Source organism: Frigidibacter sp. MR17.14 (assembly GCF_037095735.1).
GTDB lineage: Bacteria > Pseudomonadota > Alphaproteobacteria > Rhodobacterales > Rhodobacteraceae > Frigidibacter.
Map to the genome: position 1 here is coordinate 218,973 of NZ_JBAWKD010000003.1, position 49,357 is coordinate 268,329.

55 protein-coding genes are annotated in these 49,357 nt (G+C 70.3%); 26 read left to right on the forward strand and 29 right to left on the reverse strand.

Translation table 11 applies throughout. From position 1 onward, the window contains the following. The first annotated feature begins 119 nt into the window (after nucleotides 1-119). Complete coding sequence (gene ssb, locus V8J36_RS09660) at nucleotides 120-662, forward strand: single-stranded DNA-binding protein (RefSeq protein ID WP_336467083.1); 543 nt, start codon at nucleotides 120-122, stop codon at nucleotides 660-662. 29 nt (nucleotides 663-691) lie between these two features. On the opposite strand, the gene V8J36_RS09665 is transcribed toward ssb, so the two are convergent. From V8J36_RS09665 to dksA, 8 genes are all read right to left on the reverse strand, one after another. After that, the gene (locus V8J36_RS09665; protein WP_336467084.1) at nucleotides 692-961 is read right to left on the reverse strand and encodes a DksA/TraR family C4-type zinc finger protein; all 270 of its coding nucleotides are present in this window, start codon (nucleotides 959-961) and stop codon (nucleotides 692-694) included. A gap of 177 nt (nucleotides 962-1,138) precedes the next feature. After that, nucleotides 1,139-1,741, reverse strand: coding sequence for an SMC-Scp complex subunit ScpB (gene scpB / locus V8J36_RS09670; protein WP_336467552.1), 603 nt, complete (start codon nucleotides 1,739-1,741; stop codon nucleotides 1,139-1,141). A 65-nt stretch (nucleotides 1,742-1,806) separates the two neighbouring features. Beyond that, a complete protein-coding gene (locus V8J36_RS09675; protein WP_336467085.1) occupies nucleotides 1,807-2,607 on the reverse strand; it encodes a segregation and condensation protein A in 801 nt (266 codons plus the stop codon). Between the two features lie 7 nt (nucleotides 2,608-2,614). Beyond that, nucleotides 2,615-3,601 (reverse strand): glycoside hydrolase family 3 N-terminal domain-containing protein, encoded by a 987-nt coding sequence (locus V8J36_RS09680; RefSeq protein WP_336467086.1) that lies wholly within the window; start codon nucleotides 3,599-3,601, stop codon nucleotides 2,615-2,617. A 15-nt stretch (nucleotides 3,602-3,616) separates the two neighbouring features. Then, a complete protein-coding gene (locus V8J36_RS09685) occupies nucleotides 3,617-4,744 on the reverse strand; it encodes an SPOR domain-containing protein (protein WP_336467087.1) in 1,128 nt (375 codons plus the stop codon). 120 nt (nucleotides 4,745-4,864) lie between these two features. Beyond that, nucleotides 4,865-6,607, reverse strand: coding sequence for an arginine--tRNA ligase (gene argS / locus V8J36_RS09690; protein WP_336467088.1), 1,743 nt, complete (start codon nucleotides 6,605-6,607; stop codon nucleotides 4,865-4,867). A 125-nt stretch (nucleotides 6,608-6,732) separates the two neighbouring features. Then, nucleotides 6,733-7,944, reverse strand: a complete 1,212-nt coding sequence (locus tag V8J36_RS09695; RefSeq protein WP_336467089.1) for an FAD-dependent oxidoreductase — start codon at nucleotides 7,942-7,944, stop codon at nucleotides 6,733-6,735. A gap of 178 nt (nucleotides 7,945-8,122) precedes the next feature. Further along, entirely contained in the window at nucleotides 8,123-8,545 is a 423-nt protein-coding gene (gene dksA, locus V8J36_RS09700; RefSeq protein WP_336467090.1) for an RNA polymerase-binding protein DksA, read from the reverse strand. Nucleotides 8,546-8,726: 181 nt separating this feature from the next. Between dksA and V8J36_RS09705 the strand changes: the two genes are divergently transcribed. Continuing rightward, the gene (locus V8J36_RS09705; protein ID WP_336467091.1) at nucleotides 8,727-9,569 is read left to right on the forward strand and encodes an AAA family ATPase; all 843 of its coding nucleotides are present in this window, start codon (nucleotides 8,727-8,729) and stop codon (nucleotides 9,567-9,569) included. A 6-nt stretch (nucleotides 9,570-9,575) separates the two neighbouring features. On the opposite strand, the gene V8J36_RS09710 is transcribed toward V8J36_RS09705, so the two are convergent. The 5 genes from V8J36_RS09710 to V8J36_RS09730 form a co-directional block, all read right to left on the reverse strand. Beyond that, complete coding sequence (locus V8J36_RS09710) at nucleotides 9,576-10,001, reverse strand: bleomycin resistance protein (RefSeq protein ID WP_336467092.1); 426 nt, start codon at nucleotides 9,999-10,001, stop codon at nucleotides 9,576-9,578. A 75-nt stretch (nucleotides 10,002-10,076) separates the two neighbouring features. After that, nucleotides 10,077-11,036 carry a GAF domain-containing protein gene (locus tag V8J36_RS09715; RefSeq protein ID WP_336467093.1) on the reverse strand — a complete coding sequence of 320 codons (960 nt, stop codon included), beginning with the start codon at nucleotides 11,034-11,036 and terminating at the stop codon, nucleotides 10,077-10,079. Between the two features lie 290 nt (nucleotides 11,037-11,326). Next, complete coding sequence (locus V8J36_RS09720) at nucleotides 11,327-12,385, reverse strand: hypothetical protein (RefSeq protein ID WP_336467094.1); 1,059 nt, start codon at nucleotides 12,383-12,385, stop codon at nucleotides 11,327-11,329. A 5-nt stretch (nucleotides 12,386-12,390) separates the two neighbouring features. Continuing rightward, nucleotides 12,391-13,197, reverse strand: coding sequence for an RlmE family RNA methyltransferase (locus V8J36_RS09725; protein WP_336467095.1), 807 nt, complete (start codon nucleotides 13,195-13,197; stop codon nucleotides 12,391-12,393). A gap of 141 nt (nucleotides 13,198-13,338) precedes the next feature. Then, nucleotides 13,339-14,460: a Ppx/GppA phosphatase family protein gene (locus V8J36_RS09730; RefSeq protein WP_336467096.1), complete on the reverse strand. Its 1,122-nt coding sequence runs from the start codon at nucleotides 14,458-14,460 to the stop codon at nucleotides 13,339-13,341. Nucleotides 14,461-14,671: 211 nt separating this feature from the next. Between V8J36_RS09730 and V8J36_RS09735 the strand changes: the two genes are divergently transcribed. The 4 genes from V8J36_RS09735 (at nucleotide 14,672) to V8J36_RS09750 (ending at nucleotide 17,323) form a co-directional block, all read left to right on the forward strand. Further along, on the forward strand, nucleotides 14,672-14,968 hold the full coding sequence (locus tag V8J36_RS09735) for a virulence factor (protein ID WP_336467097.1): 297 nt from the start codon (nucleotides 14,672-14,674) through the stop codon (nucleotides 14,966-14,968). 99 nt (nucleotides 14,969-15,067) lie between these two features. After that, nucleotides 15,068-15,967, forward strand: coding sequence for a methylenetetrahydrofolate reductase (locus V8J36_RS09740; protein ID WP_336467098.1), 900 nt, complete (start codon nucleotides 15,068-15,070; stop codon nucleotides 15,965-15,967). A 3-nt stretch (nucleotides 15,968-15,970) separates the two neighbouring features. Beyond that, nucleotides 15,971-16,927, forward strand: a complete 957-nt coding sequence (locus tag V8J36_RS09745) for a methyltetrahydrofolate cobalamin methyltransferase (protein ID WP_336467099.1) — start codon at nucleotides 15,971-15,973, stop codon at nucleotides 16,925-16,927. 102 nt (nucleotides 16,928-17,029) lie between these two features. Then, entirely contained in the window at nucleotides 17,030-17,323 is a 294-nt protein-coding gene (locus tag V8J36_RS09750; RefSeq protein ID WP_336467100.1) for a DUF1330 domain-containing protein, read from the forward strand. A 76-nt stretch (nucleotides 17,324-17,399) separates the two neighbouring features. Here V8J36_RS09750 and aroB read toward each other — a convergent pair whose 3' ends face one another. Further along, nucleotides 17,400-18,521, reverse strand: coding sequence for a 3-dehydroquinate synthase (gene aroB / locus V8J36_RS09755; protein WP_336467101.1), 1,122 nt, complete (start codon nucleotides 18,519-18,521; stop codon nucleotides 17,400-17,402). 11 nt (nucleotides 18,522-18,532) lie between these two features. Further along, nucleotides 18,533-19,105: a shikimate kinase gene (locus tag V8J36_RS09760; RefSeq protein ID WP_336467102.1), complete on the reverse strand. Its 573-nt coding sequence runs from the start codon at nucleotides 19,103-19,105 to the stop codon at nucleotides 18,533-18,535. A gap of 251 nt (nucleotides 19,106-19,356) precedes the next feature. Here V8J36_RS09760 and V8J36_RS09765 point away from each other — a divergent pair, with 251 nt between their 5' ends. The 5 genes from V8J36_RS09765 (at nucleotide 19,357) to V8J36_RS09785 (ending at nucleotide 23,030) form a co-directional block, all read left to right on the forward strand. Then, the gene (locus V8J36_RS09765; protein WP_336467103.1) at nucleotides 19,357-19,509 is read left to right on the forward strand and encodes a hypothetical protein; all 153 of its coding nucleotides are present in this window, start codon (nucleotides 19,357-19,359) and stop codon (nucleotides 19,507-19,509) included. After that, nucleotides 19,496-21,157, forward strand: a complete 1,662-nt coding sequence (locus V8J36_RS09770) for a hypothetical protein (protein ID WP_336467104.1) — start codon at nucleotides 19,496-19,498, stop codon at nucleotides 21,155-21,157. Before V8J36_RS09765 ends, V8J36_RS09770 begins: the two co-directional genes overlap by 14 nt. Nucleotides 21,158-21,210: 53 nt before the next feature. Continuing rightward, on the forward strand, nucleotides 21,211-22,158 hold the full coding sequence (locus tag V8J36_RS09775; protein ID WP_336467105.1) for a site-specific tyrosine recombinase XerD: 948 nt from the start codon (nucleotides 21,211-21,213) through the stop codon (nucleotides 22,156-22,158). A gap of 124 nt (nucleotides 22,159-22,282) precedes the next feature. Beyond that, complete coding sequence (locus V8J36_RS09780) at nucleotides 22,283-22,747, forward strand: RrF2 family transcriptional regulator (protein ID WP_336467106.1); 465 nt, start codon at nucleotides 22,283-22,285, stop codon at nucleotides 22,745-22,747. Between the two features lie 139 nt (nucleotides 22,748-22,886). After that, nucleotides 22,887-23,030, forward strand: coding sequence for a hypothetical protein (locus tag V8J36_RS09785; RefSeq protein WP_336467107.1), 144 nt, complete (start codon nucleotides 22,887-22,889; stop codon nucleotides 23,028-23,030). Nucleotides 23,031-23,407: 377 nt separating this feature from the next. Here V8J36_RS09785 and V8J36_RS09790 read toward each other — a convergent pair whose 3' ends face one another. Together V8J36_RS09790 and ndk are read right to left on the reverse strand one after the other, a co-directional pair. Then, nucleotides 23,408-23,947 carry a hypothetical protein gene (locus V8J36_RS09790; protein WP_336467108.1) on the reverse strand — a complete coding sequence of 180 codons (540 nt, stop codon included), beginning with the start codon at nucleotides 23,945-23,947 and terminating at the stop codon, nucleotides 23,408-23,410. Nucleotides 23,948-24,142: 195 nt separating this feature from the next. Beyond that, nucleotides 24,143-24,565 carry a nucleoside-diphosphate kinase gene (ndk, locus tag V8J36_RS09795; protein ID WP_336459593.1) on the reverse strand — a complete coding sequence of 141 codons (423 nt, stop codon included), beginning with the start codon at nucleotides 24,563-24,565 and terminating at the stop codon, nucleotides 24,143-24,145. A gap of 203 nt (nucleotides 24,566-24,768) precedes the next feature. Here ndk and V8J36_RS09800 point away from each other — a divergent pair, with 203 nt between their 5' ends. From V8J36_RS09800 to V8J36_RS09815, 4 genes are all read left to right on the forward strand, one after another. Beyond that, nucleotides 24,769-25,410 (forward strand): MarC family protein, encoded by a 642-nt coding sequence (locus tag V8J36_RS09800; RefSeq protein ID WP_336467109.1) that lies wholly within the window; start codon nucleotides 24,769-24,771, stop codon nucleotides 25,408-25,410. 67 nt (nucleotides 25,411-25,477) lie between these two features. Beyond that, nucleotides 25,478-26,062: a retropepsin-like aspartic protease family protein gene (locus tag V8J36_RS09805; RefSeq protein WP_336467110.1), complete on the forward strand. Its 585-nt coding sequence runs from the start codon at nucleotides 25,478-25,480 to the stop codon at nucleotides 26,060-26,062. After that, nucleotides 26,062-26,805 (forward strand): M48 family metallopeptidase, encoded by a 744-nt coding sequence (locus V8J36_RS09810; RefSeq protein WP_336467111.1) that lies wholly within the window; start codon nucleotides 26,062-26,064, stop codon nucleotides 26,803-26,805. Before V8J36_RS09805 ends, V8J36_RS09810 begins: the two co-directional genes overlap by 1 nt. Nucleotides 26,806-26,921: 116 nt before the next feature. Then, the gene (locus V8J36_RS09815) at nucleotides 26,922-27,239 is read left to right on the forward strand and encodes a hypothetical protein (RefSeq protein WP_336467112.1); all 318 of its coding nucleotides are present in this window, start codon (nucleotides 26,922-26,924) and stop codon (nucleotides 27,237-27,239) included. A gap of 26 nt (nucleotides 27,240-27,265) precedes the next feature. On the opposite strand, the gene V8J36_RS09820 is transcribed toward V8J36_RS09815, so the two are convergent. Further along, nucleotides 27,266-27,832: a YSC84-related protein gene (locus V8J36_RS09820; protein WP_336467113.1), complete on the reverse strand. Its 567-nt coding sequence runs from the start codon at nucleotides 27,830-27,832 to the stop codon at nucleotides 27,266-27,268. 254 nt (nucleotides 27,833-28,086) lie between these two features. Here V8J36_RS09820 and V8J36_RS09825 point away from each other — a divergent pair, with 254 nt between their 5' ends. The 3 genes from V8J36_RS09825 to V8J36_RS09835 all read left to right on the forward strand — a co-directional run bounded on the left by V8J36_RS09825 (nucleotide 28,087) and on the right by V8J36_RS09835 (nucleotide 29,780). After that, nucleotides 28,087-28,767 carry a hypothetical protein gene (locus V8J36_RS09825; RefSeq protein ID WP_336467114.1) on the forward strand — a complete coding sequence of 227 codons (681 nt, stop codon included), beginning with the start codon at nucleotides 28,087-28,089 and terminating at the stop codon, nucleotides 28,765-28,767. Continuing rightward, nucleotides 28,764-29,042 carry a hypothetical protein gene (locus V8J36_RS09830; protein WP_336467115.1) on the forward strand — a complete coding sequence of 93 codons (279 nt, stop codon included), beginning with the start codon at nucleotides 28,764-28,766 and terminating at the stop codon, nucleotides 29,040-29,042. The genes V8J36_RS09825 and V8J36_RS09830 overlap by 4 nt, the downstream gene beginning before the upstream one ends. 69 nt (nucleotides 29,043-29,111) lie before the next feature. Next, complete coding sequence (locus tag V8J36_RS09835) at nucleotides 29,112-29,780, forward strand: hypothetical protein (RefSeq protein ID WP_336467116.1); 669 nt, start codon at nucleotides 29,112-29,114, stop codon at nucleotides 29,778-29,780. A 23-nt stretch (nucleotides 29,781-29,803) separates the two neighbouring features. Here V8J36_RS09835 and hemB read toward each other — a convergent pair whose 3' ends face one another. Then, entirely contained in the window at nucleotides 29,804-30,811 is a 1,008-nt protein-coding gene (hemB, locus tag V8J36_RS09840) for a porphobilinogen synthase (protein ID WP_336467117.1), read from the reverse strand. A 59-nt stretch (nucleotides 30,812-30,870) separates the two neighbouring features. Here hemB and V8J36_RS09845 point away from each other — a divergent pair, with 59 nt between their 5' ends. Both V8J36_RS09845 and mfd read left to right on the forward strand, forming a co-directional pair. Continuing rightward, nucleotides 30,871-31,452 (forward strand): component of SufBCD complex, encoded by a 582-nt coding sequence (locus tag V8J36_RS09845; RefSeq protein ID WP_336467118.1) that lies wholly within the window; start codon nucleotides 30,871-30,873, stop codon nucleotides 31,450-31,452. A gap of 48 nt (nucleotides 31,453-31,500) precedes the next feature. Then, nucleotides 31,501-35,013, forward strand: coding sequence for a transcription-repair coupling factor (gene mfd / locus V8J36_RS09850; protein ID WP_336467119.1), 3,513 nt, complete (start codon nucleotides 31,501-31,503; stop codon nucleotides 35,011-35,013). A 74-nt stretch (nucleotides 35,014-35,087) separates the two neighbouring features. Here the strand turns inward: mfd and V8J36_RS09855 are convergent, their stop codons facing one another. The 3 genes from V8J36_RS09855 to V8J36_RS09865 all read right to left on the reverse strand — a co-directional run bounded on the left by V8J36_RS09855 (nucleotide 35,088) and on the right by V8J36_RS09865 (nucleotide 38,577). Then, on the reverse strand, nucleotides 35,088-36,332 hold the full coding sequence (locus V8J36_RS09855) for a multidrug effflux MFS transporter (RefSeq protein WP_336467120.1): 1,245 nt from the start codon (nucleotides 36,330-36,332) through the stop codon (nucleotides 35,088-35,090). After that, the gene (locus V8J36_RS09860; protein ID WP_336467121.1) at nucleotides 36,322-36,969 is read right to left on the reverse strand and encodes a DsbA family oxidoreductase; all 648 of its coding nucleotides are present in this window, start codon (nucleotides 36,967-36,969) and stop codon (nucleotides 36,322-36,324) included. Before V8J36_RS09860 ends, V8J36_RS09855 begins: the two co-directional genes overlap by 11 nt. Before the next feature lie 81 nt (nucleotides 36,970-37,050). Further along, a complete protein-coding gene (locus tag V8J36_RS09865; protein WP_336467122.1) occupies nucleotides 37,051-38,577 on the reverse strand; it encodes a class I adenylate-forming enzyme family protein in 1,527 nt (508 codons plus the stop codon). 282 nt (nucleotides 38,578-38,859) lie between these two features. Here V8J36_RS09865 and V8J36_RS09870 point away from each other — a divergent pair, with 282 nt between their 5' ends. Beyond that, the gene (locus tag V8J36_RS09870) at nucleotides 38,860-39,339 is read left to right on the forward strand and encodes a hypothetical protein (RefSeq protein ID WP_336467123.1); all 480 of its coding nucleotides are present in this window, start codon (nucleotides 38,860-38,862) and stop codon (nucleotides 39,337-39,339) included. A 13-nt stretch (nucleotides 39,340-39,352) separates the two neighbouring features. Here the strand turns inward: V8J36_RS09870 and V8J36_RS09875 are convergent, their stop codons facing one another. Then, nucleotides 39,353-39,805: a type II toxin-antitoxin system RatA family toxin gene (locus V8J36_RS09875; RefSeq protein ID WP_336467124.1), complete on the reverse strand. Its 453-nt coding sequence runs from the start codon at nucleotides 39,803-39,805 to the stop codon at nucleotides 39,353-39,355. A gap of 120 nt (nucleotides 39,806-39,925) precedes the next feature. On the opposite strand from V8J36_RS09875, the gene hpt reads away from it, so the two are divergent. The 4 genes from hpt to V8J36_RS09895 all read left to right on the forward strand — a co-directional run bounded on the left by hpt (nucleotide 39,926) and on the right by V8J36_RS09895 (nucleotide 42,919). After that, complete coding sequence (hpt, locus tag V8J36_RS09880; protein ID WP_336467125.1) at nucleotides 39,926-40,480, forward strand: hypoxanthine phosphoribosyltransferase; 555 nt, start codon at nucleotides 39,926-39,928, stop codon at nucleotides 40,478-40,480. After that, entirely contained in the window at nucleotides 40,477-40,662 is a 186-nt protein-coding gene (locus V8J36_RS09885; protein WP_336467126.1) for a hypothetical protein, read from the forward strand. Before hpt ends, V8J36_RS09885 begins: the two co-directional genes overlap by 4 nt. 177 nt (nucleotides 40,663-40,839) lie before the next feature. Further along, the gene (locus V8J36_RS09890) at nucleotides 40,840-41,748 is read left to right on the forward strand and encodes a c-type cytochrome (RefSeq protein WP_336467127.1); all 909 of its coding nucleotides are present in this window, start codon (nucleotides 40,840-40,842) and stop codon (nucleotides 41,746-41,748) included. 157 nt (nucleotides 41,749-41,905) lie between these two features. Next, a complete protein-coding gene (locus V8J36_RS09895) occupies nucleotides 41,906-42,919 on the forward strand; it encodes a hypothetical protein (protein ID WP_336467128.1) in 1,014 nt (337 codons plus the stop codon). A 4-nt stretch (nucleotides 42,920-42,923) separates the two neighbouring features. Here V8J36_RS09895 and V8J36_RS09900 read toward each other — a convergent pair whose 3' ends face one another. The 3 genes from V8J36_RS09900 to V8J36_RS09910 all read right to left on the reverse strand — a co-directional run bounded on the left by V8J36_RS09900 (nucleotide 42,924) and on the right by V8J36_RS09910 (nucleotide 45,005). Continuing rightward, nucleotides 42,924-43,757 (reverse strand): lysophospholipid acyltransferase family protein, encoded by an 834-nt coding sequence (locus V8J36_RS09900; protein ID WP_336467129.1) that lies wholly within the window; start codon nucleotides 43,755-43,757, stop codon nucleotides 42,924-42,926. A gap of 1 nt (nucleotide 43,758) precedes the next feature. Continuing rightward, nucleotides 43,759-44,607: a GNAT family N-acetyltransferase gene (locus tag V8J36_RS09905; protein ID WP_336467130.1), complete on the reverse strand. Its 849-nt coding sequence runs from the start codon at nucleotides 44,605-44,607 to the stop codon at nucleotides 43,759-43,761. A 224-nt stretch (nucleotides 44,608-44,831) separates the two neighbouring features. Further along, a complete protein-coding gene (locus V8J36_RS09910) occupies nucleotides 44,832-45,005 on the reverse strand; it encodes a DUF3553 domain-containing protein (protein ID WP_336467131.1) in 174 nt (57 codons plus the stop codon). A gap of 35 nt (nucleotides 45,006-45,040) precedes the next feature. Between V8J36_RS09910 and V8J36_RS09915 the strand changes: the two genes are divergently transcribed. Next, nucleotides 45,041-45,658 (forward strand): histidine phosphotransferase family protein, encoded by a 618-nt coding sequence (locus V8J36_RS09915; protein WP_336467132.1) that lies wholly within the window; start codon nucleotides 45,041-45,043, stop codon nucleotides 45,656-45,658. A 24-nt stretch (nucleotides 45,659-45,682) separates the two neighbouring features. On the opposite strand, the gene V8J36_RS09920 is transcribed toward V8J36_RS09915, so the two are convergent. The 3 genes from V8J36_RS09920 to obgE form a co-directional block, all read right to left on the reverse strand. After that, nucleotides 45,683-46,948, reverse strand: coding sequence for a glutamate-5-semialdehyde dehydrogenase (locus tag V8J36_RS09920; protein ID WP_336467133.1), 1,266 nt, complete (start codon nucleotides 46,946-46,948; stop codon nucleotides 45,683-45,685). A gap of 63 nt (nucleotides 46,949-47,011) precedes the next feature. Beyond that, nucleotides 47,012-48,142, reverse strand: a complete 1,131-nt coding sequence (gene proB / locus V8J36_RS09925) for a glutamate 5-kinase (RefSeq protein ID WP_336467134.1) — start codon at nucleotides 48,140-48,142, stop codon at nucleotides 47,012-47,014. Next, nucleotides 48,130-49,170 (reverse strand): GTPase ObgE, encoded by a 1,041-nt coding sequence (gene obgE / locus V8J36_RS09930; RefSeq protein ID WP_336467135.1) that lies wholly within the window; start codon nucleotides 49,168-49,170, stop codon nucleotides 48,130-48,132. Before obgE ends, proB begins: the two co-directional genes overlap by 13 nt. Nucleotides 49,171-49,357 lie beyond the last annotated feature (187 nt).

Here is a 49,357-nt window from a genome sequence, read left to right on the forward strand (position 1 = left end):
TGGAATGAGCTGCGACGAGGGGCCGCGTCATCCTTGAAGCGCGCCCCCTCAGGTGGTCTAACCGCACAGATCGCCCGTCGGATTCGGGCAGCGACACGCATTCAACACGGGAGGCGCCGATGGCGGGCTCGGTCAACAAGGTGATCATCGTCGGCAACCTCGGGCGCGACCCCGAGGTGCGCAGCTTCCAGAACGGCGGCAAGGTCTGCAACCTGCGCATCGCCACCTCGGAAACCTGGCGCGACCGCAACTCGGGCGAGCGCAAGGAGCGCACCGAGTGGCATTCCGTCGCGATCTTCAGCGAACCGCTGGCCAAGATCGCCGAGCAGTACCTGCGCAAGGGCTCGAAGGTCTATATCGAAGGCCAGCTCGAAACCCGGAAATGGCAGGACCAGTCCGGCCAGGACCGCTATTCGACCGAGGTCGTGCTGCGCCCCTTCACCGGCAACCTGACGCTGCTCGACGGTCCGGGCGGCGGCGGCGGCCGCGGCGGTGAGGGCGGCGGTGGCGGCAGCTACGGCGGCGGCTACGAGCCCGAGGACAGCTACGGCGGCGGCGGCGGTGGTGGCAGCTACGGCGGCGGTTCGGGCGGCGGTCGCTCGGGCGGTGCCGGCGGTGGCGGCAGCTCGCGCCAGGACCTCGACGACGACATCCCGTTCTGACCCGAAGGGCCCCGCAAGGGGCCCTTTCGCTATTTCAGCTGGCTGTCCTTCGAGCCGCGCCGGTTGATCCCGCCGCGCAGCACGGGGCGCGCGTCACGACCCTTCTGGCAGTCGATGCACAGCTTGACGCCCGGGATCGCCAGCCGCCGCGCCTCGGGGATCGGCTCGTCGCATTCGGCGCAAGCCTCGAGGCTCTCGCCCACCGGCGCGCGGCGGGCCTTCATCCGTTGCAACTCGTCCGAGATCGAGGCCTCGATCTGGTCGTTCACCGCGCCATCCGGCGCCCATCCGCCTGCCATCGCCCGCTCCTCACGTGTCAGACGCACAACATGGGCGCTTGCGGAGCGCCTGCCAAGAGCGAACCCGCCGGAGCGACACGCCAGAGCGCGGGGGGGCCGCCGATCGGTACGCCATCGGTTCGAGGACCGATTGGCGGCGGGGGGCTCGCGAGCCCCCCGACCTGCCTCCAAAGCGCTTCAGTCCTCGAAGAGCTCCGACTGACCGGTCTGGTCCTCGGCCTCGGGTTCGTCCGCGTCGGGCAGGTCGAGCCCCGGCATTGGCCGGCTGTCCAGCAGCCCCGCCGCGCGCAGCTCCTTCAGCCCCGGCAGGTCGCGGGCGCTTTCCAACCCGAAATGATCGAGGAAGGTCTCGGTCACCACGAAGGTCACCGGCCGCCCCGGCGTCATCCGCCGCCGGCCGAAGCGGATCCACTCCATCTCCAGCAGCTGGTCGACGGTGCCGCGGCTGACCGCGACGCCGCGGATCTCTTCGATCTCGGCGCGGGTCACCGGCTGGTGATAGGCGATGATCGCCAGCGTCTCGACCGCGGCGCGGCTCAGTTTCCGGCTTTCCACCACCTCGCGGACCATCAGGTGGCCAAGGTCGGGCGCGGTGCGGAAGGCGTAGCCGTCGCCCACCTTCACCAGATGCACGCCGCGCCCGTGATAGCGGCGCATCAGATGCGCCACCGCCTCGTGCGGGTCGCAGCCATGCGGCAGCCGTTTCACCAGCTCGGCCACGGTCACCGGCTCGCGCGCGGCGAACAGCACGGCCTCGACCATCCGCTCCTGCTCGCCCATCGGCGGCGCGGCAAAGAGCGAGCGTTCCTCGTCCGAAGACGGGCGTTGGGCGATGGGTTCGTTGGTCACGGGTCTTTCCGGCGCAGGCTGATCGGCGCGAAGGTGTCGGACTGTCTTATCTCGACCAGCCCGCGCTTGGCCAGTTCGAGCGAGGCCGCGAAGGTCGCCGCCGTGGCCGACCGCCGCCGGCGCGGGTCGCCGGTCCAGCCGTCGGGCAGATAGCTGACAAGGTCGGTCCAGTCGCCGGCGAAGCCGATCAGCCCGCGCATGCGTTCCAGCGCGTCGTCCATCGTGTAAAGGTCGCGCCGGTCGAAGGCATAGGGGCGGAACTCGTCGCGGGTGCGGATCCGGGCATAGGCCTGCATCAGGTCCAGAAGCGAGGCCGTCCAGCGGGTGCGCCGCGTCACCCCCTGCACCTCGGGCGCGCCGCGTTCGAAGAAGTCGCGCCCCTTCTGGTCGCGCGCCATCAGCCGCGCCGCGGCATCGCGCATCGCGGCCAGCCGTTCCAGCTGCCAGGCGAGGTGCCCGGCCAGATCCTCGGCGCTCGGCCCCTCGTCGCTGGGGTCTGGCGGCAGCAGCAGGCGCGATTTCAGATAGGCGAGCCAAGCCGCCATCACCAGATAGTCGGCCGCCAGCTCGATCCTGAGTTCCTTGGCCTTGTCGACGAAGCGCAGATACTGCTCGGCCAGTTCGAGGACCGAGATCTTCATCAGGTCGACCTTCTGGCTGCGCGACAGCGCCAGCAGCAGGTCGAGCGGGCCCTCGTAGCCGTCGACCTCGACGATCAGCGCCTCGGCCGCGACCCTTTCGGCCACGCTCGTGCCCAGAACTTGGGCCAGCGGCAGTGTCCATTCGGTTTCGGCCATGGGCTCCTCAACGCGCCAGAAGCGCCGAGAATTCGGCCTCTGCGGCCGCCATGTCAATGGGCGTGACCTGCCGCGCAGCCAGCGCCGCCGCGGCCCGGCGCGCAGCCTCGGGCGTCAGGCGCCCGGCGGCGGCGACCACGGGCGCAGCCTCTTCGGGCTTGCCGTTGCAGTGCAGCGCGATGTCGCAGCCCGCCGCGATCGCGCTCGCGGCACGGGTGCCGAAATCGCCCTCCAGCGCCTCCATCGACAGATCGTCGGTCATCAGAAGCCCGTCGCAGCCGATCTCGTCACGGATGATGCGGATCATCTCGGGGCTGGCGGTGGCGGGGCGCGCGGGGTCGATCGCCTCGAAGACGATATGGGCGGTCATCGCCATCGGCAGGTCGGCGATCGCGCGGAAGGCCGCGAAATCGCTGGCCGACAGCGCGGCATGGCTGGCGGTGACCCGCGGCAGCGCCTTGTGGCTGTCGACCGTGGCGCGGCCATGCCCCGGCAGGTGCTTCGCCACCGGCAGCACGCCGCCTGCCAGCATCCCGTCCGCCGCGGCGCGGGCGGCGCGGCCCACGGTCGCGGCATCCTCGCCCAGACAGCGGTTGCGCAGGAAGGGATGCGTCTCGGGCCCCGCCACATCGGCGCAGGGCGCGCAATTCGCATCGATCCCCAGCGCGCGCAGCTCTTCGGCGATGATCCGGTAGCGCAGCCACATCGCGCGTTCGGACCCGCCGGTCGCGGCCATCTGATCGAGCGGCGGCAGCCATTCGCGCCACTGCGGCGCCCGCAGGCGCTGCACGCGCCCGCCCTCCTGATCGATCAGCACCGGCGCATCGCGGCCCACCGCCTCGCGCATCGACGCGGTCAGGCGGCGGATCTGCCCGGGCGTTTCGAGGTTGCGGGCGAAGACGATGAAGCCGAAGGGATCGGCCTCGCGGAAGAAGGCGGCCTCAGAGGCCGACAGTTCGGGGCCGAGGCAGCCAAGGATCGTCGCACCGGTCATCTCAGGCCCGACCCGTCAGCGGATCGTGACCGGCACGCATTGCATGTCGGTCGACAGCGCCGCGCAGAAGCCGCGGGTGTCCGCGTCGGTCTCGAACCCCTCGGCGCGCAGCCGGTAGAAGTTGCGCCCGGCGCTTTCCGCGGCCTGGATCACCTGCCCCTTGCCGGTGAAGAGCGCGCCGTATTCCAGCGCCAGCTTGTTCCAGGCCGATTTCGCCGCCTCTTCGGTCTCGAAGGCGCCCAGCTGCGCCAGCCGCGTGCCCACGGTCAGCGAGGCCGGATCGACCGCGCGCACCGGCGGCGGCGCGGTCGGCGCCGCGACCCGAAGCGAGCCGGGCTTGGCATGCGGGCGCAGCGATTTCGACACGCCCGGAACGCTGGTCGGGATCGTCTGGATCGCCATCGCCACGGCCCCTTCGATGCCCGAGACGGTCGGCGCATCAAGGATCGGCTCGGCGGCCTCTTCCGGCAGCGGCTCCTGCATGGTCTTACCGCGCAGCGCGACCTGATCGATCTGCGCCACGGTGCCGCGCGCGGTCAGCGGGCCAGAGGCCTCGCCCTCGAGCGCGCCCATCGTCAGGTCGGCATCGGCAAGCGCCTCGGGCTGCGGCGCAAGGCGCAGCCGGTCCGAGGTCGGGGTCGCCTCGCCGGTCGCGGCCACGTCATTGACGGCCAGACCGGTGTGCTCGGCCAGCTGGCCGCCCGGGTCCTCCGGCGCGATCCGGGCCGGGCCCTCGATCGCGCGGATCACCGGCACGCCGGTCACGTCACGCACCGCCAGCTTGTAGCCCCAGACCCCCAGACCCAGGATCAACGCCAGCGAGGTCAGCGCGCCCGCGCCATTGACCAGCTTCTGCGCCTTCTGGGCATACAGCGACTGCGGCACCGGCTCTTGCCAGGTCTCGGCCTCGTAGCCCTGGTAATATTGCTGGTCGTCGTCCTGCGGCGCGCCGTAGCCATAGGGCTGGCCCTGCATGTCCGGCGCCTCGGCATAGTCGTCCCACTCGGGATCGGCGGCCTGCGGGTTGCGGTAATGATGGGGATAGCTCGGCTGGTCGAGCCGCGCATGGCTGGCCGATCGCTGATCCGACCCGCGCCGGATCCTGCTGGTCGCCGGGCCGAAGGCCCTCGTCTCTGCCGCCATGTCCTGCCGCCTCGCCCAACGGACGGCTTCGGGCCAAGCCCGCACCGCCTCTCTGCCTGCCTCGTTCGTCCCCGCGCCCGTCTGACGGGGCGCGTGAGAGCCTGTCCGCGCGTCGGGTGCTTAGCGCATCTCTTCGGCGGGGGTCACGCCAAGGATACCAAGGCCGGCGGAAATCACAACCGCCGCGGCCCGCGCCTGGGCGATTTTCGCCTGCGATACCGCCGCATCGTCCTGCAGGAAACGCAGCGCGGTCTCGTCATTGCCGCGGTTCCACAGCGAATGCAGGTCCGAGGCCAGTTCATACAGGTAGAAGGCGATGCGATGCGGCTCGTTCGAACGCGCCGCGATCTCGACGAGTCGCGGCCATTCCGCGATCTTGCGCGCCAGCTCCAGCTCGGCCGGATGGGTGTTGTCCTCGATCCGCGCCGCGGCCAGCGTCGCGTCGGCGGCGTCGATCCCGGCCTCGCGCGCCTTGCGCAGGACGCTCGCCACGCGGGCATGGGCGTATTGCACGTAGAAGACCGGGTTGTCCTTCGACTGCTCCAGCACCTTGTCGAAGTCGAAATCCAGCGCCGCGTCGTTCTTGCGGGTCAGCATCACGAAGCGGGTCACGTCGGCGCCCGCCTGCTCGACCACGTCGCGCAGGGTGACGAAGGTGCCGGCGCGCTTCGACATCTTGAAGGGCTCGCCGTTCTTGAACAGCTTCACCAGCTGGATCAGCTTGATGTCGAGCGGCACCCGGTTTTCCGACAGCGCCGCGACGGCGGCCTTCATCCGCTTGACGTAGCCGCCGTGATCGGCGCCGAAGACGTCGATCAGCTGCGCGAAGCCGCGGCTGACCTTGTCGTAGTGATAGGCGATGTCGGGCGCGAAATAGGTCCAGGCCCCGTCCGACTTCATCACCGGCCGGTCCACGTCGTCGCCATAGGCGGTCGAGCGGAACAGGGTCTGCTCGCGCTCTTCCCAGTCCTCGGGCAGCTTGCCCTTCGGCGGTTCCAGCACGCCCTCGTAGATCAGGCCCTTGGCGCGCAGCGCCTCCAGCGCGGCCTCGATCTTGCCGGTGCCGTACAGCGCCTTCTCGGACGAATAGACGTCCATCTTCACGCCCAGCAGCGCCAGATCCTCGCGGATCATGCCCATCATCTCGGCGGTGGCGAACTCGCGGATCTCGGCCAGCCACTCGGCCTCGGGCCTGTCCAGCAGGCTGGTCCCGTACCTGGCCTTCAGCGCCTCGCCGACCGGGATCAGGTAGTCGCCGGGATAGAGGCCCTCGCGGATCTCGGGCTCCAGCCCGTTGGCCTCGCGGTAGCGCTCGTAGGCCGAGCGTGCCAGCACGTCGACCTGCGCGCCGCCGTCGTTGATGTAGTATTCGCGGGTGACATCATAGCCTGCGAAGTCCAGCAGGCCCGCCAGCGCATCGCCGAAGACCGCGCCGCGGGTATGGCCCACATGCATCGGCCCCGTCGGGTTGGCCGAGACGAACTCGACGTTGACCTTCTCGCGCCCGCCCATGGCCGAGCGGCCGAAATCGCGGCCCTGCGCCAGCGCGGCACGGATCACGCCCGACCACACCCCCGGTTGCAGCCGCAGGTTCAGGAAGCCCGGCCCCGCCACCTCGGCCAGCGCGATGCGGTCGTCGGCGCTCAGCCGGGCGGCCAGCGCCTCGGCGATGGCGCGCGGCGGCTGGCCCGCGGGCTTCGCCAGCACCATCGCGGCATTGGTCGCCATGTCCCCATGCGCGGCATCGCGCGGCGGCTCGACGGCCACGTTGGACATGTCGAGCCCTTCGGGCAGGTCGCCCGCGGCCACCATCGCCTCCAGCGCCGAGATCACCGCGACGCGGATGTCGGAAAACAGGTTCATGCTCTATCCCCTTGCTGGGCACGGGGGATGCCAGACCGGCACCGCGGCGTCAATGCCGCGCGGCACCCCCGGCAGGGGCACCCGGACGCGGGGGGGCCTCGCAGGCCCCCCCGACCTGCCGACCGTCACGCCGCCCGGGTCACGTCATGCCCGTAGATCCAGTCGAACCGCCCGATCAGCCGCGAGGGCGCGATCCGGCCGGCAGTTCCCAGCGCCAGATGCGCCGCCCGCCGCACCGGTCCGCTCAGGTGATAGGCCCGCGCATTGCGCGAGGCGGCATCGACGATCCGGGCGCAGCGCGGCGCCCGCGCGGCCTGCCAGCCGCCCAAACTGCCCGCCACATCGCCGCCAAGTCCCGCCTCCAGCGCCTGCACCAGCGTCCAGGCATCCTCGAGCCCCATCGAGGCCCCCTGTGCCAGAAACGGCAGCGTCGGATGCGCGGCATCGCCAAGGATCGCCACCGCCCAAGGCCCGGTCGCCCCCTGCCCCACCCGATGCCAGACACGTGCCACCGGATGCCGGAACAGCCCCCACAGCTTCACGTCCTCGACCTGGTCGAGCCAGCCGCGCACCCGCGGCGCGTATCCGGCAAAGGCCGCGCGCAGGTTCGCCGGATCATCGGCCAGCGACCAGCTTTCCTCGACCCAGGTCCGACGCTCCTCGACCGCGACGATGTTGCGTAGGCTGCCGCCGCGCAGCGGATAGCTGACAAGATGCCGCCCCGGCCCCATGTGCACCTCGGCCACCGCGGGGTCGCCGGGTTCGGCCGGGATCACCGCGCGCCAGGCGCAGTGATGGGTGAAGAACGGCGCCACCGCCCCGTTCAGCGCCGCGCGCAGCCGCGAATGCAGCCCGTCAGCCCCGATCAGCAGCGGGCAGGCGATCCGCGCGCCCTGCGCGGTGACGATCTCGGGCCCGTCCTCGCCCAGCCGGATCTCGTCGGCCTTCTGCAGGAAGCGCATCTGCACGCCGGCATCGCGCGCGCCCTCGGCCAAGAGCGCGATCAGGTCGGCGCGGTGCACGAAGCGGTAGGCCTCGCCCGGTCGCAGCCGCGCAAGGTCCATCCGCACCACCCGCCGCCCGCGCGGCCCGTCATGCAGCTCGACCGCCTCGGCGCGCAGCCCCGCCGCCTCGAGCGGCGCCGACAGCCCCAGCGCCCCCAGCACCACCGCGCCGTTCGGGCTGACCTGCAGCCCGGCGCCGACCTCGCCGATCTCGGGCGCCTGCTCCAGCACCGTGACCTCGGCCCCGCGCAGCGCCAGCGCCCGCGCCACCGCCAGCCCGGCGATCCCCGCCCCCAGCACCGTCACCGCGCGCCCGTCCAGACCGCCCATCATCGTCCCGTCGTCCCCTCTGTCCGGCGTTTCACGCGGCACCCGCGCAAACCCGTCGCCGCCAGATCCGAAAAAGCACCGCACCCAAACCAAACCACCGCAAACGAAAACACCGGGGCCAGCGGCCCCGGTGCCTCAAGATCCTGTCCGAAGATCACCGCCGCGGCTCGTGCGTCGCGGCTCAGTCGTCCCGGTGCACGCGCTCGCGCCGCTCGTGGCGCTCCTGCGCCTCCAGCGTCATCGTCGCAATCGGGCGCGCGTCCAGCCGCTTGAGGCTGATCGGCTCGCCGGTCATCTCGCAATAGCCGTATTCGCCGTTCTCGATCCGCCGCAGCGCAGAATCGATCTTCGACACCAGCTTGCGCTGCCGGTCGCGGGTCCGCAGCTCCAGCGCCCGGTCGGTCTCTTCCGAGGCGCGGTCGGCGATGTCGGGAACGTTGCGGGCCGAGTCCTGCAGGCCCTCCAGCGTCTCTGCCGACTGATCGAGGAGTTCCTGCTTCCAGACCAGAAGCTTGCGCCGGAAATATTCCAGCTGCCGTTCGTTCATGAACGGCTCGTCTTCCGCCGGGCGGTAGTCCTCGGGAAGAAAGACCTCTGCCTTCATCTCACCTTCCTCCTTACCGTCGGAACCGCTTAGGGGATCGTACTGGGACATGCGGCTCTCCTTGGCGCGTTCCATAGCGAATGCGCGGCGGCTTGTCACCATCCTTGCCGCGCCCTTGCGGCGATTTGGTGGCGCGTCTAGGCTCTGCCTCTAGATAAGGCGCAGCTTGTCGGAAAACTGGATGAAATTCACCGGAACGGACCGCTACATCGCCTCGGACGATCTCGCCGTGGCCGTCAATGCCGCGGTGACGCTGGAACGCCCGCTGCTCGTCAAGGGCGAACCCGGCACCGGCAAGACCGAGCTGGCGCGGCAGGTGGCCGCCGGTCTCGGCCTGCCGATGATCGAATGGCACGTCAAATCGACGACCCGCGCCCAGCAGGGGCTTTATGAATACGATGCCGTCAGCCGGCTGCGCGACAGCCAGCTGGGCGACGCGCGGGTGCATGACGTCGCCAACTACATCCGCCGCGGCAAGCTGTGGGAGGCCTTCTCGGCCCCCGCCAAGGTCGTCCTGCTGATCGACGAGATCGACAAGGCCGACATCGAGTTTCCGAACGACCTGCTTCAGGAGCTCGACCGGATGGAGTTCCATGTCTACGAGACCGGTCAGACCGTGCGCGCCCTGCACCGGCCCGTCGTCATCATCACCTCGAACAACGAGAAGGAACTGCCCGACGCCTTCCTGCGCCGCTGCTTCTTCCACTACATCCGCTTCCCCGATGCCGAGACGCTGGCCCAGATCGTCCGCGTCCATTTCCCCGACATCAAGGAGCGGCTCCTGTCCGAGGCGCTGACCCGCTTCTACACCCTGCGCGAGCAGCCGGGACTGAAGAAGAAGCCCTCGACCTCGGAAGTGCTCGACTGGCTGAAGCTGATCTTGGCCGAGGATCTGTCGCCCGAAGACCTGCGCGGCGACGGGCGCACGGCGCTGCCGAAGCTGCACGGCGCGCTTCTGAAGACCGAACAGGATGTGGCGCTGTTCGAACGCCTGGCCTTCCTCGACCGCCAGCAGCGGCGCTGAGGGGCCTCAGCCCCGCAGCGGGCGGCTGCCGAGATCTTCGAAGAAGCGCAGCAGGTAGCCGTCGGGATCGGCGACCATGAACTGCCGGTTGCCGGCCTCGCGGTCGTCGATACGGTACCACTTCTCTTCCGGCGGCAGGAACAGCGGATGCCCGGCCCGCGCCAGCGCCGCCAGCATCGGGGCCAGCGCTTCGACCCGGATCTGCAGGTTCAGCCCGCGCCCGAACGGCGGGGCCTCCGGCAGATGGCCGCCGTCGAAATCGCGCCCGGTCCCGATCTGGTCCAGCATCAGCTCGGCCTCGCCCAGCGAAAGATAGCAGAACCCCTCCTCGGGCCGTTCGTAGCGGCACTGGAACCCCAGCACCCCGCAGTAGAACGCCCGCGACCGCTGCCAGTCCGACACGGCGAATTCCGGCACCAGAGCATTTCCCAAGACGCATCCCCCGCGGTCGATGCGCCCTGCCTGCCCGCGATCCGCGGCGCATTCAAGCCCCGGAGGAAAGACGCCTCAGCCCTCGATCCCCAGCGCCTTCATCTTGCGATAGAAGGTCGCGCGCCCGATCCCCAGCTCGCGCGCGGCGGCCGAGACATTGCCGCCGGCCCGCGCCAAGGCCCGCGTCATCTCGGCCCGCTCGGCCCCGTGAAGGCCCTGCGGCGCGCCGAAGCCCAGCAGGTCGCCCGCCGGCACCCGTCCCAGCCGCTCGGGCGACAGATCGAAACTGCGCCGCGCCGCGCGCGAGGCGCCGACCACCAGATCGTCGGCGTCGATCGCCAGCAGCACGGGCCCGCCCGCCTCGGTCCCCTCGGCCTCGGGCGCAAGGATGCGCGCTCCGGCCCAGCGGGCGCGGAACAGCTCGGCCTCGATCCGCTGCGCCGCGTCCTGCGTGGTCAGCGCGATCAGCCGCGCATAGGCCTCGGTCAGGTCCTCGCGCACCGAACTCACGTCGATCACGCCGGCAAGCTCGCCCTCGGGCCCGAAGACCGGCGCGCCCATGCAGGCCAACCGGGTGTTGCGGGCGCGGAAATGCTGATTGCGCCAGACGATCACCGGGCGCTTCTCGGCCACGCAGGTGCCGATGCCATTGGTGCCCTCGGCCGCCTCTGACCAGAGCGCGCCGGGGGCGAGGCCCCAGCCGTGGAATTCGGCGACATCGGCGGGGCGCAGGCGCTCGTCCAGCACCAGCCCCTCGGGGTCCGACAGCAGCACCGAGCAGCCGGCATCCGCCGCCGCCCGCGCCAGCCGGTCGAGGATCGGCCGCGCCACCGCCATCAGCCGCCCCGAGGCCTCGGTCCGCGCCCGCAGCTCCTGCGCGCCCAGCCGGTCGGGCGCGGCGCCGGTCGCGGGATCGATGCGGTGATGCAGCAGCGAGCGGCGCCAGCTGGCGGCAAAGGCCGAGCGTCCGGCGGCGGGCGACATCGCCACCTCGCGCACCAGTTCGGCATGATCGCGTCTCAGGGCCTGGGTCATCGGCGTGAAGCTCCCCTCTTCACCGGTCCCCGACCATAGCGCCGAGCCGGCGCGGCACAACAGTCCCTTCCGGCTACGACCATGGTCGCAGTCGGCGCCCGCCCGCTACCTTCACGGCTGCCCCGGCCTGTCCCGCCGCACCCATGCCGCGCCGCCTGCGGTCGCAGGGATGGCTCCGGACCGCGCATCGCGCCCAGCCGAGCGGCCGCGGTCCGGCGCAGGGTCTGACCGGCTGGTTCGGGTCATATCGACAGGCCCCCAGCAGGCGGGCCGCCTCATGGGCACGGCGCTCACACCGGAAGGGTCACCGCCCGCTGCTCGCCACCCTCGGAGGTCAGCGTGACGCCCCCCGGCGCGGGCGCGACCGAGGCCAGCCGCTCCCAGCCCGCGGGCCGCGGCAGGGCGCAGATCGCGTGCCAGGTGCGGTGCAGGACGCCCTCGCCCAGCGGCAGGGCCGTCGCCACGCCCTCGGCCGCGACCCGGTTCCGCCCCGAGGCGGCGGCGCGATTGCCCTCGTCGCCGGCGGTGCAGGCATCCTCGATCCCGATCACGCCCAGATGCCGGCCATCCCAGGGCGCGCGGTCTCGCCCGCCGTTCGACAGCCACAGCATCGTTACCGGCAGCGTCGCGGGGTCCTTCAGGATCAGCACGAGGTCATCCTCGTCGGGGCGCACCGCCGCCGTCCAGCCAAGCGCCGCGCCCGGCGCCTCGACCAGCGTGCAGAAATCCTCGTGACCCGCCCCAACCTCGGCCTCCCAGGGCCAGCGCGTCAGGTCGCAGGGCCCCGCCACGCCCGGCACCGCCCGCAGGTCGGTCCCCCGCGCGGCCACCGCCAGCCGATGCCGACCCGGCTCGACCCCCTGCCCGGTCAGCACCGCGCGTTTGGCCGAATAGCTGAGCCAGCCGGGCGCCGAAAACCGCAGCATCGGGTGATGGGCAAGGCTCAGATGCCCCGCGCCGCCCCGGATCTCGTGTTCGGTGACCAGCGCCCCGGACCCGAGCCGCAGCCGCTTGACGATCCGCGCCCCGCGCACCGGCGCGACCAGTTCCAGTTCCAGCAGCCCCGGCGCCTCGTGCAGCACCTGCCAGCGGCTGTTCGCCGCCGGCCCATGGATCGGCCCGCCGGGCGCGATGTCATCGCGCCCGAAGGGGGCCGAGAGGAAATCGCCCTCGAGCCCCGCCTCGACCGGGGCGAGCCCCTCGGGCACCGGACCGCCCACCCAATGCGCGCGATGCAACGGCCGGATCACCCGGTCGCCGAAGGAAAACGCCAGATCGGTCAGCACCCCGCGCCCGAGGTCGATCTCGACCTCGGCGCCCGCGACGCGCAGACGATGCCGCCCGGCCACGTGGCTCACTCGTCGCCGGCGGCCCAGGGATCGTCCTGGATGTCGAAGCGCGGATCGGCCAGATCCTCGCCCGGGTCGAGCTGGTCGCGCCGGCCGCGGAAGCCCATCGCCACCACGAACTTCTCGGAACTGTCGGCGCGGCTCGCCGGCGGCTTCACGTTGGCGACAGAGGTGAAGTTCTTCTTCAGCACCGCCTGCAGCGCATCCTCGGCACCACCGGCCAGCACCTTTGCGACGAAGGTGCCGCCCTCTTCCAGCACGTCGAAGGCGAAGCCCGCCGCTGCTTCGCACAGAGCGATGATCCTGAGGTGGTCGGTGCCCTTGTGGCCCGAGGCCGCGGCGGCCATGTCCGACATCACCACCTCGGCCGGGCCGCCGAGCCAGGCCTTCACCTTGGCCTCGGCCCCCACTTCGAGGAAGTCGAGTTGGTGGATTTCGGCGCCCGCGATCGGCTCGACCTCCTGCAGGTCGACGCCCAGCACCGTGCCCTGACGCTTGTTCTTCTTCTCGCCGAGCGCATTCACCCGCTCGACCGCGACCTGGCACCAGCCGCCCGGCGCGCAGCCGAGGTCGACCACCCGGGCACCGGGCACGAGGAAGCGGAAGCGGTCGTCAAGCTCGAGGATCTTGTAGGCGGCGCGGCCGCGGTAGCCGTCCTTGCGCGCGCGCACGACGTAGGGGTCGTTCAGCTGGCGTTCGAGCCAGAGCGTCGAGGAGAGCTTGCGGCCCTTGGCGGTCTTCACCCGCACGCGCAGCTCGCGCTGGCCGCGGCCGGAGGTGTTGCCGCCGCCGGATTTAGGTGACTTGACCATGAGGGCGATCCTTTCGTTGCCGTCCCGGATAGCGAACCGCGCGCGGCATGGCAAGGAAGGGCCAAAGGGAGGGGGCTCTGCCCCCGTCCCGTTCCGGGACTCCCCCGGGATATTTGGACCAATGCGAAAGCGCGAAGGCTCTCAGAGCGGCAGGCTGGTGTCGAGCACGCCGTCAGCGGACATCTGGGCGTAGAGCAGCCCCTCGCGCAGGCCGCGGTCGGCGACCGAGAGGCGGTCGGTGGGCCAGATCCGCATCAGCGCCTGCAGGATCGCGGCGCCCGACATGATCAGCGTGTGCCGGTCGCGGCCGATGCGCGGGTCCGAGCGGCGCCCCTCGGGGCCGAGGTCGAGATAGCCGCGGATCACCCTGTCGATCTGGTCCGAGGTCATCGTCAGGCCGTCGACCTTGGCCCGGTCGTAGCGGCGCAGGCCGAGGTGGCTGGCCGCCACCGTGGTGACGGTGCCCGAGGTGCCGATGATCTGGAAGCCCGCGCGCGACTGCGCGGCATTGTAGGGCGAGAAATCGGCGAGATTCTCTTCGAAATGCCAGCTCATCAGCGCGAAGCGCGCGGCATCGTCCTCGACATCCTCGAACTGGTCCTTGAGCGTCGCCACCCCCAGCGGGATCGAGATCCAGTCGACCACCTTCGCCGCCGCCAGCCCCTCGACCGGGGCGGCGCGGAAGCCCTGCGACAGCCGCATGATCGCGCGCGGCCGCTCGGGCTCGGGCACCGCCGAAAGGTCGATCCAGACAAGCTCGGTCGAGCCGCCGCCGATGTCGACGATCAGAAGCTGCTCGGTCGCGGCCTCGACCAGCGGCGCGCAGGAGATCACCGCCAGCCGCGCCTCTTCCTCGGGCTCGATGATCTCGAGCGGCAGGCCGGTCTCGCGCCGGACATAGCGCAGGAAGTCGCGGGCGTTCTTCGCCCGCCGGCAGGCCTCGGTCGCGACGAGCCGCATGTGCAGCACGCCGTTCTGCTCGATCTTGCGACGGCAGATCTGCAGGGCCTGCACCGTCCGCGCCATCGAGGCGCGGCTGAGCTTGCCCGACGCCTCCAGCCCGTGACCGAGCTGGACCGTCTTCGAGAAGCTGTCGATCACATGAAACTGCGCGCCCCTTGGCCGGGCGATCAGCATGCGACAGCTGTTGGTCCCGAGATCCAGCGCCGCATAGAGCGGACCGGGTTCGGAACGGGTGGATGCCTCGGGCTCGACCGTGGGGTTCGGGAGCGCTCCAGCATCCGTGGAACGCCTGGGCGCCATCGTAACGCCCTCCGATATACGTGTTAGGGCAAACAATAAGCGGCTGAACCGGGCGGTGCAAGGGCGGGCGAAACAACTCGTCACCCGTGCTTCGGTTCCGGGGCACGCCGGGCCCGCCGCGCTTCGTCGTTCCGACGCCGGGGAACGTCGCAAATCTGCAACGTTGTCGGTTTGCGACCTGTCACCTTCGCCCCAGAGAGAGGAGACCCGCATGCCCGAAGTGACCATCGTCTACTGGCGCGACATCCCGGCGCAGGTGCTGGTCGGCCGCGGCCGGCGCGCGGTGAAGCGGGTGCTGGCGGAACGCTTCGAGCAGGCGATCGACCGGGCCGCGATGGCCTCGGGCGCCCGCGACACCGATGCCTATCTGGCCGAATGGCGCCGGGCCGCGGTGGAGGCCGCGGGCGACAGCGACGCGGCCGCCGCCGATGCGATGGCCGCCAGTCTCGAGGCCGAATACGACACCGCCCGCCTGAAGGCGCTGATCGCCAATGGCGGGCGCGACTGACCGCCCGCCCGAAGTTCCGACCGCCCGAAAACGCATGACCGAACCGCACGCATGACCCAGGGGGACGCCGAAGACCCGCCCCCGCACCGGAGGAGACCGATGTCGCTTCTGCCGTTCCGCAAGACCGAAGTCACCGCGCCGCCCGCGGGCCTCGCGCCCTTCCTGGCCGGCGCCTCGATCGAGGTGATGCCGCGCACCGCCGCCGCGGTGCCGGATTTCCGCCCGCTGCTGGCCCCCGGCACCCGGGTCTACATCGCCCATATCGACGGCACCCCGATCGAGGACATGGTCGCCACCGCCCGGCGCCTGCGCGACGAGGGATTCGAACCGATGCCGCATTTCCCGGCGCGGCTCATCGCCTCGAAGGCCGAGCTGGCCGACTGGATCTCGCGCTATATCGCCGAGGCGGGCGTGCGCGAGGCGCTGCTGCTGGGCGGCGGGCTGTCGGCGCCGAAGGGCGATTTCGACAACTCGATGCAAATGATGGAAAGCGGGCTCTTCGCCGGGTTCCGCCGCCTGCATGTCGCCGGCCATCCCGAGGGCAACCGCGACATCGATCCCGACGGCTCGGACCGGATGGTGATGGAGGCGCTGCGCTGGAAGCAGGCCTTTTCCGAGCGCAGCGACGCCGAGATGGCGATCGCGACGCAGTTCTGCTTCGAGAGCGCCCCGGTCATCGCCTGGGCCGAGCGGCTGGCGGCCGAGGGGATCGCCTTTCCGATCCACATCGGCGTCGCGGGGCCGGCCAAGCTGCAGACGCTGCTGAAATTCGCCATCGCCTGCGGCGTCGGCCCCTCGTTGCGGGTGCTGCAGCGCCGGGCGCGCGACGTCACCAAGCTGATGCTGCCCTTCGAGCCCGACCAGGTGCTGGGCGAGCTTGCCGCGCATCGCGCCGCGCATCCCGGCTTCGGGATCGAGGCGGTGCACATCTTCCCGCTGGGCGGGATCAAGACCTCGGCCGAGTGGCTCTCGGCGCGCACCTCTTCACAGAACGGTTGAACAATGTCGCGCACAGTCCTTGAATCAAAAACGAAAACCGTCACCATCGGCTTTGACGAGCCCTTCTGCGTGATCGGCGAACGCATCAACCCCACCGGCCGCAAGAAACTGGCGGCCGAGCTGGAGGCCGGCGACTTCTCGACCGTCGAGCGGGATGCGCTGGAGCAGGTCGCCTGCGGGGCGATGGTGCTCGATGTGAATGCCGGGGTCGTCTACAACTCGAACCCCGATCCGAACCTGACCGAGCCGCCGCTGATGCGGAAGATGATCGAGCTTGTCCAAGGACTTGTCGACGCGCCCTTGTGCATCGACTCAAGTGTTCCGGGCGCGCTGGAAGCGGGGCTCGAGGCGGCGGTGGGCCGGCCGCTGCTGAACTCCGTCACCGGCGAGGAAGAGCGGCTGGAGCGGGTGCTGCCGCTGGTGAAGAAGTACAACGTGCCGGTGGTGGCAATCTCGAACGACGACAGCGGGATCTCTGAAGATCCGGACGTAAGGTTCGAGGTCGCAAGAAAAATCGTCCAGCGGGCCGCCGACTTCGGCATTCCCGCCCATGACATCGTCGTCGATCCGCTGGTGATGCCGGTCGGCGCGATGGCGACCGCCGGGCGGCAGGTCTTCGCGCTGGTGCGCCGGCTCAGGGACGAGCTGGGCGTGAACACCACCTGCGGCGCCTCGAACATCTCGTTCGGGTTGCCGAACCGCCATGGCGTCAACGCGGCCTTCCTGCCGATGGCGATCGGCGCCGGGATGACCTCGGCGATCATGAACCCGGTGCGCCCGGCCGAGATGGAGGCGATCCGCGCCGCCAACCTGCTGATGAACCACGATGCCCATGGGTCGGCCTGGATCGGCTTCAGCCGGGTGATCGAGGCGGTGCACAACGGCGCCGACTTCGCCACCGCCGCGGCCGAGGCGCAGGCCGCGGGCGGCGGGCGCGGCCGGCGGCGGGCGCGGGGCTGAGCCCCCGCCCCGCGGGCGCGCGCCCGCGGGCCCCGACATCGGATCTCGACACCGGGCCGGAAATCGCGAGGATGCCCGCGGTTTCACGGAAAGGACGCAGTGATGAAGGGCTATTGGCTGATCCTCGGCACCGAGGTGACGGATCCCGCGGCACAGGCGGACTACGGGCGGCTCTGGGCGCCGATCGCGGCGCGGCACGGCGCGGTGGTGCGGCGCGGGGCCGAGGCGCCGCGGATGCTCGAGGCGCTCGACAAGTCGCGCTGCCTGCTGGTCGAATTCCCGAGCCTTGCCGCCGCGCAGGCCTGCTACGACGATCCTGACTACGTCGCCGCGCGGAAGGTGGCGGCGACGGCGGCGCAGCGGGAACTGGTGATCTTCGGGGGCGAGATCGGCTGAGGCGCCGAAAGGGCATCCGGCGGCCGGGGGCGCTGCCCCCGGACCCCCGGGATATTTCCGCCAATGCGAAAGCGGGTCAGCGGCCCTTCAGCGCATCGGCCAGCAGGGCCCGGACCTTGGCGGGATCGACCTTCTCGGCCACGAAGGCGTCGCCGATGCCCTGCGCCAGAACGAAGCGCAGCCGGCCGTCGATCACCTTCTTGTCCTGCGCCATCAGCGCCAGAAGCCCGTCGGCATCCGGCAGATCGCCCGGGATGTCGGCGAGGTCGGTCTTCATGCCCATCGCCTTGAGATGCGCGCGCACGCGGCTGGGCTCTTCCTGGCTGCAGTAGCCCAGGCGCGAGGACAGCTCGAACGCCAGCGCGCAGCCGATCGCCACGCCCTCGCCATGCAGCAGCCGGTCACCATAGCTGGTGGCCTTTTCCAGCGCGTGGCAGAAGGTGTGGCCGAGGTTCAGCAGGGCGCGCTCGCCGGCCTCGGTCTCGTCGCGCTCGACGATGCCGGCCTTCATCTCGACCGAGCGGCGCACCGCGCGCTGGCGCAGCCCGCGGTCGCCCGCCGCCAGCGCCGGGCCGTTCGCCTCGAGCCAGTCGAAGAAGGCCGGGTCGCCCAGAAGCCCGTATTTCACCACCTCGCCGTAGCCCGACAGGAAGTGGCGTTCGGGCAGGCTGTCCAGAAGCCCGATGTCGGCCAGCACCAGCGAGGGCTGGTGGAAGGCACCGATCAGGTTCTTGCCATGGGCCGAGTTGATGCCGGTCTTGCCGCCGACCGAGCTGTCGACCTGCGCCAGAAGTGTGGTCGGGATCTGCACGAAGCGGGTGCCGCGGCGCAGGATCGCCGCCGCGAAACCCGCGAGATCGCCGATCACCCCGCCGCCCAGCGCGACGATCAGGTCGCGCCGCTCGATCTTCTGCTCGATCAGCCATTCGACGGTGGTCGAGAGCTGCTCCCAGCCCTTGGTGCCCTCGCCGACCGGCAGCACGATCTCGGTCGAGGCGATGTCGCCCAGACCCTCTTTCAGCGCCGCCAGATGCAGCGGCGCCACCGCCGCGTCGGTCACGATCGCCACCCGCGGCCGATGCAGCAGGCCCGCGATCTCGGCGCCGGCCCGCGCGAGAAGCCCCGCGCCGATCCTGACCTCGTAAGAGCGCGATCCCAGCTCGACGCCCACGATGTCGGTTGCCTGCACCCTGTCCATTGTCCCGCCTCTCAGGTCCTGTCGATCAGCCCCGGCTGCGCGTTCAGCGCGTCGATCACCCGGGCCGTCATCTCGTCAATCGATCCCTCGGCCTTCGAGTCGACCGTGATCTGTGCCTGCCCATAGACCGGTTCCCGCGCGGCAAGCAACGCCGCAAGCGTGCCTTTCGGGTCGGGCGTGCGCAGCAGCGGCCGCGTGCTCTTGTGCCGGACGCGGTTCCACAGCGTGTCGAGATCGGCCCTGAGCCAGACCGCAACCCCCCGTTCGGCAATGGCCGCGCGGTTCTCGGCCGAGACGAAGGCCCCGCCCCCGGTCGAGAGCACGCAGGGCCGCCCGGTCAGCAGCCGCTGGATCACCTGCGACTCCTTGGCGCGGAAGAACGGCTCGCCGTCCCGGGCGAAGATCTCGGCCACGCTGCGGTTCGCCGCCTTCTCGATCTCTTCGTCCGAATCGAGGAAGGGCACGCCGAGCGCCCGCGCGAGCGAGGTGCCGACCGCGGTCTTGCCGGCGCCCATCATCCCCACGAGCACCACCGTCTTGCGCAGCCTAGCCTTCACCCGGTCCCCCGCCGCCTGTCCGTCCATTCCCGATGCGCTCCCCGACGCCCGTCCGGCACCGGCATGGGTGTTGGCACGGGCCCGTCAAGGTCCGCTCGCAACACCGTGTCGTCCGGTCGCGCCCTAATGGCGTGATCCTTCCGGAAATGCCATATATAAATCCGCCCGGCAGCCCCCGCCGGATGCCCGCCGCAGCGACGTGGCGGGCCGAGAACGGGGGGCCGGGCAGAAGCGGCCCCGCAACCGGGTGCCGCGGGACGGACAAAGAGGCGAGACGAATGGGGCTGATCCTGAAACTGGTTGTATTCCTGGTGGTCGTGGGATTCCTGGGACTGACCGGATACGCCTATCTCGGCGATCTCTCGCCCGAGCGCACCGAGGTGCACAAGCCCGTCGACCTGACCCCGGTCCCGGCGAATGCCAGCCAGTGACCGCAGGCCCGTCGCGGGTCCTCCGGCGCGCGCCCTGAGCGCGGTGGCGCTGATCGCGGCGCTGATCTCGGGGCCTATCGCCTTGGGCGGGCCGCTGGCGGCGCAGGGCGTCCCTGACCGGCTCTCGTCTGACCGGCGCGCGCCCGATCCGGCCGACGACCAGACCGCGGCGGCGAACCAGCCGCTGTCGGCGATCGACTGGCTGTCGCGCTCGGTCGCGACGCCGGTGGCGCTGCCGCGCCCGGTCCCGGCGGAACCGCCGGTGGCGGCCGAGGCCGCGCCCGAGACGATCACCGTCACGCCCTTGGGCGACACCACGCTGGACGCGCTGGGGCTGACGCCCGCGCGCCGTGCGGGGCTGGCCCGCGACCTCTGGGGCGAGACGCCGACCGAGGCGCTGGTCGCGCGCATCGGCTCGGAACGCGCGGACATGCTGCCGGGCCTGCGCCAGCTGCTGTTCCGGCTGCTGACGGCCGAACTCGATCCGCCCTTCGACGCGCAGGCCGATGGCCGGCTGTATCTGGCGCGGGTCGACAAGCTGCTGGACTTGGGCGCGCTCGATCCGGCGATGGAGCTTCTGAACCTGCCCGACGAGCCGCGGCCCGAGCCGTTCCGGCGCTGGTTCGACGTCTCGCTGCTGCTGGGCGAAGAGGATCGCGCCTGCGCGACGATGAACGCGACGCCGAACATCGCGCCGACCTTCCCGGCGCGGATCTTCTGCCTGGCGCGGGGCGGCGACTGGTCGGCGGCGGCGCTGACCCTTGGCACCGGCGAGGCGCTGGGACAGGTCGATGCGGAAAGCGCCGATCTTCTGGCCCGCTTCCTCGACCCCGAACTGGCCGACGGCGCCGAGGCGCTGCCGGTGCCGGCGCGGGTCTCGCCGCTGGTGCTGCGGATGATGGAGGCGATCGGCCAGCCGCTGCCCACCGCGACGCTGCCGCTGGCCTTCGCGCAGTCCGACCTGCGCGACAACGTCGGCTGGAAGGCCCGGGCCGAGGCGGCCGAGCGGCTGGCCCGCACCGGCGCGATCACCCCCGACCAGCTCTTCGCGATCTATGCAGAGCGGCCGCCAGCGGCCTCGGGCGGGGTCTGGGACCGGATCGCCGCGATCCGGGCGCTGGACGCGGCGCTGGCCGATGGCTCGGACGCCATCTACGACGCCCTGCCCCTTGCCTGGACCGCGATGAGCACCGCCGAGCTCGAGGTGCCCTTCGCCGAGGTCTATGGCGAGAAGCTGGCCGGGCTTGGCCTGCGCGGCGAGGCGGGCGAGACCGCGTTCCGCGCCGGGCTGCTGTCGCCCGCCTATGAAAGCGTCGCGCAGGCGCGGGCACCGGCGGACGGGGTCGAATCCTTCCTGATCGGGCTCGCCAAGGGCGATGTCACCGGGCTGGTGCAGCCCGACCAGCGCGGGGCCGCGGTGCGCGCGGCCTTCTCGCGCGGGGCGGCGCCCGAGGCCTCGGACGCGGCGCTGCTGGCCGGCAACCGGGTCGGCGAGGCGGTGCTGGCGGCGATGGAACAGATCACCCAGGGTTCGCGCGGCGATCTGCGCGAGGTGACGCGCGGGCTGAAGGTGCTGCGCGCCGCGGGCTTCGAGGACACCGCCCGCCGCGCCGCGCTGGAATTCCTGCTGCTGGAACGGCGCGGATGACCGCGCCGCCCCCTTCTTCCCCCGCCCCCCGTTCCCCCGCGGCCGGACGGGCGATGGAGATGTGGATCTCGGCCTTTCTCGACGCGCAGGCGGCCGAGCGCGACGCGGCGGTCAACACCCGGCTGGCCTATGGCCGCGACCTCAAGGATTTCGCGGGCTATCTCGTGCATCGCGGCCTGCATTTCCACGACGCCCCGCGCGAGGCGGTCGAGGACTATCTCGTGCGGCTCGATGCCGACGGGCTGTCGAAATCGACCCGTGCCAGGCGGCTGGCCGCGATCCGCCAGCTGTACCGCTTCGCCCATGAGGAAGGCTGGCGCGAGGACAATCCGGCGATCCGCCTGTCGGGCCCCGGCAAGGACAAGCGCCTGCCGATGACCCTGTCGAAGGCCGAGGTCGAGGCGCTGATCGCCGCCGCGGCCGAGACCGGGCGGACCGAAGCCGACCGCACCCGCGCCCGCTGCCTGATGGAGCTGCTTTATGCCACCGGCATGCGGGTGAGCGAGCTGGTGTCGCTGCCCGTGGCCGCGGGGCGCGGCGATCCGAAGATGATCCTCGTGAAGGGCAAGGGCGGGAAGGAGCGGCTGGTGCCGCTGTCGACCCCGGCCCGCGCGGCGCTGGCCTGTTGGTTGGTCGAACGCGACGCGGCCGAAGAGGCCGCCCGCGCAAAGCGGCCCGGCCGCCCGGCCCCGGCCTCGCGCTTCCTGTTCCCGGCCCGCGGGGCGGCCGGCCACCTGACCCGGCAGAGCTTCTTCGTCGCGCTGAAGGACATCGCGCTCCGCGCCGGGCTCGACCCCGTCCGGGTCACGCCGCACGTCCTGCGCCACGCCTTCGCCACCCACCTGCTGGAGGGCGGCGCCGACCTGCGCGCGATCCAGATGATGCTGGGCCACGCCGATCTCGCCACGACCGAGATCTACACCCACGTCGTGGACGAGCGGCTGAAGGCGCTGGTGCTGGGCCATCACCCGCTGGCCGAAGACCTTTCCGACGACGACTAGGCCCCTGATCGCTGCCGTTGCACCAAATGCGAAGGCAATCGCTGCGAAATCACCGGTTGATCCAGATCAAATTGCGCAAATGCGACTCGGGTTAAAGCTCCCTCAACCCAGAAGGGAGGCACCCATGCGCCTGACACTGCGAACCAACCTCGCGATGCGCGCCCTGATGTATTGCGCCGCGCATGACGACCGCCTTGTCACCAAGGCCGAGATCGCGCGCGCCTGCAACGCGTCGGAGAACCACCTTGCGCAGGTCATCAACGCGCTCGGGCAAAGCGGCTTCCTGGCCACCCAGCGCGGCCGTTCCGGCGGGATGCGCCTTGGCGCGGCGGCCGAGGACATCACCGTGGGCCGGGTCTTCCGCGAATTCGAGGCCGAAACCCCCTTCACGGAATGTTTCAGCCGCACCGACAACTCCTGCCCGATTTCCGGCCGCTGCCTGCTGAAAAACGCGCTCGAAAACGCGCTCGCGGCCTTCTATGCCACGCTGGACAAGGTGACTTTGGCCGATCTGCTGGACGACCCCGCCGCTCTCGCACATTTGCGCAACCTCACGGGAACGCAACATGACTTGGCTTGTCGCGTCTGAGGCCTGAATTCGGACCATTGACGCCGCATTCGGCCGGAAATATCTGCCTCACCGCCCAGACGCCGAAGACGAGCTTCGACGCCGACGGGCCAGTGAGAACGGTCCCCGAGGGGGGCCAGAGCAGCAACCGGACGAAGCCATGAGCAAGACCGAAACCAGCAAACCCGACCCGCAACCCCAGCAGCAGGGCAGCGCCGCCCCCCGCCCGCAGGCGGATGGCCAGACCTCGGCCCCGACCCAGATGGGCGCGCCGACCCAGTTCACCGACTGGGCCTCGATCTAAGCCAGCGCACCGCGGCAGGCGGTCATGGCGTCCCGGCCATGACCCCATGACGCCCGGGGTCGCGACAGGGCACCCGGACAGACACGCGCGCAGGCAAACGGCGAGGTATCGGTGCGCAAGCCCCGGCCGCTCCCGGCGGGTCCGGACGGCCCTGCCCCCGATGCTTCGGGCACGGCTCCCCCGGCCATCGGCCCCAGACAGACATCCGACCGCTGCCGATGCGTCTTTCGGATGCAGAGCGCCCGGCAGCGCGACAGACGCGTCGCGGCGGACCGTCCCCGGGCCCGCCGCCTTGGCCGGCCACAGGGCGCACGCCCACCGGCACCGGGCACCGGCCCGCTGCCGGGCGCAGAGAGTGCCGCCCCGGCCCCTGCGGGTCACTCGGTCGGCAGCATCAGATGCGCATAGGGCGTGCCCGGCCACATGACCCAGGGCTGGCCCGCATTCGCCGGCACCTCGGTCGGGTAGCTGTCCAGAAGCGGCTTCGCCCCCGCCCCCACGACCATCACATGCGGCCCGGCGGCGACCCAGTGGTTGTCGGCCGTCTTGCCCGTGGCATAGGGATCCGAGTTGCTCGCGCCCTCGTCTCCCAAAAGCATGTAGACGAAGCCCACCGTCTTCGGCGGGTCCTCCTTCATCATCCAGGCGTGCAGGAACTTCATCGCCTCGGCATCCGCGCACATCGGGTCGGTGCCGGGATACATGCAGGTCCAGCCGTTGGTGCCCTCGCGCAACACCTTCATGCCACCGGCGGCATCGTCGGCCATCAGCGTCGACTGGTCGAGCACATCCGCCGGCGCCACGCCCTTCAGCCGCTGCATCAGGCTGTCGGCGGTGTCCCCGGCCGTCTGGCCAAGGGCCTGCGAGGCGAACAGCATCAACGCCCCGGCGGTCATCTGGAGTTTCTGGCGGTCCATCGTAGCGTCCTCCTTGTCAGGGTTACGCTATCGCCGCCCGCGGCTGACACCGCGCGACGGCGGTAGTGCGCGCAGTCTACGCCTCTGCACGCGCCAGACCAAGCAGGGCTGCTGACCGATCCGGCGCGCGGAACGCGAAACGCCGCCCCGGGGGGCGGCGTCGGTGTCGTGTCGCGGTGACGATCCGGTGGCGGCTCAGCCGACCAGTTCGAGGCCCGAGAAGAAGAAGGCGATCTCTTGCGCGGCGGTTTCCGGCGCGTCCGAACCGTGGACCGAGTTTTCGCCCATCGACAGCGCGAATTCCTTGCGGATGGTGCCCTCGTCGGCGTTGGCCGGGTTGGTCGCGCCCATCACTTCGCGGTTCTTCGCGATGGCGCCTTCGCCTTCCAGCACCTGGACGACGACCGGTTCCGAAGCCATGAACTCGACCAGCTCGCCGTAGAACGGACGGTCCTTGTGGACTTCGTAGAACTTGCCGGCCTGGGCGGTCGACAGGTGCAGGCGCTTCTGCGCGACGATGCGCAGGCCGGCTTCCTCGAACTTGGCGTTGATCTTACCGGTCAGGTTGCGGCGGGTGGCATCGGGCTTGATGATGCTGAGCGTGCGTTCGACGGCCATGGTGGTCATCCCTCATGTGCAAGGCCCCGCCGGCGGATCCGGCGAGGAAATTCTGGGCAGGCTGCTAGCACGCTGGGCGGGCCATGAAAAGCCGATATGCCCCCCGCAAGCTTTGCCCCCCGCCCGCCTCGCCCCTGTGCGCTTTGCCCGGCCTGCCCCTGCGGCGCGATGGACCTGCGGGCGCGGGCTGCTACTGTGGCGCGATGACCGATCTCGTCACCGCCTTCGTCACGCTCTTCGTCGTCGTCGACCCGATCGGGCTCGCGCCGCTGTTCATCGCCCTGACCCAGGGCATGTCGAAGCACCAGCGCCGCGCCGTGGCCCTGCGCGCCTGCGCCATCGCCGCCGGGCTGATGACGCTGTTCGGGGTCTTCGGCGAGAACATCCTGGGGGGCATCGGCATCTCGATGCCCGCCTTCCGCATCGCCGGCGGCGCGCTTCTGTTCCTGACCGCGCTCGACATGCTGTTCGAACGCCGCACCCAGCGGCGCGAGGGGCAATCGGCGGAAAGTGCCGCCGATCTTGCCGACGACCCGTCGATCTTCCCGCTGGCCACGCCGCTGATCGCCGGTCCGGGCGCGCTGGCGACGATGATCCTGCTGGCGGGCGAGCGCGGCGGCGGCGTCGGCCATGTCGTGGCGATCCACGGGGTGATGCTGGCGGTGCTGGGCTGCGTGATGGGGATGTTCCTGCTGGCGGGCGCGATCGAGCGGCTGCTGGGACGCACCGGCACGCTGGTGGTGACGCGGCTTCTGGGCATGCTGCTGGCGGCGCTGGCGGTGCAGTTCATGCTCGACGGGCTGCGCGGCGCGGGCGTGGTGGGGATGCTGCCGACGGGGCGCTGAACGCGGCCCGCGCGGAATCACGACCCTGCCCGGTGACATTTCCCCGCCGTCTTCCTAGATTGACCCCATGCTCTCGCCCGAGGATACCGCGTCGCTGATCTATCTGGGACTGCTCGGCCTTGCGGTCGGCGGCACGCTTCTGGTGCTTCTGCGCTCGAACTTCGCGAAGACCGCGGCGCAGCTGCTGACCTGGGCGCTGATCTTCCTCGGGGTGATCGCGGCGCACGGGCTCTGGCAGCAGATCGGGCCGCAGGTGATGCCGCGGCAGGCGGTGTTCGACGAAGGCGCGCGGGTGGTGATCCCGGTCAGCGCCGACGGGCATTACTACGTCACGCTGGAATTGAACGGCCAGCCGGTGAAGATGGTGGTCGACACCGGCGCGACCGACATGGTCCTGTCGCGCGCCGATGCCGAACGCGCCGGGATCGACACCACCGACCTTGCCTTCATCGGCCGCGCCCAGACCGCCAACGGCCGCGTCGCCACCGCGCCGGTGCGCATCGACTCGGTCGTGCTCGGCGGGATCGAGGACCGCCGCGTCCGCGCCACCGTCACCGATGGCGCGCTGGACGAATCGCTGTTGGGGATGGGCTATCTCTCGCGCTTCGCCAGCCTCGAGATCCGCGCCCGCCAGATGATCCTGACCCGCTGATGCTGAAGCTGCTGCCGATCCTGCTGATGCTGGGCTACGGGCTGCTGATGTGGCAGCTCTCGGCGCGCCGCACCAAGGCCGAGCTCTCGCGCAACTCGGTCCCGCTCGAGGATCCGCGGCTGGCCCCGGTGCTGGACCGGCTGGCCGCGGCCGCCGGCGTGGCGAAGATCCCGGTCAGGCTCTACCGGATCCCGGCGGTGAACGGGCTTGCCGCCCCCGACGGGCGGATCTTCCTGACCGAGGGCTTCCTCGCCCGCTTCCGCACCAGCGAGATCACGCCCGAGGAACTCGCCTCGGTCGTCGCGCACGAGATGGGCCATGTGGCACTGGGCCATGCCCGGCGGCGGATGATCGACTTCACCGGCCAGAACGCGGTGCGGATGCTGCTGATGACGGTCATCGGCCGGCTGATCCCCGGCCTTGGCCCGATGCTGGTCGACGGGCTGGTGCGGCTGGTCTCGGCCCGGCTGTCGCGGGGCGACGAATACGAGGCCGACCGCTGGGCCACGGCGCTTCTGGTCAAGGCCGGGATCGGTGCCGGGCCGCAGATCAGCCTGTTCCGCAAGCTCGACCGGCTGACCGGCAACCGCCGCACCCTTCCCGCCTGGCTGCTGAGCCACCCCGCCACGCCCGAGCGCATCGCCGCGATCGAGGCGAACCTGAAGCGCTGGAAGCTTGGCGGCTCCACCGACGGATCGGCCAGTGGTTCCACCGACGGTTCCACTGGCCCGAAAAAATCGTAACCATCCACCGGCTTGCGCAAGCCCGCCCATGGGCGAGAATCCCCCCGGCGGGCCGGGAACCCGCCGCCGCGCTTGCCGTTGTCCGGCAACGAGGCAGAGCATGGAGGGCGCCCGAGATGAAATGGCAACATGTGAGCGAGAACTGGGCCGCGTTCTTCGACGCGATCACCGACCGCTGGCCCGATGCGGACGAGGCCGAGCTTGAGGACATCGACGGCGACCAGCGCGCCTTCGTGGCCTATATCGCCGAGCTGACCGGGCAGGAAACCTCGGAGGCGGCGCAGGAAATCCGCGAATGGATGTCGGGCGAACTGCCGTCCGACGTGGTCATGGACCCGCGCCACGACGACCATTCGATCGCCAATTCCAGCAAGTACCTGCCGGATGGCGAGGATGTCTACGACGACGACGAGCGCTTCGGCGACGACAAGTAGGCCGCGCGTGAGCCCCCGGATCGTCCTCAGGGGATGATCCGGGTGTATTTCGTGCCTTCGACGGTGGCGCCGGCGATCAGCCCGGCCTGTCCGAAGACCATGGCGATGACCGGGGTCATCGTGGTGGTGGTGTCGGCGCCCAGCGAGTTGCCCTGTTCGGGCGTCGCGTATTTGGCGTCGGCGCCGGCGACCCAGCCGGGGCTCTGGCGGAACTGGGCCAGCGCGTCGGGGGTCATGAAGAACAGCGCATGGGCATATTGCTGCGCGCCGATCTGCAGACCGAAGCTGGCCTGCGTGGCCGAGTAGTAATCGACCGTCACGTCGTTGATCCGAAGCGCGCCCTGCCCGTAGGCGCCGCCGAAGCCCAGACCGGCCTCGGTCATCAGCGGCATGTAGAGGATGCCAGAGGCGCGGCTCATCAGGTCCGCGGTGCCCGGATAGCGCGAGCGCAGGTAGTCGCGCGTCGCATCGACCCGCGCGTCGAGCTGCGCACCACGTCCGCCGCCGACGCCGTTTCCGCAGGCCGCCAGCCCCAGCAGCGCGCCCCCGCCCAGCACCAGCCCGCGCCGCGACATGCTCCGTTCGATCATCATCCGGATCCCTTGCTCGTGCCCCGCGGGGCGTACCTCACTGATTGGGCCTTGGCGGCCTCTGGCCACAAATCCTAGGGGAAGAGCCGGACCTTGTCCATTCACGAGGGGCTGGGCGGGGCTATGACCGGCAGCCCCCTGCTGTGCCCCGGCGGACACGCTGCGCAGGGCATCACCGGCGACAGACAAGCATGGGCCTATGCGGCGAAATTCCGCCGGGATAGCAGGGAAGCATTGATCTTGTTCGGGTTTCGGAAGTGCAGTTCTCGTCGCTTGCCGCACGCATGGAATTCCTCGCCTGGCGCGATGGCCAGTTTGCGGCGATCTCCGACCAGCTGTCGGATGCGTTCCCCGGTCTGCTGGCCAGACTTTCGGACATTGCGGACGCTGCACCAACGCTCGATCTCGTCACGCCGGGCGCCGCGCTGAAGCGTTCCGTCGCCGAGGCTCTGACCGCTTGGGGGGCGGAGCAGCTCGGGATTGCGAACACCCGTGCAAGCACGACGCTCGAGCAGTACATGAACGAGCTACCGGGCGATCTGGCGCTGGATCCCACGGTCTGGTCGCAGGTGGCCTCGGCGGCACCGGCCGTCGCGGGTCTGTCCCTGATCGCGGCCTCGATCGCCGCGATTCCGACGGTGGTCTCCTTCGCAACGGTCTCGACCAGCGTTCTGGCCTTCTGGGCCACCGCGACGATCAGCTGGCCGTTGTTCGCGGCCGGCGCCGTGGTGATCGGCGTGGCCAGCCTGCTGGGTGCCGGCGTCCTCGACCGCAGCCAGACATGGGCGCGAGACCGGCTGCGCGCCGCCCTTCACAGCGAGGCGGAACGCCAGGTCTTCGGACTGCACGGGCCCATCGGCGCGCGATGCGTGCTCAGCGACATTCAGGCCGCGATCCTCGCGGCGGGCGAAAAGCGGATGACAGGAGCCGACGCATGATCTTTCTCAGGGAAGTGCCGCAGAAAGTTGCAGAGGGCGTGGCCTCGGGGCTTTACGAGGTCACCGGCTCGGTCGTCCGCGACGTCGCGACCGGCCGCGGCGTAGCCTTCCTGCAGGAAACCGGACTTGCGGAAAAGCTGCTGTCGAGCGCCCTGCAGGGCGTCACGTCCACCCTTTCGAATGGTCTGAACCCTTTGTCGATCGTCTCGGTCATCCAGAACCAGCAGATCAAGAACCGGCTGGCCGAGGTGCAGGCCTCGCTGGGTCTCTTGTAGAACCTGCAGATCGGCACGCTGGCGGTTTCGGGGATCGGGCTGGGCGTTTCGGTCGCAGGCTTCGCGGTGATGCTGAAGCGGCTGAAGGACATCCAGAGCCGGCTCGACACGCTGGGCGCGCGGATCGAGGCGATCACAGCCGACCGGCGCGCCGACGAGCGCCGCAAGATCTTCAGCGACATCCGCCACAATCTCGAGGCGGTGGATACGCTCGGCACCCGGACCAGCAAGGTCGCGACCGCCGAAGCCGCGGAGAAGGATCTGGCGCGCGCCGCCACCCATCTGTCGGAGGGCTTCGCCGACACGGTCGAGACCCTGCACCGTGCCCCGATCGATCTTCAGGCGCTCGATGCGCTCTGGACGCTCGCCGCGGCGATCCGCCTGTGCCACGAGGCCGGGCTGCGCGCCCTGTTCTCGATCGACGAGCTGGCCGCCGCGGAAGAGCTGGCGCGTCGCCGCGCCGGTGCCTTCCTCGATCTCAGCGCCTCGCTTTCGCCCGATGCCATCGCCCGTCTCCATGCGGCCGGCGCCGCGGACTGGCAGGCGCAAGAGGCTGCACGCCGGGCCGCAATGGCGCAGGCCGGAACCTTCGTCACCGGGCTGCGCGAGAGCGTCACCGCCGTCGCCTCTCAGGGAGAACTGGCGCAGGTGCTGCGCGCGCGCGGGATCGCGGGGCCCGACTACATCCGAGAGCTGGCGGAAGAACGGCAGGCGCCGCTCCTGACCCTCGCCGCCTGATCCTCGCCGCCCGCGCGGGCGGCTCAGCCCTTCAGGGCCGCGGCGATTCGGGGGGCGTAATAGGTCAGCACCCCGTCGCAGCCGGCGCGCTTGAAGCACAGCAGGCTTTCCGCGATCACCTTTTCGCCCAGCCAGCCGTTGCGCACCGCGCCCTCGATCATCGCGTATTCGCCCGAGACCTGATAGGCGAAGACCGGCACCCGGAAGCCGTCCTTCACCTGCCGGCAGATGTCCAGATAGGGCATGCCCGGCTTGACCATCACCATATCCGCGCCCTCGGCCAGATCGCGGGCCACGGCGCGCAGCGCCTCGTCGGTGTTGGCCGGGTCGATCTGGTAAGTCTTCTTGTCGCCCACCAGCCGCCCCGAGGCGCCCACCGCGTCGCGGAACGGCCCATAGAAGCCCGAGGCGAATTTCGCGGCATAGCTCAGGATCGTCACGTCCCTGAACCCGCCCGCCTCGGTCGCGGCGCGGATCGCGCCGACGCGGCCGTCCATCATGTCCGAGGGCCCCAGGATGTCGGCCCCGGCCTCGGCCTGCGCCATCGCCATGCGCACCAGCGCCTCGACCGTCTCGTCGTTCAGGATGATGCCGTCGCGCACCAGCCCGTCATGGCCGTTGATGTTGTAGGGATCGAGCGCGATGTCGGTCATCACCATCACCTCGGGCACCGCGGCCTTGATCGCCCGGATCGCGCGGTTGGTGATGTTCTCGGGGCTCCAGGCCACCTCGCCGCCCTCGGTGCGCAGCGCGGGATCGGTGAAGGGGAACAGGCAGACCGCCGGGATCCCCAGCGTCGCGGCCTCTTCGGCGGCGCGCACCGCGCCCTCGATCGTCAGCCGCCGCACCCCGGGCATCGAGGCGATCTCGACATCCGCCCCGGCCACGTCGGTCACGAAGATCGGCCAGATCAGGTCGGCGGCGGTCAGCACGCTTTCCGCCATCATCGCCCGCAGCGGTGCCGTCCGGCGCATCCGCCGCGGCCTGCCTGCGGGATAGGCGGGGACGATCGGGGGAACGGATCGGGACATCGGGTCACCTCACTGGCTCTTGGCGCGCTTGGATCAAGCGGTTACACGGAACTACTGGGATGTGGAAGTCGCCCGGCCGGACCGCGACCAGCGGCCGCGGCGGGCAAGCCGGGGGCCGCGTGGGCATCATCGACACGATATACGAGGTGATCGACATGCGATCATTCTCGAACCTCTGGTACTGGATCGCGCTCGCCGTCACCTGGAGCCGGACCTCGCACAACGTTCTGGGCGTGCCCTGGGACATGATCACCCGCGCCCGCCGCAAGGGTGGCGAGGCCGAGACCGACGCGCTGGCGATGCTGGGCATCACCGTGAACCGGATCCTCTACATCCACCGCACCGCGGGCGTGATCCTTGTGGCCGGGGTCGCGGCGGTGCTGAGCACGCTGGGAATCCTGGGCTTCTACTACGGGCTCCAGTTCGGGCAGGCGGTGTTCCTGATCGCGGCGCCGATGGCGCTGGTGGGCTTCCTGCGGCTGCGCGCCGCCCAGCGGCTGGAACGCGAGCGTCCCTCGCCGCCGCTGCTGTGGCGCCGGCTGGCGATGCACCGCATGACGATCCAGCTGGTCGGCGTCATCGCGCTGTTCGTCACCGCGATGTGGGGGATGCTGCAGAACATGAGCGTTCGCGTTCTCTGATCGTTCCGGACAGTTGACAAAGCCCGCGGCAGGGCTGACTTCATCGCCATGACCGACGCTACGAAGATCCTGCTTTCGGGCGCGCCCGAGGGCTTCGACGCCCGCCTCCTCGCCCGCGAACTCGCGCGCGGGGCCCCGGTGATCCATGTCGCCCGCGACGAACGGCGGATGGAGGCAATGCGCGCCTCGCTCGCCTTCATGGCGCCCGAGGCGCCGGTGCTGCGCCTGCCGGCCTGGGACTGTCTGCCCTTCGACCGGATGTCGCCGAACCCCGAGGTCGCCTCGCGCCGGATGGCGGTGCTGGCGGGACTGGCGGCGGGGCTGCCCGCGCCGGTGATCCTGCTCACCACGCTCAACGCCGTCTCGCAGCGCCTGCCGGCGCGCGAGGTGATCGCCGGGGCCTCGTTCTCGGCCCGGGTCGGCGGCGCGCTGGACGAAGGCAAACTGCGCGACTGGCTGGTGCGGATGGGCTTTTCGCAGACCGCCACGGTGGCCGAGCCCGGCGATTACGCGGTGCGCGGCGGCATCATCGACGTCTTCGCGCCGGGGATGCCGGGGCCGGTGCGGCTGGATCTGTGGGGCGACGTGCTGGACGGCGCGCGGCTCTTCGACACCGAAACCCAGCGCACGGTCGAAAAGCTAACCCGCGTCGATTTCGCACCGGTGTCCGAGGTGATCCTCGACGAGCCGTCGATCACCCGCTTCCGGCAGAACTACCGCATCGAGTTCGGCGCGGCCGGCACCGACGACCCGCTGTATGAAGCGGTCAGCGCCGGGCGCAAGCACGCCGGCATGGAGCATTGGCTGCCGTTCTTCCACGACCGGCTGGAAACGCTGTTCGACTATCTGCCGGGCGCCACGGTGATGCTGGACGACGGCGTCGAGGCGCTGCGCTCCGAGCGCTGGACGCAGGTCGCGGACCAGTACGAGAACCGCCGCGAGGCGTTGAAGCGCCGCGACCGGGTCGATGCGGTCTACAAGCCCTGCCCGCCGGAGCTGCTCTATCTCGACGATGCCGCCTGGGAGGCGGCGCTGGGCGGGGTGCGGCGGATCCAGCTGTCGGTGCTGCCGCAGCCGACGGGCTACAACGCGCTGGATGCCGGGGGCCGGATCGGGCGCAATTTCGCCCCCGAGCGTCAGGTGGAAAACCTGAGCCTTTTTGCGGCCTTGTCGGATCATGTGAAGGCGAAGCTGAAGGACGGCAACGTCATCATCGCCTCGTGGTCGGAAGGCGCGCGCGAGCGGTTGAAGGGGCTGCTGGAGGACGAGGGCACCGCAGGCACCGAAGCCATCAGGGACATCCGCGATGTCTCTGAAAAGGCGAAGAAACTTCACCTCGCCGTCTGGCCGCTGGAAAGCGGCTTCGAAAGCGAGGGGCTGACCGTCATCTCGGAACAGGACGTTCTGGGCGAACGGCTGATCCGGCCTTCGCGGAAATCGAAGAAAGCCAAGGACTTCCTGACCGAAGCTCAATCGCTTTCGCCGGGCGATCTGGTCGTGCATGTCGAACATGGCGTCGGGCGCTACAAGGGTCTGGAAACGCTTACCGTCACCGGGGCGACAATCGAATGCGTCTCGCTGGAATACCAGGGCGGCGACCGGCTGTTCCTGCCGGTGGTGAACATCGAACTGCTCAGCCGCTACGGGCATGAGGAAGGCATCCTCGACAAGCTTGGCGGCGGCGCCTGGCAGGCGAAGAAGGCCGCGCTGAAGGAGCGGATCCGCCAGATCGCGGAACGGCTCATGCGCGTCGCGGCCGAGCGTCACCTGCGCACCGCCCCGATCATGGAGGCCCCCGGCCACGACTGGGAGGCCTTCTGCGCGAAGTTCCCCTATCAGGAGACCGACGACCAGCTGTCGGCGATCGGCGACGTGATCGAGGATCTGGAACGCGGCACGCCGATGGACCGGCTGGTGGTGGGCGACGTGGGCTTCGGCAAGACCGAGGTCGCGATGCGCGCGGCCTTCATCGCGGCGATGTCGGGCGTGCAGGTCGCGGTGATCGCGCCGACGACGCTGCTGGCGCGCCAGCATTACCGCACCTTCGCCGAACGCTTCCGCGGCACCGCGCTGAACGTGAAGCCACTGTCGCGCTTCGTCTCGGCCAAAGAAGCGCAGGCGACGCGCGACGGTCTGGCCGAGGGCACGGTCGACGTGGTGATCGGCACCCATGCGGTGCTGGCCAAGGGGGTGCGGTTCCGCAACCTCGGGCTGCTGGTGATCGACGAAGAGCAGCATTTCGGCGTTCAGCACAAGGAACGGCTGAAGGAGATGCGGTCGGAAATCCACGTCCTGACCCTGACCGCGACGCCGATCCCGCGCACGCTGCAGCTGTCGCTGACCGGCGTGCGGGACCTGTCGATCATCGGCACCCCGCCGGTCGACCGGCTGGCGATCCGCACCTATGTCAGCGAGTTCGACGCGGTCACGATCCGCGAGGCGCTCCTGCGCGAGCATTATCGCGGCGGGCAGTCCTTCTATGTCGTGCCGCGGGTCGCCGACCTGCCCGACATCGAGAAGTTCCTGGCCGAGCAGGTGCCAGAGATCAGCTTCGTCACCGCGCATGGCCAGATGGCGGCCGGCGATCTCGACGACCGGATGAACGCCTTCTACGACGGGCGCTACGACGTGCTGCTGGCGACGACGATCGTCGAATCGGGTCTCGACATCCCGACCGCCAACACGATGATCGTGCACCGGGCGGACATGTTCGGGCTTTCCCAGCTCTACCAGATCCGCGGGCGCGTGGGGCGCGCCAAGACCCGCGCCTATTGCTACCTGACGACCAAGCCGCGCGCGCCGTTGACGCCCTCGGCCACCAAGCGGCTGCGGCTTCTGGGCAGCCTCGACAGCCTCGGCGCGGGCTTCAATCTGGCGAGCCAGGATCTCGACCTGCGCGGCGCCGGCAATCTTCTGGGCGAGGAACAATCGGGCCATATCCGCGAGGTCGGCTACGAGCTGTATCAGGCGATGCTGGAAGAGACGATCGCGCGGCTGAAGGCCGGCGATTTCGGCACCGCGCCCGAGGATGACGGCCAGTGGGCGCCGCAGATCAACCTCGGCGTGCCGGTGCTGATCCCCGAGGAGTACGTGCCCGATCTGGACGTCCGCCTCGGCCTCTACCGCCGGCTCAGCCACCTGACGACGAAGGTCGAGCTCGAGGGCTTCGCGGCGGAACTGATCGACCGGTTCGGCGAGCTGCCGCGCGAGGTGAACACGCTGATGCTGGTGATCCGGATCAAGGCGATGTGCAAGCGCGCCGGGATCGCCAAGCTCGACGCCGGGCCGAAGGGCGCGACGGTGCAGTTCCACAACGACAAGTTCGCCGCCCCCGCCGGGCTGGTGGAATTCGTCCATGCCGAAAAGGGCGCGGCGAAGATCAAGGACAACAAGATCGTGCTCGCCCGCGACTGGAAGTCCGAGGCCGACCGGATCAAGGGCGCCTTCGCGATCGCCAAGGCGCTCGCCGAAAAGCTGATCGAGGCCAAGTCCCCCGCACCGGCCCCGGCGCCCGCCAAGGCCGTCTCGCGCCCCGCGCCGCCGGTCAAGGCCAAGCGCTAAGCTCGGTCAGTCGCACCAGACCGCAGGGGAGCGCGGGGGGCGGCCGCGCCACCCCCCGACCTGTTTGACTGTTTTCAGCCGCTGACCCGGGTCCGCCGCATCAGCAGCAGCGCGATGCCCGAGCAGGCCAGCGTCGCCAGCACCAGCGGTCGGTCGGTGCCGTCGAAGGCCAGCCCCACCGGCACCGCCAGCACCACCGCGCAGACGGTCGAGATGCAGCCCACGACCGAGGCCGCCATCCCCGCCAGATGCCCCATCTTCTGCAGCGCCAGCGCATTGAGGTTGCCGAAGGTGACCCCGATCATGAAGAAGAGCGAGGTCATCCAGAAGAAGAACACCGCAAAGCCGATACCGGCCTCGGTCCCCGCCAGCGCGCCCGATAAGGTCAGCGCCACCATCGCGGCCGAGACCACGGTCTGCATCGCATAGGCCCAGATCACGATCCGCCGCATCCCCAGCCGCACCACGAAGCGCGCGTTCAGCATCGAGCCGACGCCCGCCAGCAGCGCCATGCCCGCGAACCACAGCGGGAAGCTCGCCGCCCGGTGATAGGTCGTGTCGAAGAGCTGCTGCGCCGAAGAGATGGTCGCGAACATCTGCGCTTGGCCCAGCGTCAGGGTCAGCGTGTAGATCCGCACCTCGCGGTCGCCCAGCACCTCGCGGGCCCCCGCGACAAGGCCGCGCAGGTTCAGCGGCCGGCGGCGGGCAGGCTCCAGCGTCTCGGCCTGACGCAGGTTCAGCCAGGTGGCGCTGCACAGCGCGAAGATCACGAAGGCGAGGAAGATCCCGCGCCAGCCGGTGAAGGCCATGATCGCCGCCCCCAGCGAGGGCGCGACCGCCGGCACCAGGATGAAGATCATCATCACCAGCGAGGTGACCCGCGCCATTTCGCGCCCCTGGTAGAGGTCGCGCACCAGCGCCACGGCGACGATCCGCGGGCCCGAGGCGCCGATGCCCTGCAGGAACCGCGCGGCCAGCAGCATCTCGAGGCTTTCGGCGCGCCAGGCGGTCAGGGCGGCGATGATGTAGATCGCGATGCCGCCGGTGATCGTCACCTTGCGCCCGATCGCGTCCGAGATCGGGCCGGCGAACAGCGTGCCCAGCCCCATGCCCAGCATGAAGATGGTGATCACCAGCTGCACCCGGTTCGGGTCCTGCGGCGAGAGGTCCTGCGCGATCTTCGGGAACGAGGGCAGCATCGAATCGATCGAGAAGGCGATGGTCGCGAAGAGCATCGCCAGCAGTCCGATGAACTCGGGCAGCGGCAGGCGCTTCACCGGGCCTGCACCGACGGCGGGGTGGCTCATGTCACTCGGCATCGGGCTGGTCCTTGGCAAGAAGCTCGTCGATCACCTCGGTCCACAGCTCGGGCGGCTGCGCGCCCGAGATGGCATGGGTGTCGGCGACGATGAAGGTGGGAACCGAGCGCACGCCGCGCTCGGCGGCATGGCGGATGCGGGCGGTCACGCCCTCGCGGTCGGCATCGCTGTCCAGAAGCCGCGCGACCATGTCGCCGTCCATGCCGGCGGCGCCGGCGATCCCGGTCAGCGTGGCGCTGTCGCCGATGTCGCGGCCCTCGCGCCAATAGGCACGGTAGAGCGCCGAGACGACGGCCGCCTGCCGCCCCTCGATCCCGGCCCAATGGGTCAGCCGGTGGGCGTTCAGCGTGTTCGGCGTGCGCTCGATCGCGGGCAGGTTCAGCTCGACCCCGGCGGCGGCGGCGTGCTCCAGCAGCGGCTCGTGCACCTTCAGGATCGCGTCGACGCTGCCGAAGCGGGCCTTCATGTACTCGACCCGGTCCATGCCCTCGGGCGGCAGGCCGGGGTCGAGCTGGTAGGGATGCCAGGCCAGCAGCAACGGATGCGCGGGGCGTGCTTCCAGCGCGCGGTCAAGCATCGCCTTGCCGAGGTAGCACCACGGGCAGGCGAAATCGGCGATGATGTCGAGACGGATCATGGGCGGCACGCGGAACGGATCTGGGGACGGGTCATGGGGTCTTTCCGAAAGCGGCTCCCGTCCGCGGATCTGCGGGCGGGATCAGGGCGCGCGCCAGCTCTGTCGCAGCGCGCGTCGGTTCGCCTTGCCATTGGCGTTTTTGGGCAGCGCGTCAACCGCGATCCAGAGCCTTGGCTGCTTGTAGCGTGCGAGAGAGGCCTGTGCATGGGCGCAGAGCTCGTCTTCGGTCACCGCTGCGCGGGCGACATAGAAGGCGGCGATGACGCTCGCGCCCTCTTTCACCGGCACCTCGGCACAGGCGACCTCGGCCAGCGCGGGGTGGCGGGCCAGCGCCGCCTCGACCTCGAGCGGGCTGACCCGGAAGCCGCCCGCGTTCATCATGTCGTCGTCGCGGCCAAGGTAGGTGATCGCGCCGTCCTCGGCCATGCTGACGGTGTCGCCGGTCAGGTACCAGTCATCCGCGAAGCGCGCCGCGGTGTCCTCGGGCGCATCGAGATAGCCGAGGAACAGCCCCGGATCGGCGCGGTGGACGGCGAGGTTGCCGGGCTCGCCCCGCGGTACCGGGCGGTGGTCGGGGCCCAGCACCGCGACGTGGCGGCCGGGCTGCGGCCAGCCGGTCGCGGCCCCGTCGGCCGGGCGATGCGGCGCGGCTGAGACGAAGGTCGAGATCTCGGACATGCCGAGCGCCTCGTGGATCGCGGTGCCGGTCGCCGCTTCCCAGGCGGCGCGGGTGGTCTCGGGCAGCTTCTCGCCCGCCGACAGGCCGTGGCGCAGCTTCGGGAGGCTCAGCGCGGGCGTCGCGCGCAGCAGCTGGCGGAAGACGCCGGGCGCCGCGGCGAACAGCGTCGCGTCGAAGCGCTTCAGGAACAGCGCCAGCTGTTCGGGTCGCGTGCCCGGCGCCGGGATCAGCGCGGTCGCGCCCAGCGTCCAGGGGTCCATCAGCCCGGTCCCCAGCGTATAGGTCCAGTTGAAGGCGCCCGCGTGCAGCAGCCGGTCGGTCGCGGTCAGCCCGTACCAGCCCTGATGCATCATCGCCCGCGCCAGGATCGCGCGATGGGCATGCACGACCCCCCGCGCCTGCCCCGAGGTGCCCGAGGTATAGATGATGTAGCCCGGCCGCTCGGCCGGCCCGAGGTGCCAGGGCGCGGGGGGCAGCGCCTCCCATCCCTTCAGCCGCCCGGCAGGGATCACCCGGGCCGGGCAGTCGCGGGGCAGCGACACGCCCTCGCCCGCGATCACCGCGGCGGGCTTCAGACCCAGCGCGATCTTCGTGATCTCGGGCTCGGTCAGGCCGGCGGGGGTCGGCACCGGCACGAGGCCCGCGGCAATGGCGCCGAGGAAGGCCAGCGGAAACTCGACCGAGTTCTCGAGGCGCAGCAGCACCCGGTCGCCGGGCAGCAGCCCTTCGCCCAGAAGGCCGGTCGCGGTGCCGCGGACGGCGGCGATCAGGCGCGCATAGCTCCAGCGTTCGGCGCCCGAGGCGCGCAGGATCTGCAGCGCGATGCGGTCGGGCACGGCCTCGCCCGCGGCCAGCACATGGGCCGCGAGGTTGAAGCTGGCGGGGATCTCGGGCGGCGAGCCCTCGGCGAAGACGGACGGCGCGGACATGTGCCTGTGGTAGGCCGCGCGGAGCGGCCAGACAAGCGGAGCGTTGCGGCACGCCCCCGGGCATGAGCGCCCGAGCGCAGGGGGCCCGCCGATGGGTCCGCCATCGGTCCGAGGACCGATCGGCGGCGGGGAAGGCCGCGCCTCCCCCCGACCTTCCCGCTTCCGGCGGCATCCCGCCCGCGCAACGGGGATGTGATGGCGCGCCCCTGTCCGGCGGGGGGCGCGCATGGCATGCCTGGGCCACTGGCGCCCGACGGCGCCCGGGAAGAAGGGGTTTCATAGATGCGCATTGTCCTTGTCCGGATCGCGACGCTACTCGCGCTGGCGCCGCTGCCTGCCGCGGCGCAGTTCGCCACCCTGCCCCCGGCGGATCAGGTGATGAGCTTCTCGCCCGCCCAGTGCAGCGCGCTGTCAGAGATCCATACCGCCGTCGCCAGCCGGTCGTCCGACGACATCGAGCGCATCGGCGCCGCGATGGAGGCCAACCGCTATGGCGACCCGGCCGAGGTCTCGCGGATCTCGGGCCTGTCGATCCCGACGGTGACGACGATGGGGGCGCTGGACCAGCAGCAGGGCATGGCCTTCTCGCTGGTCTTCGGCTCGATGCTGCGCCAGTACCACCCCGAACTGCTGATGAAGGTGCTGCGCGAGCGCGGGCCGCTGGGCCAGGTGCCCGATGTCTCGGGCAACCCGCTGGGAATGGCGCTTCTGGACGGGATGCTGAACTCGGCGCAGCAGAGCTATCTGGGCCAGTGCACCTGACGCGGGGTGGCGTTCAGCGGGGCCCGTAAAGCTTCGCCGCGCGGGTCTCGAAGGCCTGCACCATGCGCCGGACCGCCTCGCCGAACACCACGCCGATGATCCCCTGCAGGATCGCGTTCTTGAATTCGAAATCGACGAAGAAATCGACCTCGCAGCCGGTCGCGGTGTCGCGGAAGGCCCAGTTCGACTTCATGTACTTGAACGGGCCGTCGAGATATTCGGTGTCGATCTTCCGCGCCTCGGGCCACAGGACGACGCGGCTGCCGAACTTCTCGCGGAACACCTTGAACGAGATCACGAGGTCGGCCTCGATCGCGGTCGCGCCATCGGGGCGCGCGGTGGTCGAGCGCAGGCGGGCCGCGGAACACCAGGGCAGGAATTCGGGGTAGCGCGGCACGTCCGCCACCAGGTCGTACATCTGCTGCGCGGTATAGGGCAGCTTGCGGGTCTCGGCGTGTTTCGGCATCGCGCTGGTCTGTCCTGCCTGGTTGTCCTTCGGTCAGGTCGGTCCAACGCTTCCCCTCGCGTGGACGTTCCGGCCCCCGTGTCGTAGAAACCGCGCCGTGGTTCAAGCGAAAGGCGCAGCATGGCCGGCATCCAGCGACCCTATGTCATCGACGAGATGATCTCGGCCAAGGCGATCGCGGCGCGGATCGAGGTGCTGGCGCGCGAGATCGACCGCACCTTCGCCGGCACCGAGAAGCTGGTGGTGGTGGGCCTGCTGCGCGGCTCGTTCATCTTCATCGCCGACCTGGTGCGCGAGCTGTCGCTGCCGGTCGAGGTCGATTTCCTGGAAGCCTCGTCCTATGGCGACCAGATGCATTCGACGCGCGAGGTGAAGATCCTGAAGGACCTGCGCGGCGAGATCGCGGGCCGCGACGTGCTGGTGGTCGAGGACATCGTCGACACCGGCTTCACGCTGTCCCATGTCATCCGGTTGCTGAAAAGCCGCGAGCCGCGGCGGATGGAGGTCTGCGCGCTGCTCGACAAGCCCGCGCGGCGCGAGGTCGAGGTGCGCGCGACCTGGACGGGGTTCGAGATCCCCGACGAATTCGTGGTCGGCTACGGCATCGACTATGCCCAGCGCAACCGCAACCTGCCCTTCATCGGCAAGGTGCGCTTCCCGGACGAGACCCCGTGAATCCGCTGGTCTGGCTGCTGCGGATGCGCCGCTGGCTGGCGCATCCGCCGCCGGCCAGCCGCGTCTGGCTGGTGGTGGGCGTGATCGCGCTGTGCCTCGCGCTCGCGGGGGCCGAGCGGCTGGGACTTGTCCCCGAGGGCTGGCAGGGCAGCCTGCGCCCCGGCGCGGCCGCGCGCCCCTGATGCCGGCACCGCCCCGGCCGGGACATCGCAGACGACATTTCCCTTCGCGATGACACGGTTGCGTGAGCGAACCCCCTGCCCGCTTGCCCGCGCCCGCGTCTCGCCCGAGGCTCTGGGCAGGCGGCGGACCGGTCAGGCAAGCACGGATCAGGGAAGCCTTGCGTCGGAGGGTCGTGGATGCGTCGTGCGCTGTTGCTGGTCTTGGCCCTGGGCATCCTCGCGGGGGGTGCGGTCCTGTGGATCACCCGCCCGGCCCGGGTCGATCCGGCGGACTATGCCGCGCTGACCGGCGATCCCGAGCGCGGGCGCGCGGTCTTCGACGCCGCCGGCTGCGCCTCGTGCCACCTGCCGGCGGGCACGCCGGAGGGCGCCGCCGCAGAGGGGGGCGATGCGCCGGTGCTGGCCGGAGGGCAGCGCTTCGCCAGCGACTTCGGCACCTTCGTCGCCCCGAACATCACCCCCGACCCCGAGGCGGGCATCGGCCACTGGTCGCTGGCCGACCTCGCCTCGGCGCTGACGCGGGGCACCGACCGCGCGGGGCGGCACCTCTATCCGGCGCTGCCCTATGCAAGCTATGTCCATGCCACGCCGCAGGACATCGCCGACCTCTACGAATACCTGATGACCCTGCCCCCGGATCCCACGCCGAACCAGCCGTCCGAGGTGCGCTTCCCCTTCTCGATCCGCGCAGGGCTGGGGGTCTGGAAGATGCTGAACCTGAAGGACAGCTGGGCCGTGCCGGGCGATCTGCCGCCCGAGGCCGCGCGCGGGCGCTATCTGGCCGAGGCGCTGGGGCATTGCGCCGAGTGCCATACGCCGCGCGACGCGCTGGGCGGGCTCGACCGCGACCGCTGGCTGTCGGGCGTGCCCGGGCCCGACGGGCGCGGCGGGGTGCCGAACATCACCCCCGGCGCGCTCGACTGGAGCGAGGCGGAGATCGCCGAATACCTTTCGTCCGGCTTCACCCCGGATTACGACAGCGCCGGCGGCGAGATGGCCAAGGTGGTGTCGAACTTCGCCAAGCTGCCCGAGGCCGACCGGCTGGCCGTGGCCGCCTATCTGAAGACGGTCCCCGCGATCGAGTGACGCGACCTGTCGCGGGTGGTGCCTGCAACACCCCCAAGACTTGGGACAAAAATCAACATGATGGGAATTTCGGGGTGCGATTCCCCGCCCGCTGGGATAGTGTCGCCGCCATACCGGCCCCCCGAGAGGCCGGGGACAGTGACATGAGGACCCGAGCATGACCCGATTCCGGAAAGGCGCGCTCAGCGCCTGCGCGCTGGCCACCGGCCTGATCGGCGGCGCCGCGAGCGCGCAGCAATACACCTATGGCTATACCGCGCAGAACGGCTATGGCGCGGGGGGTGGCGGCGGTTACGGCGCGGGCGGCAGCGGCGCGGGCAGCTACGGCGGATCGCAGGGCGGCAGCAGCTTCGGCAACGGCTACACGATCGAGGGCCGAGTCGAATACGAATGGCTCGCCACCCGCGACCACAACCGCGGCCTTGCCTACGGCGACGTGACCTTCGGCTTTATGTCCTCGTCCAGCCCCTTCGGCTGGGAACTGGGCTTCCAGGGCTACCAGTCCGACGAGGGCGACATCGCGGTCTACGGCGCGGGCAAGATGGCGCTGGGCAACGGCGTGATCTCGGCCGGTGTGCCGCGCTCGTCGATGGACACCTTCCTTGACATCCCGGCGCTCGGCGGCTCGCAAAGCGTCGATCTGGCGACCGGGGTGATGACCCGCGGCTTCGTCGGCACCACCTACCTGCATTCCGGCGACACCCCCTGGGGCCTGCGCTATGACGGCACCTTCCAGCAGGCGACGGTCTCTGGCTCGGTCCACCAGTTCGAGGGCGACGGCACCGTCATCGACGGCACGGTCAGCGTGAAGGCGGGGCAGTTCACGCTCAGCGCCGGGGCCGAGAATGTCGACCGGCGCGACAATTCCGGCGTAAACACCGTATCCGGCGTGAAATACGACGCCGGCGGCTGGCAGGGCGGGCTCTACTATTCTGACGTGCAGCGCCCCGGCGACATGTCGGGCTGGACCGGATACGGCAGCTGGACCCCCGGCGGGCCGCTGACGATCACCGGTTCGGTCATCGCCACGCGGCAGGACGGCCGCGGCTCGACCCTTTACGGCGCCTCGGCCGAGTACACGGTCTGGGAGAACGCCTATGTCCAGGGCGGCGTGCTGGATGGCGACGACACCGACGCCACCTGGGACCTGAGCATGGGCTGGAAGTTCTGACGCCCTAGCGCGGCGCGGGGCCGGTGGCGCGATCCACCGGCGCACGCACCGCGGCCTCGGCCTGCGCGGCCAGCACCTTGCGAGAGCCCGCCTCGGCGACCGGGATCGGCGCGTGGAAGGTCACCTCGGCCCGAGCGGGGCGCGGGTTCGCCATCAGCTTCAGCAGATGCGGGCCGAAGTCCATGTCGCCCCACCAGCCCAAAAAGCGCGGATCCTGCCCGCGCGGCGCGGCGTAGACCACCGACAACGGCTGGATCGCGGTTTCCTCGGCCAGCCCGTCCAGGAAGAAGGCCGCGAAGAGCGTCGTCTTGAACGGCAGCACCCGCCGCCCGTCGGTCGAGGTGCCCTCGGGGAAGAACAGCAGCCGGTGCCCGGCGCGCAGGCGGTGTTCGAGCAGGTCCTGCTGCGCGCGCGCCTCGCGCGGGTCGCGGGTGATGAACAGCGTGCCCGTCGCCCGGGCGAGCCAGCCGATGCCGGGCCAGCGCGCGACCTCTGCCTTCGAGATGAAGTAGATCCGGTCGCAGGCGTTCAGCGTGTAGATGTCGAGCCAGCCGGCATGGTTGGCCACCAGCGCGCCATGCTGCCGCATCGGCCGGCCGGTGATCCGCAGCCGGATCCCGAGGATCGCCAGCGAGCCGCGGCAGACGCCTTGGGTGATCCAGGGCGTCAGCGGGCGGTGCAGGCCCCAGATCAGCCGTTCCGGCTGGCGCAGCGCCACCAGCAGGGCAAGCCCGCCGAAGTTCAGCACCAGAAGCAGCGGCGCCCGGACCGCGACCAGCAGCCAGCCCAGCAGACCCACCCGCGGCTGCGGCGGCGGGTCGTCGTGCCAAGTCACCATCTCAGTCGCGGGCCCCGGTCTCGGCGCCCGCCGCCCCGAGGTCGGTCTTGCGGGTGTAGAAGCCCTTGTGGCGCGCGCTCATCGCCTCGGTGTCCATCAGCAGGCAGACATCGGTGGTGTTGAACGGGTGGTCGACGAAGGCGCCCTCGCCCACGAAGCCGCCAAGGCGCAGGTAGGCCTTGATCAGCGCCGGCATCTCGAGCATCGCCTGTTTGCGGTCGATCTCGGCCTCGGGCACCAGATCCATCGGCTGCAGCACGCGCGAGCGCACGCGCAGCGCCTGCGGAGCGAGATGGTGGTGGTGCAGCCAGGCCAGCGGCATCTTCAGCGCCTCGACATCGGTGCCGTGGAAGCTGGCGACGCCGAACAGCACCTCGATCCGCCGGGCCAGCACATAGTCGGCCAGCGCGTTCCACAGCAGATACATTGCCGCGCCGCCGCGGAACTGCACGTCGACGCAGGAGCGGCCAAGCTCCAGCAGCCGCCGGCCCGAGGCGCGCAACGCCGACAGGTCGTATTCGGCATCGCAGTAGAATCGCCCGAAGGCTGCTGCCTTCTCGGCGGTCAGCAGGCGGTAGGCGCCCACGACATGGTCGTGGCTGGCCGGATCGCGGGTTTCATCGACCAGCACGAGGTGATCGCAGACCGGGTCGAATTCGTCGCGTTCGAAGCGGCCCTGATGATCGACAAGCGGCCCGGCGGCACCGAGTTCCTCGACGAAGACGCGGTAGCGCAGACGCTCGGCCCCGCGCAGGTCGGCCTCGCCCGAGGCCAGCCTCACCGCGAGCACCGGGGCCAGAGCCGGGGCCTTTTGCCCCCCGATCCGCGCTTCTGCCTTGCCGCCGCTCATCCAAACCCCCGCGATCCCCTGCGCGGGTTCTAGGCGCAGGGCGCGACCGGCGCAACCTTCCCCCGGACATCCCCGGGAGTTCCTCCGCAACGCCGGCGCTCCTGTTCGGGCCCGCCACTGGTCACACCTGATAATATGTATTAATTATCAGTGTTTTAAGTTGCATTTCGCATTTGACAGGCGCGAGAAATTCCCGGAAGGGTTGCATCGCGCATCCGCAGCGGTCAGTATTGATGTACCAGTTCGAGTTCCACCACCGCCCCGTCCAGGACCTGTTTCCCGGCATGTTCGAAGTTCACGGTGATCCTGTTTCCGATATTGGACTGGACCTGACCCAGGCCCCAGTCCGGCTGCCGCGGATTGCGCACCAGCATTCCGGGCTGGAGGATCGCGTTCATCTGTCCTTCTCCGCTTTCTGCCCCGGGGGGCGCAAGTGACGGCGCGCGTGCCGCTGACGGCCGAGGGGCTGCTGCCACTGCTGGGCTCGCGCATCTGCCATGACCTTATCAGCCCTCTGGGCGCGATCAGCAACGGGCTGGAGCTGCTGCAGATGGCGGGCCTTGCCGGCGGGGCCGAGATCGACCTGATCTCGCAAAGCGTCGCCGCGGCCAATGCCAAGGTGAAATTCTACCGTCTCGCCTTCGGCGCCGGCTCGGCGCAGCGGATCGCCGGGACCGAGATCGCGGCGCTGCTGGCCGAGATCTCGTCGGGCGGGCGGATGGCCTTGCGCTGGCAGGGGGAACGCGACGCGACGCGGGCCGAGGTGAAGCTGGCGCTGCTGGCGCTCCAATGCCTTGAAACCGCGATGCCCTGGGGCGGAACGGTGACGCTGGCGCAGGCGGGCCGCGACTGGACGATCACCGGCACGGCCGAGCGGATGAAGATCGACACCGCGCTTTGGGCGCTGCTCGACACCGAGGTGACGGGGTCGGCGGTCGAAACCCTGTCGGCAGCGCAGGTGCAGTTCGGCCTGCTGGCGCTCGAGGCGCGGCTGATGGGCCGCGCGCTCGACCATTCGATCGGCGAGGGGCGGATCGAGATCCGGTTCTGAGCCGCCCCCGGCCTTGGATCGGGGTTACGGCCGGATCGCGCCGTTGCCCTCGACGATGTACTTGAACGTCGTCAGCTGCTCGGCCCCCACGGGACCGCGCGCATGCAGCTTGCCGGTGGCGATGCCGATCTCTGCCCCCATCCCGAACTCGCCGCCATCGGCGAACTGGGTCGAGGCGTTGCGCAAGAGGATCGCCGAATCGAGCCGGGTGAAGAAGCGCTCGGCCGTCGGGTCGTCGCGGGTCACGATCGCCTCGGTGTGCTGGCTGCCATATTTGCGGATATGGGCGATGGCCTCGTCCACGCCGTCCACCAGCTTCACCGCGATGATCTTGTCGAGGAACTCCTTGCCGAAATCCGCCTCCGTCGCCGGAACCGTGCCGGGGATCTTCGACAGGATGCCATCGGCGCGCACCTCGACGCCCTTCTCGAGAAGCGCCTCGATCAGCCGCGGCCCGTGTTCAGTGTAGTATTTCCAGTCGATCAGCAGGCATTCCGCCGCGCCGCAGATCCCGGTGCGCCGGGTCTTGGCGTTGACGACGATCTTCTCGGCCATGTCGGGATCGGCCCATTTGTCGACATAGACATGGCAGATGCCCTCGAGATGCGCGAAGACCGGCACCCGCGCCTCTTTCTGCACGAGGCCGACCAGCCCCTTGCCGCCACGGGGCACGATGACATCGACATGCTCGACCGCGCGCAGAAGCTCGGCCACGGCCTCGCGGTCGCGGGTCGGGATCAGCTGGATCGCGTCCTCGGGCAGGCCCGCCTGTTTCAGCCCGGTCACGAGACACTCGTGCAGGATGGTCGAGGAATGGAAGCTTTCCGAGCCGCCACGCAGGATCACCGCGTTGCCCGATTTCAGGCAGAGCGCGCCTGCGTCGACGGTGACGTTCGGCCGGCTTTCGAAGATCACGCCCACGACCCCGATCGGGGTGCGCACGCGGCGGATGTGCAGGCCCGAGGGTCGGTCCCATTCGGCGATGACCTCGCCGACCGGGTCCTTCTGCTCGGCCACGGCGCGCAGGCCGTCGACGATCGCCGACAGACGCAGATCGTTCAGCATCAGCCGGTCCATCATCGCGGGCGAGATGCCCTTGGCCTCGGCATAGGCCAGATCCTCGCAATTGGCGTCGAAGATTTCCTGCCGGCGGGCCCAGACGGCCTCGGCCGCGCTCAGCAGCGCCGCGACCTTGCGTTCGGTTGGGGCGAAGGCAAGCTCGGCGGCGGCGGCGCGCGCACGGCGGCCGATATCGTCGATCAGGGCGGGGATGTTGTCCATGTCCTTCATGGCCCTTGCCTCCTTCTGGAATGTCGCAGAGATGCGCCTTCGCATCCCGTCTTGCAATGGCGCCTACAGCACCATGTCGTCGCGGTGGATCAGCGCCGCCCGCCCTGGCGAGCCGAGGATCGCCTCGATCTCACCCGAGCGGTGGCCGGCGATGGCCCGCGCCTCGGTCGAGGTGTAGCGGATCAGCCCCTTGGCCAGAACCTCGCCCGTCGGCGCCAGCACCGCCACCGGCTCGCCGCGCCCGAAGCTGCCGGTGACCTTGGTGACGCCCGCCGGCAGCAGCGACTTGCCCTGCGCCAGCGCCGCCACGGCCCCGGCGTCGATGCGCACCTCGCCCTTGGGCTTCATCGCCGCGATCCAGCGCTTGCGCGCGGCCTGCGGGTCGCCCTCGGGCAGGAACCAGGTGCAGTTCGCGCCCGCGGTCAGCGCCGTGAGCGGCTTCAGCGGCGAGCCTTCCATGATCGCCATCGCGCAGCCGCCCGAGACGGCGGTGCGCGCGGCCAGAAGCTTGGTCTTCATGCCCCCTTTCGAGAGGCCCGAGACCGGATCGCCCGCCATCGCCTCGATCTCGGCAGTGATGTGCTCGACCACCTCGAAGCGCACGGCCGTCGGGTCTTCCTTCGGGTTCGCCGAATAGAAGCCGTCGACATCCGACAGCAGCACCAGCTGGTCCGCGCCCACCGTCACCGCGATCTGCGCCGCCAGCCGGTCGTTGTCGCCGAAGCGGATCTCGTCGGTGGCGACCGTGTCGTTCTCGTTCACGATCGGCACCACGCCAAGGCCCAGCAGCGTCTCCATCGTCGCCCGCGCGTTCAGATAGCGCCGGCGGTCGGTGGTGTCCTCAAGCGTCATCAGCACCTGGGCGGCGGTGATGTTGTGGGGTGCCAACACCTCTTCATAGGCGCGCGCCAGCCGGATCTGGCCCACGGCCGCCGCGGCCTGGCTCTGCTCCAAAGGCAGCGCCGCGAAGGGCAGGTTCAACAGGATCCGCCCCAGCGCGATCGAGCCCGAGGAGACAAGGATCACATCCGTCCCCCGCGCCCGCGCCGCGGCCACGTCCTCGGCCAGCGCGACCAGCCAGTCGGTCTTCAGCCCCGTCGCCCGGTCCACCAGCAGCGCCGAGCCGATCTTGACGACCAGCCGGCGCGCCGCGCGGATGTCGGGCCGGGTCGCGGTCGCGGTCAGGGTTGCCAAGGCTGCGCCTCCACCGGGGTGATCCGGTCGGCGTCGATCTCGGCCATCAGCGCGCGCAGCACGTCGATCACGCCCTTGCCGGTCGCGGCCGAGATCAGGAAGACCTTGCCGCCCGAGGCCTTCTCCAGCGCCTTCTGCTTCTTCTTCAGCTCGTCGGGCTCGATCGCGTCGATCTTGTTCAGCGCGGTGATCCGGGTCTTGCCGGCCAGATCCTCGTCATAGGCCTCGAGCTCGTCGATGATGGTCTGGTAATCCTCGGCGACATGCTCGGACGTGCCGTCGATCAGGTGCAGCAGCACCGCGCAGCGCTCGACATGGCCGAGGAACCGGTCGCCCAGCCCCCGCCCCTCGGAAGCGCCCTCGATCAGGCCGGGGATGTCGGCCATGACGAATTCGCGGCCATCGACGCCGACGACGCCGAGGTTCGGCACCAGCGTGGTGAAGGGGTAATCCGCGATCTTCGGCCGCGCGTTCGAACTGGCGGCAAGGAAGGTCGACTTGCCGGCATTGGGCAGGCCCAGCAGCCCCGCATCGGCGATCAGCTTCAGCCGCAGCCAGATGGTGCGGTCGATGCCGGGCTGGCCGGGGTTGGCGCGGCTCGGTGCGCGGTTGGTCGAGGACTTGAAATGCAGGTTGCCGAAGCCGCCATTGCCGCCGCGGGCCAGCAGCACGCGCTGCCCGGGCTCGGTCAGGTCGGCGATGATCGTGCCCTCGTCGCCCTCGTCGCTGTCGGGCTCGATGATCTCGGTCCCGACCGGCACCTTCAGGATGATGTCCTCGCCATTGGCGCCGGTCATCTGCCGTCCCATGCCGGGGGTACCGTTCTTGGCGAAGAAATGCTGCTGGTAGCGGAAGTCGATCAGCGTGTTCAGCCCCTCGACCGCCTCGGCCCAGACCGAGCCGCCATTGCCGCCGTCACCGCCATCGGGCCCGCCGAATTCGATGAACTTCTCGCGCCGGAAGCTGACGCAGCCGTTCCCGCCGCCGCCCGACCGGATGTAGACCTTGCAGAGATCGAGGAACTTCATGGCAGACACTTTCGACTAGGCTTGAGGGGCTCGCCCCCGCCGGCGCCCATGGGCACATCGGAGCGGTCCTGCGAGCCGATAGGGGATAATGCGCCAAGGCTCAAGCCTCGCGCGAGGCCCACCCCTTTTCGCACTGGTTCAAATATCCCGGGGGGAGGCCCGGAACGGGCCCGGGGGGGGGAGCCCC

What these genes read in the sequence shown, in the direction of transcription:
- mfd (WP_336467119.1), top strand. Translation starts at nt 31,501, where the DNA reads ATGACCGACGCTACGAAGATCCTGCTTTCGGGCGCGCCCGAGGGCTTC.
- V8J36_RS09775 (WP_336467105.1), top strand. Translation starts at nt 21,211, where the DNA reads ATGGAGATGTGGATCTCGGCCTTTCTCGACGCGCAGGCGGCCGAGCGC.
- V8J36_RS09715 (WP_336467093.1), bottom strand. Translation starts at nt 11,036, where the DNA reads ATGACCCAGGCCCTGAGACGCGATCATGCCGAACTGGTGCGCGAGGTG.
- V8J36_RS09685 (WP_336467087.1), bottom strand. Translation starts at nt 4,744, where the DNA reads ATGGCGGCAGAGACGAGGGCCTTCGGCCCGGCGACCAGCAGGATCCGG.
- V8J36_RS09815 (WP_336467112.1), top strand. Translation starts at nt 26,922, where the DNA reads ATGAAATGGCAACATGTGAGCGAGAACTGGGCCGCGTTCTTCGACGCG.
- V8J36_RS09845 (WP_336467118.1), top strand. Translation starts at nt 30,871, where the DNA reads ATGTGGAAGTCGCCCGGCCGGACCGCGACCAGCGGCCGCGGCGGGCAA.
- V8J36_RS09900 (WP_336467129.1), bottom strand. Translation starts at nt 43,757, where the DNA reads ATGGTGACTTGGCACGACGACCCGCCGCCGCAGCCGCGGGTGGGTCTG.
- V8J36_RS09770 (WP_336467104.1), top strand. Translation starts at nt 19,496, where the DNA reads ATGCCAGCCAGTGACCGCAGGCCCGTCGCGGGTCCTCCGGCGCGCGCC.
- V8J36_RS09905 (WP_336467130.1), bottom strand. Translation starts at nt 44,607, where the DNA reads ATGAGCGGCGGCAAGGCAGAAGCGCGGATCGGGGGGCAAAAGGCCCCG.
- V8J36_RS09835 (WP_336467116.1), top strand. Translation starts at nt 29,112, where the DNA reads ATGCTGAAGCGGCTGAAGGACATCCAGAGCCGGCTCGACACGCTGGGC.
- V8J36_RS09725 (WP_336467095.1), bottom strand. Translation starts at nt 13,197, where the DNA reads ATGGTCAAGTCACCTAAATCCGGCGGCGGCAACACCTCCGGCCGCGGC.
- V8J36_RS09785 (WP_336467107.1), top strand. Translation starts at nt 22,887, where the DNA reads ATGAGCAAGACCGAAACCAGCAAACCCGACCCGCAACCCCAGCAGCAG.
- V8J36_RS09920 (WP_336467133.1), bottom strand. Translation starts at nt 46,948, where the DNA reads ATGAAGGACATGGACAACATCCCCGCCCTGATCGACGATATCGGCCGC.
- dksA (WP_336467090.1), bottom strand. Translation starts at nt 8,545, where the DNA reads ATGAAGGCAGAGGTCTTTCTTCCCGAGGACTACCGCCCGGCGGAAGAC.
- V8J36_RS09705 (WP_336467091.1), top strand. Translation starts at nt 8,727, where the DNA reads ATGAAATTCACCGGAACGGACCGCTACATCGCCTCGGACGATCTCGCC.
- V8J36_RS09870 (WP_336467123.1), top strand. Translation starts at nt 38,860, where the DNA reads ATGCGCATTGTCCTTGTCCGGATCGCGACGCTACTCGCGCTGGCGCCG.
- V8J36_RS09860 (WP_336467121.1), bottom strand. Translation starts at nt 36,969, where the DNA reads ATGATCCGTCTCGACATCATCGCCGATTTCGCCTGCCCGTGGTGCTAC.
- V8J36_RS09730 (WP_336467096.1), bottom strand. Translation starts at nt 14,460, where the DNA reads ATGGCGCCCAGGCGTTCCACGGATGCTGGAGCGCTCCCGAACCCCACG.
- V8J36_RS09675 (WP_336467085.1), bottom strand. Translation starts at nt 2,607, where the DNA reads ATGGCCGAAACCGAATGGACACTGCCGCTGGCCCAAGTTCTGGGCACG.
- V8J36_RS09780 (WP_336467106.1), top strand. Translation starts at nt 22,283, where the DNA reads ATGCGCCTGACACTGCGAACCAACCTCGCGATGCGCGCCCTGATGTAT.
- V8J36_RS09750 (WP_336467100.1), top strand. Translation starts at nt 17,030, where the DNA reads ATGAAGGGCTATTGGCTGATCCTCGGCACCGAGGTGACGGATCCCGCG.
- V8J36_RS09895 (WP_336467128.1), top strand. Translation starts at nt 41,906, where the DNA reads ATGACCCGATTCCGGAAAGGCGCGCTCAGCGCCTGCGCGCTGGCCACC.
- obgE (WP_336467135.1), bottom strand. Translation starts at nt 49,170, where the DNA reads ATGAAGTTCCTCGATCTCTGCAAGGTCTACATCCGGTCGGGCGGCGGC.
- hpt (WP_336467125.1), top strand. Translation starts at nt 39,926, where the DNA reads ATGGCCGGCATCCAGCGACCCTATGTCATCGACGAGATGATCTCGGCC.
- aroB (WP_336467101.1), bottom strand. Translation starts at nt 18,521, where the DNA reads ATGGACAGGGTGCAGGCAACCGACATCGTGGGCGTCGAGCTGGGATCG.
- V8J36_RS09810 (WP_336467111.1), top strand. Translation starts at nt 26,062, where the DNA reads ATGCTGAAGCTGCTGCCGATCCTGCTGATGCTGGGCTACGGGCTGCTG.
- V8J36_RS09760 (WP_336467102.1), bottom strand. Translation starts at nt 19,105, where the DNA reads ATGGACGGACAGGCGGCGGGGGACCGGGTGAAGGCTAGGCTGCGCAAG.
- ndk (WP_336459593.1), bottom strand. Translation starts at nt 24,565, where the DNA reads ATGGCCGTCGAACGCACGCTCAGCATCATCAAGCCCGATGCCACCCGC.
- scpB (WP_336467552.1), bottom strand. Translation starts at nt 1,741, where the DNA reads ATGGGCGAGCAGGAGCGGATGGTCGAGGCCGTGCTGTTCGCCGCGCGC.
- V8J36_RS09890 (WP_336467127.1), top strand. Translation starts at nt 40,840, where the DNA reads ATGCGTCGTGCGCTGTTGCTGGTCTTGGCCCTGGGCATCCTCGCGGGG.
- ssb (WP_336467083.1), top strand. Translation starts at nt 120, where the DNA reads ATGGCGGGCTCGGTCAACAAGGTGATCATCGTCGGCAACCTCGGGCGC.
- V8J36_RS09910 (WP_336467131.1), bottom strand. Translation starts at nt 45,005, where the DNA reads ATGAACGCGATCCTCCAGCCCGGAATGCTGGTGCGCAATCCGCGGCAG.
- hemB (WP_336467117.1), bottom strand. Translation starts at nt 30,811, where the DNA reads ATGTCCCGATCCGTTCCCCCGATCGTCCCCGCCTATCCCGCAGGCAGG.
- V8J36_RS09875 (WP_336467124.1), bottom strand. Translation starts at nt 39,805, where the DNA reads ATGCCGAAACACGCCGAGACCCGCAAGCTGCCCTATACCGCGCAGCAG.
- V8J36_RS09765 (WP_336467103.1), top strand. Translation starts at nt 19,357, where the DNA reads ATGGGGCTGATCCTGAAACTGGTTGTATTCCTGGTGGTCGTGGGATTC.
- V8J36_RS09790 (WP_336467108.1), bottom strand. Translation starts at nt 23,947, where the DNA reads ATGGACCGCCAGAAACTCCAGATGACCGCCGGGGCGTTGATGCTGTTC.
- V8J36_RS09665 (WP_336467084.1), bottom strand. Translation starts at nt 961, where the DNA reads ATGGCAGGCGGATGGGCGCCGGATGGCGCGGTGAACGACCAGATCGAG.
- V8J36_RS09695 (WP_336467089.1), bottom strand. Translation starts at nt 7,944, where the DNA reads ATGATGGGCGGTCTGGACGGGCGCGCGGTGACGGTGCTGGGGGCGGGG.
- V8J36_RS09800 (WP_336467109.1), top strand. Translation starts at nt 24,769, where the DNA reads ATGACCGATCTCGTCACCGCCTTCGTCACGCTCTTCGTCGTCGTCGAC.
- V8J36_RS09820 (WP_336467113.1), bottom strand. Translation starts at nt 27,832, where the DNA reads ATGATGATCGAACGGAGCATGTCGCGGCGCGGGCTGGTGCTGGGCGGG.
- V8J36_RS09865 (WP_336467122.1), bottom strand. Translation starts at nt 38,577, where the DNA reads ATGTCCGCGCCGTCCGTCTTCGCCGAGGGCTCGCCGCCCGAGATCCCC.
- V8J36_RS09680 (WP_336467086.1), bottom strand. Translation starts at nt 3,601, where the DNA reads ATGACCGGTGCGACGATCCTTGGCTGCCTCGGCCCCGAACTGTCGGCC.
- argS (WP_336467088.1), bottom strand. Translation starts at nt 6,607, where the DNA reads ATGAACCTGTTTTCCGACATCCGCGTCGCGGTGATCTCGGCGCTGGAG.
- V8J36_RS09745 (WP_336467099.1), top strand. Translation starts at nt 15,971, where the DNA reads ATGTCGCGCACAGTCCTTGAATCAAAAACGAAAACCGTCACCATCGGC.
- V8J36_RS09735 (WP_336467097.1), top strand. Translation starts at nt 14,672, where the DNA reads ATGCCCGAAGTGACCATCGTCTACTGGCGCGACATCCCGGCGCAGGTG.
- V8J36_RS09855 (WP_336467120.1), bottom strand. Translation starts at nt 36,332, where the DNA reads ATGCCGAGTGACATGAGCCACCCCGCCGTCGGTGCAGGCCCGGTGAAG.
- V8J36_RS09740 (WP_336467098.1), top strand. Translation starts at nt 15,068, where the DNA reads ATGTCGCTTCTGCCGTTCCGCAAGACCGAAGTCACCGCGCCGCCCGCG.
- V8J36_RS09805 (WP_336467110.1), top strand. Translation starts at nt 25,478, where the DNA reads ATGCTCTCGCCCGAGGATACCGCGTCGCTGATCTATCTGGGACTGCTC.
- V8J36_RS09830 (WP_336467115.1), top strand. Translation starts at nt 28,764, where the DNA reads ATGATCTTTCTCAGGGAAGTGCCGCAGAAAGTTGCAGAGGGCGTGGCC.